Raw genomic sequence first — 57,671 nt, forward strand, 5'->3', positions numbered from 1 at the left:
TTTCCTGCGTTCTTTTTTCATTTTCAACTGCTAATTTAAACATTTATGCAGTTGTCCAGTATTTGGGTAGTATGATAGAATATCCTTAATATCTTGCGGCAGAATGCACGTGAGTTTAGCTTTCTTGGTTTTTCCCTGCGTGCTAATCGTATATTCAGAAAAGTACTGCACCTTTCTTGTCTGGCTGAACGCATGGGTAAACAACAAACAGAGTGCTGTTAGAAAAAGACTTCTAATGAAGATTGTTTTTATTTTCATAATTATAAGAGTTCATTAACAATTGGCAAATCCGCCTCTGCCCAATCATAGTTTTTTAATTCATCGTGAGAAACCCAGATGGCCTGCGCATGCTCGGCAATAGCTAACGAACCATACACTTAGAGTCCTGAGACAGCAGTATCCGTACTACGAGATTAGCACCAAAAACGACATAATTAGTTTTATTTTTTAAAAATGGCGTCTACAGAGTTTATATCAAAAAAACTTGATATAAGTCTATCTTGGCCTGCTTCATTTCTGTAAAATTCATACGTTTTACCTGGTCTTCCCCCAACTGTTTTTATAAATAGGCATGCCTTCTCTATATTAATAATTGCTCCAGACTTAAATACAACAATAAAGTCTCTAGGTGCTGTACATCGATTAGTTGCTTCTTCCATTTCGATTATATTTTATTTAAACAATCATTTCTTTCATTACATCAATTTTTATACGGGAACGAGCTCTTTCAATTTCACTATCAAAAACAACAAAAGATTTTAAAGGGTCGTAACCTTTACCCAAAACTGTAGATGTAATTTTTATTACCTAAAAATAATCATTTTTTTCTCTTCTGCAAAATCGCGATCAATTACTATCCACCAGTTTTATCGTGATTTGGTCGAATATTCATCCGGCTTATATACCATAAAAAATCCTAAAGCATGGAGCCTCAGGATTTTTACTAACTAAACAAAAATCTAAAGTCTTTTACGGATAAGTTGTTTCCACTTTGCTTACTTTCCAGCCGTCTTTGCCCTGGTTCAGCGTGATGTAATCTACGCGGGTGAAGTTATCAAATGCCATTGTTGCTTTGGCTACGCATACCTTTCCGTCCTGCGATAGGATCTCGTAGCTGCTCCGGCAGTCATATTTGTTACCCTTGTTGGCTTTCAGATATTTGATGTATTCCTTTTTGCCCGCACGGTCGTTGTTGTTCACGTTGCTGTACTGGAAATCATCGGCAAAAAGAAACTTGTTCAGGTCGATGCTACCCACGGTCACAGCTTCCATATAGGAGCCAATTACCATGTCCGATTCCACGTTTTTTAAAGGATTGGCTTTTTCCGAAGCAAAGGAGCTTAGGGATGTTACCATGATCAATGCTGCTGCGATAGTTCTCCATGTAGTTTTCAATGTCGTTTTCATATCTGTAGTTTTTAATGTGATGTGTATATTATTTTTTCTATTTCTTATTTGATATCTCAAAGGTAGGGCAGCGGGTAGATTTACCGAATAACGATTAGACCAAGCTCCGGCATTTCTCGGTAACTGCGGTAAAAATATCGGTGAATGCGCTATGCATATATCTACTTGTCTGTTCATACCAAAAGAATTGCAAGCCAGCTGCCAAAGTATTCAATACGCTGTTTTAAAGGTGTTTGTGTTTTTTAGGGGGATTTCCGGCTGTTCACCGTCGGACAGCCGGTGTCCGGTACTGAACAAAAAATCCTGAAGCGGGGAGCCTCAGGATTTTTAACTAACTAACCAATTATAAACCTAAAATTATGAAGTACAAATATAACGACTAAAGCACGCATTTCGTTTCTAGTAAGTGTATATTTAACACATATTAACAAGAGCCCGGCCTATAAGTAGTATTGGTTTTACTCTTGTAGCGTTTAATCTAGGGGTGCCGTTTATATTTTTATACGGCGCCTATATGTGAAATACATCTATGGCATTATTGCTACATATTATTAAAAAACAGCTTTCATTATAGATTCTAAAAAGATTAATTATTATTTGAAATGAAAAAACTATATTTTTTGATAGCCATCTTTACCATCGCATTACATGCATGTACCAAGGAAAAAGAGCAGGATCTAGGTGATGTGCCTGATTCCCTGCGGCAGTACATGACGGAAGGTTGTACATGTGACCCTCGAATAGGGCTTTTTAAATGGAATGAGCGTGTACTATATGTGCATTGGTACATAGGCCCTGCGTGCAACACGATTTCGAGTTATTATGATGAAGAAGGCAGCAAACTGGATCTGACGGCAGAAGAGCAGCATCTCTTTTGGGAACAGAAAGAACTGGTGAAGATGATCTGGGTGTGTGGTGAATGAATTAGCACTTACCGTCGTTTGGAGAAGTAGAAGTCACCCAACCACCATCTTCGCTGATGCCGTCCAAAGGTATTCAGGGATAGGTTCTTCCAGCTTCCACTGAATAGACATCGGTTTCTATCCCGTATGGCTTAGCCTAAATCCACACAAGGAATCTCTTCAAATCCAATCTTATCGATTTTCATCTCTAGAACTTTAAGATATGCTTTCATATTAAGTTTGGGTGTATACGCGCGAGAATTCAATTTCAAGATCCGTATGGCATTAGAACCCGTCATGGATTATGAATATATGGAACTGAACAATAAACAACGTCGCGAGATTGAGAAACTTCATAAAAAACGTAAAGTAGAATAATACGGATCTCCACGGAATAATTAATCTACGCGGGTAAAGATATCAAATGCCATCGTTGCCTTGGCTACGCACATCTTTCCTTAGGGCACGTAATCTGGTCAATATTGATTTTGCGGCGCTACGTCAAGAGAATTTGTGATTACTTATATATTTCTTATATTTATCGATAATCAATACTAACTATCTCATGACAGATAAAGATTCAAGTCAAACTATTACGTATTCCGTCGCTTATCGTGTCGCTTTAATTTGCCTGTTTATTACCATAATAGCGGTAATAACCTTGTTGCTTATACCACTACTTGGGTATCCACTTCCTATACCAAGAGGTTCGGAATTGGTAGCCATTTTGCTTATAGTCATACTATATAAATTTTTCAACTACACCCGTTATGTTTTCCGTTGGAGCGCCGTGCTATATCGAAACGGGATCGACGTTTTCGATCCGAAGCGCGGAAAACTATCCTATCGTTGGGAAAGAGATTTGGTGAGCATTGGAGATTTCAATTTGAATCTACTCGTCATCTTCCCTGGAGAAGATAAAAAGCGAGATTATTCTTATAAAATTAGTAAATGGATAAGCAGGAAACGGTTAATTGTCCAATCCAATATAGAATATGCCAAGAATGGGAAGAACGAAAAACTCAAGATCAGTGTGCAACAGCGAAAAGTGGTTATGGACGAGACACAGCAGATGTTTGATGATTTTTTTAAAAAGCATAAGTATAATCTGCCCTTTCTCGCCTATTGTCTTTCGTTGGGCACGACGGGTCTCACATGTGCCTATACCCTAATCGATATTTTATATTTTAAATTGTGGGTTGCCGTTGTTTTATGTGTAGCGGTAGCGCTGCAAATTACGCTCGTTATCCAATACAGCAGGCTGTTTGCCCAGAAGCCACTAGCAAAGCTTTGGGGTGCAACATTTGTGTCCGTAGCTGTGTTTACGTTCATTATGTTTGATAATGTGCATGCCGAGCGTGAATTGTTATTTTTCCAGTGGGGAATTGTGTTTGGGTTGGTCGTTACACTATTTATTGTCGGTTTTGTACTGTATCACGGTAGGTATATATCCAGCATATACAATTGGATACTATGTTTAGCTGTGTTTGTATTATTCAGTTTATACTGTACTTCTGCTTTAAAGCTTGCCAATATGTTTGATGCCGGAGAAACTTTGCGATGGGAGCAGGGTACGACACGTTCGGTATGGCCTATTCCTATTATTATACCCGGAAATGATCCTGATTATATCAAATTTGATAATACTGCTTGGGGAACGAGAGGTATGGGGTTGTTCTTTTCCGATGAGATTAAAGAAAGTATCGCCGATGTCCGGGTCGAGGTACGGATATTTAAGGGGAGGCTTGGCGTACCGTGGTTTTATAAGAATTACCACGAAGATCAGAGCGATAATGCAAGGTTAATAAAGTAACATTATGCATAGGGCAATCATACGAGGAAATGGCCTGTTTCCAAGCAAATGGTTAATAGCCCGGGAGGCTCTTGTCGTATAGGCGGAGACGGATATTTTTCGCGCAGAGTGCGCGGCATAGTATCAGGAACTTGCGAAAGGAAAATATAAATATGACTGCTTATTTTTTATACACACTCCCTTGGGTATAAGCTTGGAAAAAATCAAAGCCTGCATCCGCAGGCTTTGCTAACTAAACTAAACAAAAATCTAAAGCCTTTTACGGATAAGTCGTTTCCACCTTGCTCACCTTCCAGCCGTCCTTTCCCTGGTTCAAGGTGATATAATCTACGCGGGTAAAGTTATCAAATGCCATTGTTGCCTTGGCTACGCATACCCTTCCGTCTTGCGATAGGATCTCGTAGCTGCTCTTGCAGTCATATTGCATTCCCTTGTTGGCCTTCAGGTGTTTAATGTATTCCTTTTTGCCCGCGCGGTCGTTGTTGTTCACGTTGCGGTACTGGAAATCATCCGCAAAAAGGAACTTGTTCAGGTCGATGCTACCCACGGTAACCGTTTCTAGGTATGTATTCAGAATCATGCTTGATTCCACGTTTTTCAAAGGATTGGCTTTTTCCGAAGCAAACGAGCTTAGGGATGTAACCATGATCAAAGCTGCTGCGATAGTTTTCAATGTCGTTTTCATGTCTGTAGTTTTTAATGTTTTATATTTAATATCTATTATTTCTTATTTGATATCTCAAAGGTAGGGTAGTAGGCTTATTTACCGAATAACGATTAGACCAAGCTCCGGCATTTCTCGGTAACTGCGGTAAAAAAATCGGTGAATGCATTTCCATGACATCTGTCTATGCAACAGAGATTCCGGCGAAGTTTTTTACGAGCATCTTGGGTTCTGAAGAACATCTCCAAAATGGATAAGCTGCCTACCTATCTCAAATAGACGAATTGCGATAATAACAAAAAATCCTGAGGCGGGGAGCTTCAGGATTTTTACTAACTAACCAATTATTAACCTAAATTATGAATTGCTAAAATATTATCAATTCTTGTGCCTTTCTCCTGATATAACAGCATTTTAACATATCTTAACAAGTTTCCCGTTCAGTAAAATAATAATTCCCTAACAACCGGCATATCCGCTTCCGCCCTGGTTAGGCCTTGCTTGCTTCTTTGATTATCTCTTCAATAAAATCAAAGTTAGCTAGTTCGCGTTTAATTTTATACGGATTGATTGTTTTATCTACTCGATAAAGTACATGTTCCCGAATCTCGCTCTCTGAAAATATCGAACAGATAATAGTATATTTATCCGTCAAATCGATTTTTGAAAGTAGATGGTTTACACCGAAATGACTCCCTCCACTGGACAATATCAGTATATCTGCTTTTGCGGCGGATAATTCCATTTTTTCTTCTTTTATTTCGATTAAGCGTTCATCTTTCGAGAATACCTCGATCAATTCTTTCTTGCCTTTACAAAAGGTCTGCCATAAAAAATAACTGTATTTCTCTTTTATAGGTAGAGGTCTTCGTATAGACTTCATTTTTTTAGCTCTAGAGAGCAGATACTCGTGTGCGCTAGCGACGGATGCAAACATCGGCTCATTCATCGCCTCTACCAGCAATGATTCATCAATTGGATAATTTTTTGGTAAAAAAGTAGCAGCAGATCTGATCATCTCTTCTTTTTTCTCGGTGTAAGCTTCAAGAGGATTAACGTACCTTTCTTCTTTTAGGTTTAATTCGGTGCCTTTCCAGGACCGTATAATTCGTTGAATAAATTCTTGCATATATTTCGGCTTATTTGTACGCTGGTGCAGTAAAGTTAAGATGTAAATGTTGCAATTTCAACTAGTAATTTCCTTTACTACCGGCACATCCGCCTCTGCCCAATCGTAGTTTTTTAAGTCATTGTAAGAAACCCAGATGGCCTGCGCGTGTTCGGCAATAGCTAGCGAACCACCAGCCCATTTACAAAGAAAAGGGTAGAGGCGGAGCGAAAATTCAGGATATTGGTGTTCTACCACAGTAAGCGCCGATCCAACTTCAATCGCCAAGCCCAGTTCTTCCCGGATTTCTCTTCTGAGACAATCCTCTTTGCTTTCGCCGTTTTCAATTTTGCCGCCCGGAAATTCCCATTTCAGCGGAAGTTTCATCCGCTCGGATCGTTGGCAGATCAAAATCTTATTATCATGTTCTATAATGGCACAGGTTACGTGAAGCATGAGGTAAAGGTAAGAGTTTGTGATAGCTTTATAAAGCAAAAGACACGCCCTGGGACGCTGTTCAGATGGGTAGCGTGGCGTGTACTGTTGATGCAAATGTAGGTACTTCTCTCTAGAACTACAACTGGCAGATCATATTTCCAGCACCATGCCATATGTTACGGTATAGTCCATCCAGAACGCATCAATTACAGGTAATTCTCTTCGAGGTAAATGAATCATTTTAGCCAACATACTCATCGAATAACAAGAAGGGGTTTTGTGAAATTTTTCAGGGCAGCTGAAATACCATTTGTTATTTTCCATGCCAAGTCTGAACAACTTTACCCAGTCTATGTAGCTTTCCCAAAAAGGATTACCGCTATAAGAGAAATTATCTTCATTTACGCGTCTATTGATCGTAAAAACACTGAGTCGTTGATCTACATTATCTTTTGTAATCCAACCTTTACCATAGAGCTCCGCACATACGTTGCGCTCCAGTTCGATGATGCGTTTCAGCTTCCTTTCAGCCTTTATCAACTCTTCATTCAGTAACGCATACTTTTTAAAATAAGGCATCCTATGTCGATAGCTTAGATTTGTATTTACACCTATTTGGTAATCAATTTTTACCCCGATCACTATTTTATTTATGGTGGATATATCTTTCCTTGATAATTCAGCACGATTACATGTCAGCGATTCCCAAAACGGGGAAGCCCAGCCGTAACCGGAATCTATATAATAAGTATCCCACGCCTCTCTGTATTCTGCATCCTCTATATACAAGGGCATGTATGTCATCCCTTTCGTTTCAATTATTGGCTCATGGTAAGCAGTAGCGCTTTTCAGATGTGCCTTATGGTTCGGGCTGTATGCTTTAACCACCTCATCAAAGTTGTAGTCAAGTAAAATTCCTTCATTTTCCAGCAATTCAACAAACCCTTTCAGTTTGCTATATAACTTAATAAAACCAGCTTCATTTTTCCTGAGTGTATTGTTAATCCGTGTAAGTCGATTCTCTACTTTTTTATTGTATTTCATTTCTCTCTTCCGTTAGTTGTATATGGTTGCTTTTGATCCTATTATGGGAGTCTATATACCGATCGATATGCGGTAGATAGCGTTCGAAATGCAGAAGCTGATGAACATCATCAACGATCAATCTGCTGGTCCCGGGCCCATAGGTAATTAACGAATGATCAATGACCACATCGTTGATGCTGGTTATGGACAAGCAATCATCTACCTGCCTTATATTCTGCAAACTCTCTAAGAGTCTTTCGGGAAAAGGAAACGTGGCAATTCGCTTATCGATTGATAAAAGCGGATTAAGGAGGACCAACGTTGCTTTAATATTGTTCTGCGTTAACAAATCTCTCATCTGGCAAGCGTAGTTTCCACCAGTGGAATCCCCAATCAGTATAACTTCCGGTTCACTAAGCAATCGTTTGAAGATGTTGAACATCAGGATTCGGAAATCGGTATGTACATTCCATTCCGCGCAGAGCAATTCATAATCGTCGCCCAGATGATCTTTTAGCAAACGAAACTTGCGGGAATTTTTGCTTGATCCCAATCCGTGAAAATAAATCAGTTTTTTCATTTTGTGTTTTTTTAGGAGAATGATACTTGCCAGAGGCACAAAATTTCCGTAAGATTAAAAATGTATTTTATTCGACTGATTGATAGGTGAATAATTTTACCGCCCCGGGTGGTGGATACTACTATCTGTTAAATCCGTATATTTGTCTTGGTCTTGATTTATTTCAAATATTCTAGTTTATGGGAGTTTTTTATAAACCTGTAAGTCAGGGTCTAAAGAATTTTTTTTCGAATTAGTGAAATATCATTGAATATCTGAGTAACATTTTTTTGTATTAAAAATAATTACTATGATTATTCAGCTAAACAAGGTGATTTCAGGAGGTCAGACCGGAATTGACCAAATCGCACTGAAACTGGCCAGGGAATACTGTATCAATCCAAATGACGATGCACTGTTAGCGTTTATTGTAGACAATGGAATCCAGGTACTGAATGTAGCCGGCAATAAACAAAGCATACTTACGCCAGCCGACGAGCAAATGTCGAGAGAAAGGCTTCGGAAGCTGTTTGGGTCAGTTAACCTAAGCAAATCTTAATATTGAAGTATCAAATTTTTAATTTGAATGCACAAGAGCATTAAAAAAAAGAAAGATATATAATAGCAAGCAACATTATGAAATTATTAGATTATAACCTAAATCAACTCCGTCGTAGTTTTGGAAAAAAATACGAAAATTATGTCGTCAGTAGAATTTTACATAAAGTCGGCGATGAGGCGGATGATATCCAATTCATCACACAGCAATATGTAAAGAGACCTACCGGTAGAGCATTAACGGATCTTTACTTCCCGCAATTCAATTTACACATCGAGATCGACGAGCCAGCACACGGAAAGTTTAAAGACGAGGACTTGGCACGTGAGATGGATGTCATAGAGGCAGCGGAAGGACACGAATTTAGAAGAATCAATATCGAAAGTGTAAAAGGAGATATAAAACTGTTCAACAAAAAAATTGATGAAATAATTCAAGAAATCCTCAAGTTACGCCAATCCGACGCTTTTGTTCCTTGGCATTCTGAAGATGAGTTTAATGAGAAGATAATTGTTTCATCAGGTAAGTTAGCTGTCGAGGATAGGCCTAGATTTCGTACAATAGCGGCGGCAGCTAATCTCTTAGGACAAAATGTTAATGGTATGCAGAAATCCTTTTTTCGGAGTAAAAAATATCCGGGCTATAAACTTTGGTTTCCTAAATTCTATAAAAATAGCCTCTGGGATAACAAATTGTTAGATGAAGTGGAAGTTCTTCAGGAGCACGATCTGGAATTTGGTGATCTAATACAAGAGAAACCTCTGAGTCTGGAAAACGCTTCCCGCCATTTTCAAAAACTGATAGACGAAAGAGATCGTCGGATTGTCTTCCCAAGATTCGTCGACAATCTAGGTGTCGTCGTTTATCGATTTATGGGTGTTTACGAAGTGGATACCGCGCTGTCGTCTGTACATGGTGGGATGATTTATAGACGAATATCAAAAGAGTTTAAATTGTGAAATAGAGCTTAATTTAATTTTGCAAGTTCATGGCGGATAAACCCATCAACCGGTGCGTCCGCCTCCGCCCAGTCGTAGTGCTGTAATTCGTTTTTATCCACCCAGATGGCCTGCGCATGCTCGGCAATAGCCAGCGAACCGCCAGTCCATTTACATAGGAAAGGGTAGAGGCGGAGCGGAAATTCCCATCTCAGCGGAAGCTTCATGGAAGCAGAGCGTTGACAGATTAAGATTTTATTATCATGTTCTATGATGGCACAGGTTACGTGAAGCATTACCTAAACATCCTCCGCGCCTCCAAGAACAGCTCAATCTGGTTGATCACCTTCGGTAGGTTTTTCAGGATATCTTGCGACCAAAAGCGGAAAACCGTGTATCCCATATTCCGTAGGGCGCGGTTCGCCAGTTCGTCCTTCTGCATGTTGCGTTCTATCTTCGGTATCCAGAACTGGCGGTTGGATTTAATCTGGGCCTGCCTTTTCTTCCATTCGAAACCATGCCAGAATTCGCCATCTACAAAGATGGCAAGCTTATATTTCTTGATGACGATATCGGGAGACCCCGGTAGGCTCTTGTCGTGCAGGCGGAAGTGGATATTCTTTGCCCACAGTGTGCGCCGTAGGATCATTTCGGGCTTCGAGTTTTTACCCTTGATGCGGGACATGATATGGCTACGCTGCTTACTGGTATAGAAGCCTGCCGATTCCTCAAAACGCGGAACCTTAATCCTATGTTCCTCCTCATCGTAGCTTTGCATGACGTAAATTTACGTAAAAACTAGCATGTAATGGAAGAACGGACCTAACGCTTATTTTGTTTTTCGCTAAAATCTGTTGCCGTTAAACCTCCGTACTAACCGCTAACGACAAATCTTTTACGTAAATCTCGCCTATATTGCCGGCCCCACCGTGACGATTGCGAACCAATACGACAAAAACGCAGATGGCTGTATGCTCTTTTGACACCCCTATGGCCCCATTGCTCACGCTTAAAAGTACTTTTGATTATAACAATCATAAATCGAAAACACTAACATTATGCGGACATTAAAATTTGATCAGACCTCTTATTTAATAAGAACCATAAGCAGTCCAGCGTTTGGAGAGGTAGATGTCGCTCCAGCTTCATTGAACGACAAACTAATGGATGAAACAGGCGGTTATACTTCAGAAGAAGCCCGCCTAATAGATGAGCAGATCTTTTTCTATGTTGATGATGCTGTGATGCATTATGATGATGACGATTTGATCAAGTATCTCGAGGAAGAGGTTTTGTTATAACTACCCAACCACCATCTTCGCCGACGCGGTCCAAAGATACTCAGGGATAGGTTCTTCTAGCTTCCACTGAATAGACATCGGTTTCGATCCCGTATGGCTGACGTAGTGGGCAGGGCCTATAAACACATAACCTTGCGTAAAACCGTCCGCATCGTGGATAGCTTCCCTCACAAAAAGGAGGATCTTCTTTCCGGTTTCATTTTGGGTGATATAGGACAGACCTTTATCCGAATAATCAGCCGTTTGGTTTTGCGACTGCCAGTGGAACAACAGCTCATTGATGGCGTAGTCATCATATAAAGTGGTAGGAGAGAAGTCCTCCTCACTTTTCTTCAGATTGATAAATAACGCTTCTGTGTTTAGCGCTTTATTCAACGCTACCCCTTCCCGGTTTGAACTTTTCTTTCCCAGTGTACTTAAGCGCATGGCAACCAATATTTGTTCCCTAGTATAACATGCGTGGATCTGTAAAGGAAAAGAATAGCCCAAATCCACACAAGGAATCTCTTCAAATCCAATCTTATCGATTTTCACTTCTAGAAATTCCTTCATCTCCGCCACCAAATCCTTATTCAAGCCGATGATTTTTATCGATTCTTCCAAAGTCATTTCATCAGAAGCCGTCTGATAAAAATCATAGTGTAGCATAAGCGCCATCAAGCGGTTTTCCTCGGTCGGTGCAAGTTGGGTCAAATCAAAATCAACGTCAATCAAAGCGATTAGAAACCGGAAGTAACTAAGCGATTCCGTCACAATCCATTTTTTCGTTAACATCGCCTTATAACGATCCAGATTTGCACTATCCAAGCCCGTGCCGAAAGCCTCCGCACAAAGTGTAGAGAATAGGTGATGTTTATAAATGTGCTTGAGCTCCAGATTATAAAACTTTAAGAAGTTTGCCAATGTAAATGGCTTGTCCGTATGATTACGAAATCCCTGGATTCGCGCTACCAATTGGCGCTTACCTAGCTGTGTAGCTTTCCTGATATTATCGAGGATATATTCTTTTGCCTTTTTCTCCAACACAATCGAACAACCTAGCGGTAGATGCGGAAAATCCCGCTCAATTTCCGATAATACCGTTGTATTTGTTTTGCCTATTAGCGCCCTAAACTTGTTCTCGAAATCATACTCATCCCGCGCATTCCCTACGAAATCCAATACGGTCAATATATCTTTGTTATCATGGAGACGAAGACCGCGACCGAGCTGTTGTAGAAAAATGGTCAAGCTCTCGGTTGGCCTTAGAAATAATACGGTATCAATTTCTGGAATATCTACACCTTCGTTTACGATATCTACTACGAACAAATAATGAATATCTTTTCGTCGGAGTGCATTTAATACATCCGCTCGTCTACTTGCATTCTCAGCAATTAGATAGTCCGCTTGCAACCCGGCGTCGTTAAACTTACGCGCCATAAACTTTGCATGATCCTGGCTCACGCAGAATCCAACAGCACAAACGTCGCGGTAATCTTTCGAGTAGGTTACGAGATTTTCGATAATATTAGCCACACGCGTATCGTTTGACGTATAGATATTACTCAGCTGTTCCGTATCATACCGACCATTTCTCCAGGCCACACTGCTGTAATCGACATTATCCGAGATACCAAAATATTGAAACGGGCACAGTAATTTATTGTTCAGCGCATCCGGCAACCGAATCTCCGCTGCGATGCGGTGGTTGAAGTCTGGCAAAATACTCTTGCCGTCCATACGTTCAGGCGTAGCGGTCAAACCTAAAAGCACTTTAGGCTTAAAATATTCCGTGACCTTTTTATATGTACTAGCTTCGGCGTGATGTACTTCATCGATAACGATATAATCATAATAGTGAGCAGTGCAGAAGGTAGCAAAATCCAATCTGCTCAACGTCTGAATGGTGGCGAATACATTGGTTTTGTTTCGAGGTTCATAACCATCTCCGTAAAGCTCGCCAAAGTTAAATTCCTTCAATACATTTCGAAACGTGTGCAAAGACTGTTTTAAAATCTCAATACGGTGCGCTACAAACAGCAGTTTGGCGTTCGGATTCTTTCTAAGAAAATTCTTAAAATCGAATGCGGAGATCATCGTCTTTCCCGTGCCTGTCGCAGCTACTACGAGGTTACGGCAGGAGCCATGCACATCCCTTTCCACCTTTAGCTTTTCTAGAATTTCCGCTTGGTAATGATATGGCTTTATATCAAAAAACTGAACGATTTCGTCTGTACTTTTTCCTAGTTTATTTTGTTTCAATGCTTCGTCCAGACGGACCAGTTTCTCCGGTGTATACAGCTCAAACTCCGCATTGTTCCAGTATGACTCAAACGTCTTCTGAAACTTATCAATGATATGCGGTATCTCTGCCGTTGTTACCTTCACGTTCCATTCCAGCCCATCTGTCAATGCCGAGCGCGAAAAGTTGGAAGAACCGATATATCCCGTATGGAATCCCGTGTTGCGGTAAAAAAGGTAGGCTTTCGCGTGTAGCCGCTCATTTGCTGTGTTGTACGATACCTTTATCGTTGTGTTTTTAAGCTTGGAAAGCTCTTCAATCGCTTTTGCATCCGTGGCACCCATGTAGGTTGTGGTAATTACCCGGAGTATACCACCCCGATTGGTAAACTCTTCCAATGCATCTTTTAGGATCACAATCGCTTTCCACTTGATAAAGGAAACCAATAGGTCTACGCGATCGGCAGATCGGATTTCCTTTTTAAGTTCACCATCCAGAGAAAGACCGACATTCCCGCCCGTGAACAATTCGCTTTGTGTCAGTCGTGATAATGGTGTAATTTCTTTTAGTTGTAAACGGATGTCGGTATAATCAGAATGCAATTGATCTAATACACCCTGTAAAATACGCCCTTCTGCATCAAGCAAATCCTCTTCAAAGTTATATTGGCTAATCTGCTGTGTAAGGTACCTCAGTAGATTATTCGATATCTCTATTTGTTTAGCAACTAGGAGATCCTTTTTCTCTACTTTTATAGCCTTCAACGCATTCGCAATGGCTTTATTCAGATGTGCACTCAAATAAAAGACTGCTTCTTCGCTGTCCAACTTTTTGTCGTCCGCAATAAAATAATGATTACGATCCAGCTGGGAAAGACGCTGTTCGAGTTGTTCGGTGATTAAGCTCTCGTATATCCCTAACTCCATAATTGCATGATTTCATTCACAATAGGCACATCTGCTTCTGCCCAATCGTAATTTTGTAATTCACTTTTATCAACCCAGATAGCTTGCGCGTGTTCGGCAATAGCTAAAGAACCGCCAGTCGGTTTACATAGAAAAGGGTAGAGGCAGAGTGAAAGTTCAGAATAGCGGTGCTCCACTGCCGTGAGCGCGACTCCGACTTCAATTTCCAATCCGAGCTCTTCCCAGATTTCTCTTTTCAGGCAATCTTCTTTGCTTTCGCCAGATTCAACTTTGCCGCCGGGAAATTCCCATTTCAGCGGAAGTTTCATCCGTTCGGATCGTTGGCAGATTAAAATTTTATTTTCGTGTTCTATGATGGCACAGGTTACGTAAAGCATAATGCGTTAAATATAGCAAAATTCGTCGTCCTACCTATCAACAAAGCTATAGTACTGCTCATAATCGTGTAGCAATTTGTCTTTTATCGCAATCGGAGCATAAAGAAGTAACTCTGAATCCGAAAACTCCGCAACGTCTTCGAATTGTTCAAAATCCTCCATTGCGGTATTTTGATAACGGTCTGGTTCAAGTGCCGCCAAGGCTTCCCAATAGTTATCATATTCACGTTCGCGTAGCGAGCCATCTGTATTGAAGAAAGCGCGCCCCAGGTAGTTGCACCCTTCTTCATAATCATATTCGGCTCGTAGGCTGAATTTTTTACATAAGATGCTTATCAGGCCATGAATCGGTAACCACGGCGATTCTCCCGTGAGGATTAGCTGGCCGCAAGTCGCTAGACTATCTGTGTCGGTAGGAATGCTGTGCAAGACGTTGACTCGGTTTCCTTCGCCACTATTGTATTCTAGGATACAGACCTCAAAATTTCGCGCGCCAAATACAGCTATCAGGTCATCGTTCACCTGTGATAGGCTTAGGCGTTTTAAGTCAAGGCGACTTGTATCGTCATGTGCGTGTTGCTTAATGGATTCGTTGATAAACTTTATTAGTCCATAAAGGCTCTCGGCAGTCCCGTCAAAAATAATGTGATTATAACAGTAGTTAGCCATGTCAATTCTCATATTGGTTTGGTTAAAAGCAAAAGACACGCCCTGGGACGCTGTTCTGATGGGTAGCGTGGCGTGTACTGTTCTTGCAAAGTTAAATGAAATATTATAGAATGCAAATAGTGGCGCAATGATAGTTTGTGTGCTAATTGTTTGATTTTTAATCTATAGTCTTATTTCTTGTTTCATAATAAGAGAATACAAAAAACCAAACTATTTTTGTGCAGGACCATGCTTTCCAACGTCCGAAAATGTACAAGATCGCTGTAAGCTAATCGGCTAAGATCAAATTCAGAGAGATATTTGTTGAAAAAAGCTGTCAGTGTCTATAACTTTTTAATTGATCATGTTAAGGTAATAGTCGTATTTTTCCTATTTTTAACGATAATAAATAGCTAATTTTGAATAAAAATTATTTTCATCTCTATAGGGTAGTATGTACACAATAAAAAGCAAAAGAATAGAAGCTATTATCGATGATATTATAGATCAGTACGCTTACGCTGATAGATCAGATAAACCTTGGATTATCGGATTTAGTGGTGGAAAAGATTCTACGGTTGTACTTACATTAGTTTGGATAGCGTTATTGCGAATTAGAGAAAAAATGCCATATCCATTCCAGTTACGGAGAAAGGTCTATGTAGTTTGTAATGATACTATGGTTGAAAATCCGATTATAGCTTTTTATGTGGAAGGAGTTTTAAAGAAGATAGAAGCCGAAGCGAGAAACCAGGATCTTCCAATTTTTGTGAAGAAGACCACTCCAAAGTTAGAAGAAACATTTTGGATTAATGTCATTGGCAAGGGGTATCCTGTTCCTAATAATTCATTTCGCTGGTGCACCGATAAGTTGAAAATTAAACCAACATCTAACTTTCTGTTAGAGCAAATAGACGAAATGGGAGAGGCCATTGTACTTCTTGGTACAAGATATGACGAGAGTGCAACGCGCGAACGTTCTATCAGAAGACATGAGGTCACTGGAAGACGATTATCCAAACACCAAACGTCGCCAAATACGTATACCTACGCGCCGATTAAAGAATTGATGCTAGAAGAGGTATGGTATATTATTAACGCGGTACCTTCTCCATGGGGATTCGACAATAATGTGTTGTTCCAAATTTATGCTGACGCCAGTTCAGATGATTACGAGTGCCCAACAGTGGTGACGGACAAAAATCATACTTCATGTGGGCAGAGCCGATTCGGTTGTTGGACGTGTACTGTAGTTAAGAACGATAAATCCATGACTTCTTTAGTCAATAATGGCCGTGATTGGATGCAGCCTCTTTTGGATTTTAGAAACTGGTTGGTTGAGGAAAGAAACCTTCCGGAAAATAGGATGGATCAACGTAGAAATGGAATGAAAGCCGTTAACGAGGACGGCGAAAACAACGGAACATATACAGCCGGCTACAGATATAAAATATTAAAGCGATTGCTTGAGGTTCAGAAAGAGATTCAAAAAGAAAGACCTGATGTCACGCTCATTAACAATCAAGAATTAATAGCTATTCAGGTGATATGGAATCGCGATATGTATTTTGACCATACCGTGGGTGAGTTATATCGGACAATCTATGATCGAGATTTCAGTACAAATAATATTAAGTCATTAGATAATACCGAGAAACGCATTATGCGTGAAGTGTGTGAGGATGATATGAAATACTTTAACCTCATTGATAATCTCATATCGTTACAAGAGACTAAAACTTTGCTCATTAGTAAATATGGTCTGCATAATGACATAGAAAATAGGATAGAAAAGTTCGCGAAAGAAACAGCGGAATAAATTGTAACATGAAGATTAGAAGAATCAAATTCCATAATTTCAGAATTTACAAGGGAGAAAACCAAGTCCAATTCAATCCCTCATCTGAAAAGAACATCAGTATCATTGCGGGCAGAAATGGTTTTGGTAAAACCACTTTTCTCACTTCACTTATCTGGGTGTTTTATGGAAAGATGATGGCAGAGGTTGAAGAAAAATATAGAAGAGATATTAAGAATGCCGGAGGATATGAGAAGTTTTTGATTACATTATTAAATCGCGACGTGAAGGCAGCATTCGAGAATGATCCTGCTTTGTCTGCTAAATTCTCTGTAGAAATTGATATTGAGAATCTATCGATACCCTCAATTCCTTGTAACTCGGTTACTATCAGAAGATCCTATGATTTGGCTACAGAGTCAGAAAGTCTCATCGTTTTAATTGATGGTTTAGAAAACGAGTTAACAAAAGAGGTAGGCTATGAAGTTTTTATAAATGATTTTATACTACCTAGGGAAATTGCCAAATTCTTTTTCTTTGACGCAGAGAAGATCGTCACACTAGCTGAAGCCAAATCGAAAGCTGAGCTGAAAAATTTAAGCCGTGCGTATGCTGAAGTTTTAGGGATTAAGAAATACGAAGATTTAAAAAAGAATCTCGAAACCCTCCTGATAAAACTTCGTCGTAATGGTGCTAAGCCAGACGAAGAGAAGAAGTTAAAAGAATTACTTGATAAGGAGCAAGAGATAAATTCTTTGGTAGCGCATAATTTAGAAGAGCAATTACACGTAAAGGAAGAGTTCTTAAAGCTAACGTTGCTGTCTGATGCGTTGCAAGAAAAGTTGATTCGCGAGGGTAATGGTATAACTTTAGAGGAATTAAAAGAGCTTAAAGAAGAGCATGCTGAACTCCGAAATATTGGTGATGGCATTCGGTCTAGGTTAAAGAAAATGTTTGATCTTGTACCATTGGTGATGGCAGGGAAAAAACTGATTGAACTGGATAGGCAACTAGATATAGAAAAACAGGCCTCTACAGATTATTATGTGAGTCCGGCACAATTGGATGACTTCCAGAGGAAGTTTATCGAAAGACTGAGGTTACTCGAAATTCCCAATGAAAAAAGTGAAAGTATTGGCAACCTATTCAAACAAGTTTTGACGGAGGGAATAGGACATAAAGAGGGGGATAAAGCTGAGATACTGTTAGACTATAGCCCCGAACAATATCGAGAGTTCAAAGCAATTCTATTCAATATTCAGAATGGTTTTAAGAGCCAGTTTACCAATATTGTACAAGAGGATAAAAACAACCGCCTGGCTATATCTAGAGTTTATTACAAGCTTAAGCAAGCGGAGGCTAGAAAAGACAATCCTTTGGCTCAAAAACTTCGAGAGGATAAAGAAAAGATAGATCAACGCATATTTCAGTTGGCTACTGACAAAGGTAAGCTTGAAGAAGAGTCGAATAACCTTGAAATACAGTTGGCTGTCAATCATAGGGTGCTTTCCGAATATGAAAAGAAGTTTGAACTGATTGATGCTGATCGAGCCAAGAGTGAGGTCACACAACAGCTCTTGGCTCGGATCAACCTGATTATACAGCGAATCAAGGAAGACAAAAAATATTCTTTGCAAAAATCGATTCTGTTAGGTTTACGAAGGATCATGCATAAGAATGATTTCGTCAAAGATGTTAAGGTTAATGTCGAAGGCGATGTGATGGATATTGATTTGCTGGATAAGAATGGTCATGTTATTGATAAAGAATCGCTATCCAAGGGCGAGCAGCAACTTTATGCAACGGCTTTATTAAAAGCACTGGTGGACGAATCTGGTATCCAGTTCCCAGTATTTATTGACAGTCCTCTACAGAAATTCGATAAATTTCACTCGCAGAACATCATCAAGGAGTTTTACCCGACTATCTCTGACCAGGTTGTACTATTCCCATTACTCGAAAAAGAACTGTCCGAGATCGAATATGACAGTTTGAAAGAGAATGTAAATAATGTGTATGTTATTGACAATATGGAGGGGTATTCACAGTTTAGGGCAGTGCCGGTAGATAAATTGTTTAACGAAATAGAAAGTGAGCAGCATGTTTACGCAGGTTAAGACGAGCAAAGAAAATAAAGATGTGGTGGCACAGCTTACTCGTAAGCTGAACCTTGGTACAGAAAATATCATAGCCCGAATGGCCTACACTTATTCCTTGTCAATGGATCGTAAGTTAGATTTAAACGAACTCGCTGATTCAGGCGGAAAGGAATATTCTCGATCGGTTTTGTTTGGAGATCATTACGATGTCTATATCGGTATGTTATGTGTGCATTATGGTATCTATAAGACGGATAAGGATTTGGCTAAATATGTGAAACTTCATTTGGACGATGGTTTATACCTTATCAATGACGAATTTCAGAAAGTTAATAATATCGATGGATTTGATTTTCTTGTAGAATTAACTGAAAAAGGTATTAATTTATGATAAGTATAAGTGCAAGTCATAAGAAGAAATATACAATTAAGGAGGCGATTTTTAAAGTTCTCAATATCATACTACCCAAATACTGGACAACTGCCTAAATGTTTAAATTAGCAGTAGAAAATGAAAAAAGAACGCAGGAAATTCAGTGCCAGCTTTAAGGCGAAGGTAGCCATAGAAGCTATCAAGGAACAGCAGACCATTCAGGAAGTAGCCGTTAAATACGAGTTGCACCCGACCCAGATCAACACCTGGAAGCGGGAATTTCTGGATAATGCTGAATCGGTTTTTACGACAGAAAAAAGCCCGATAAAGGATGACTCCAAAGAGAAAGAGCTTTATTCCAAGATCGGGGAACTACAGATACAGGTTGATTTCTTAAAAAAAGTATTGGGCAAATGAGTCTTGACGAGAAACGCGGGCTTGTTTGCCCTTCCTATAAGAAAATGAGCGTTTACAGGCAGTGCAAAGTTATGGAGTTGCCCCGGAGCAGTTATTATTTTAAACCCAAGGGAGAATCTCTGTTCAACCTGCAGGTTATGAATGCCATAGACCGTAAGTTTCTGGACTGTCCCTTTTACGGGGTAGAGCGGATGACGGACTATTTGAGGCAGGATCTGGGCTATTTCGTTGGGCAGAAGCGGGTTCGCAGGCTGTATAAGCTCATGAACCTGAAAACCATACATCCAAAAAAGAATCTGAGCAAAGCAAACAAGGCAGACTATAAATTTCCTTACCTGCTCAGGAACCTTAAGATCGAAAGGCCTGCTCAGGTATGGCAGGCGGATATCACTTACATCCCCATGTTCAAGGGCTTTATGTATATGTTTGCTATCATCGATGTATATAGCCGAAAGATAATGGGCTGGGACGTATCCAATACAATGAATGCTGAATGGTGCAGGGATGTACTGGTAGATACTATCCAAAGGCATGGTAAGCCCGAGATATTCAATACCGATCAGGGGTCCCAGTTTACATCTGAAGTTTTTGTGAAAGCCTTGCAGAAAAATGAGGTAAAAATATCAATGGACGGCAAAGGTAGGGCGCTGGACAATATCTACATTGAAAGATTCTGGGGATCGCTAAAAAGGGAGAAGATCTATCTCAATCCACCCAATGGTGGGGTTGACCTGTACATACAGGTGAAGGATTATGTGCACTTCTACAACACCGAGAGAAGGCACAAGTCATTAGGACGGATAACACCAGATGAAAAGTTCTATCAGGAAATTAAAAATGTATCGTAATTATATCTTAGTTTAGTAAAAAGTTGTCCAGCAAACAGGGAGTATCATACAATGATAGAAATGAACCGTTGGGAGTTAAGGAGATTTATCTGCAAATAGTTGAGAAAAACCTATATGTTTTTAAAGCGGAAGATCCGGAGCATATTGTTAGAACGGTTCTTAGAAGACATAGTGAGAATATTAATGTTAAGTCTTCTAGTAAAACGAAATATTTTATCTTCTTAAAGGACGGTACATTTTGGTTCAAGGACAAATCGTATCAGGAGAATAATCATAAAGAAAAGAAACCTGAGAAGGAAATGCTTCCATATAAGGAAATCACCGAACTTCAAAAGAAATTTAATGTAATTTTTAAAAAGAATCTTCTAAAGCAACTAGGCAGTGTTGATCCTGAGGATTTTGAAGATTTTTGCAGAAAGCTATTAGTGGTATATGGATTTCGAAATGTTAAAGTAACTAGGAAAACTAGGGATGGTGGTATTGATGGCTATGGTGAGCTAAAGATTGGAATTGCTACGATGGAGGTTGCGTTTGAATGCAAGCGATGGGCTCAGACCGTTGGTCGCCCCAAGGTTAGCCAATTTAGGGGAGATATACAAGGTAAGTTTCAGCAAGGCATATTTTTTACTACTTCAAATTTTTCTAAAGAAGCAAAGGATGCATCACTTCAAATGGGCGCAGTTCCCATTATATTAGTCGATGGACACGGAATTGTTGAACTAATGATGGAGAAAGAGTTTGGCGTAGAAAAAATTGAATTGCCAATTTATTCAAATGCATTGGATCTTATTTTTCAAAAATAAATTATTCAAATCACAATCATTCATATCCTAGTAGTCTTCTGTATTCGTGGAAATCATTTTTGTTTTTTATTTCGTCTATGGTCATTAACCCCATATTGATTAGTAAGACGTTTTTCATTCTAGTTTTGCCAATGCCAGAGAACTGAAAAAACTGGTCAGTAAAATCAATCTTATCCACGTTAAAAAAATATTTTATTAACTCATTTTGGAAGTAATCAATGCTTATATTTTTATCCGTATCAAGTTGATGCAAGATCTTTTTCAATACAACGAATTGGACTTGAACTCCTACAGTTTTGAATAAAATTGTTCCTTCTTTATATAATGCATTGTAGCTGGCCTTAAAGAAATTTATAAGTATAGTATAAATGAGCAAATCATTATTTTCAATATAATATTTTCTTAATGGCGCACTACTTTTTATTGCAGATAAAACAGATCTAAACCTATGATCATGGGAGACCATTTGAAGTGTGTCACGATCTCGTTTAGCGTTAGTGGTTATCAAGGATAAGATTCCTTCTACCATTGCAGAAGTGGAAATTGCCCAATCAATAGGCGTAGAGTCTGACAGTTTACTTAATATTTCATCATTATTCGCGGCTAATAAAATATGGCCTTTAAATATCGAATGCTCATCAGTGTTCAATTTTCTACTTAAAAATACAGCTAATTTTTCAGGTGACCATTTATTAGATTCTTCTTCGCTTAAGTCATATCCGTACAAATCGTAAGCTAAACTTTTATTTACTTTACGCTGATTCATATTTATGGTAGCAAATATATAGGCTTGATATGGATTTGGTAAATCTAAATATAGTGTGCAAAGTAACTCATATTTCTTTTGTTCATCATTACTGAGGTGTTTGAAGCTAAACAGACGATGTTGACCATCTATAACAGCTCCATTTATTTTTAATTCAGGTATTATTAGATAGTCGTCAGTACATCCCCCAATATTCTGTTTTTCAACTCTCCATTGATCTGTTTCCTCGAAATTCTTTGTATTTCCTGCAATAATTATTGAATTTGGCAAAGCGCTTTCTGTACTTTTTAGAAAATTTGCGATTTCTTTTCCTCTGTCTTCGTCAAATTTTCTCTGGACACCGTCGTTTTCAAATATGTTATTTTCCAGACTCAGATAATATGGTTCTGTATCAACCAATTGCCTTAAATCGAATGCTGATATTTTAAAGACATAAAACGTTCCTAATGGTTGGTTAACTTCTATAACTCTGTATTTCAATGACATGATTAATCTACTTTAAAATCTGTAATATTGCCAGAAAGCGTCGCTCCTTCCTCTCTTCCTCCATTCGGGTTTTCAGGTCCAGAATTATTCGTTCTTTCCTTACCTAAAGTATTGAAAGGATTAAACCTGTCATGGAGTATTTTGTTTCTGACACTTGAAATCCACCAAATGAAATAAGAAAATAGCAGGCATATTATAGATAGAATAATCTTAATTATATTTTCTGCTATAAAATTATTAACTATTATCCATATAACAAACGTGACGATTAGGCTACCTAAGCCAAATATTCTTATACTTTTTTTAATGCTTTCTATCCGTAATTCGTCAGTCTCAGCTGATTCACCCCTCACTGTTTTTTTTGTTATAAATATTAAGTCTATTACTGAGGCTGTAACTAGAGACAAACTTATATTGGTAACATTGAAAGAAAAGTTTTTAACCTTGATGTCGTCAAAGCCACAAAACCAACACCATTGCATCTCAATTATATCTTTTAATACGCCAAAGGTTCCGACTAAAACGATAACGATGAGAAAATAGAGCACATAACTGGGATTTGCCCAGGGGTCTTTACGCCTTTTCTTCAAAAAGGACTTCATTAACTTCCAGTTATTAGTTTTTTCTATGTTCATTGATGTACTATTCTTATAACTCCCAAAACGCTTTATCCCTTATGACCAAAGGTTCCGAACCCGCAAGGTTCACTACGCTTTGGTGTTTTTCAAGACTTTTAATCGTTTTGAGGAGGTTTTCTTTTTGTATTCTGTTATCTAATGCGAAAAGAGACTCTATCTCTTTCATCTTTATTTCGTTCACACGGTGAATTACCCAAGTCAAAATGTAATTTGAGTATTCATTTTCTCCGGTTGCGAAGTGATTAAGAAATTGGGTAGAAAGGACGGTGCCGACACCAAATTCGCGACCTTCTTTTAGTATCTTCTTCAATGACTGGAAGTTTTTTCCAAGAAAGTTATCAGCTTCATCGACTAAGATTATTTTCCGTAATTGGCGTAAATTCCCTTCGATTGAGCTATGTCCATGTCGTTGCATCTGTGTGTAGAATGCATCAAGGGTAATGGCGACTATAAGGTTTTGAATGGATTCATCATAACCTGATAAATTGATAACGACTACACCATCTATCAATGAGTATAGAGATTGCGTCTTGGCAGGATCTGATTCGAAGATTTCGAAATCCGACAGGTTCGAAATAGCTGCATACAAACTGTCATGAGCGATATTCGGATCATCTAAGTAAATATCGCATACATCGCCTAAGGTAGGAGAGGGCTTAGACCATGTATCTCTCTTCGCCCTTTCTATACCCTTACTTTCGTAAGCGGCAACGATGATATCGCGTAACTTCTGCTTCTGAACGTTTCCGAGGTTGAAGGCGTTTGCAATAGTTTCCTTGATGTCGTTTGCCGTATGCAATGGAAGCATAGGCTTGGATCTAGCAGTTGCGTCTAGGGCCAAAGGGTTGTAAGGTAACTGATGCGGTTCATACACTTTTGCATTCGTTGGGATAACGAAATCGTCCTTTACATAATCACCTTTGTAATCAAAGATCAAGATACCCAACCTCTCATTGCCGGGATTTTGATCTGCATTTTTCTGCATTTGCGCTATGAGGGATTTAGTAAATTGTGTTTTCCCTGTTCCCATGGTTCCGATAATACCGGTATTGGTGTGCATTACCTTATCCGTGTTATTCGGTTCCCAAATCACCGGTGTCTGCTTGTTAAGATCGGTGCCGAAAAGAATCTTCATTCCAGTTGCGTGAGCGATTTTTTCTGTCTTTATTAGGTACGAATTAGGAGCCGTGGTATTGTTGGTTGTACTCGGTTCATCAGCCTGCACTCTTTTTATAACATCTGAATCCTGATTAGCAATGTTGTCTATATTGTAAGTTGATGCAAGTAACCTCGATGTATCTATCGTGGTCTTGGAATGGTGAAACAAGTCTATGAGATGATCGACTGATTTAACAAGGAAATCATAACCATCTTGTTCCAGAAGTGTAATTTCCATGCAGTTGTCCAATACTTTTAATGTACGAGTTATAGCACCCTTTCCAAAATAGATCAAGCCGAAATCCCCAATGAAAGGACTGAGACTGTTCGAAATGGTGAATTCGTTATTTAAGAGTTGAGCTCGATAATCGTTTGTAATTGTATCCCAATCCTGACTTTCCCATATTTGAAATAGCTTCATTTTTTCGACACTGGTTAACACCAGTTTAGCAAAGAAGTTTTTGTAAAACTCCGCAACAAAACCATCTTCAGACAAATGTTCGAATATCAATTCAGCAGTTTTGGCACCTTGTATTTTCCCCTTTTTAACAATGTTTGATCCGCCGGCTTTTAGTTCGACCGGATAAAAGTGCATTGACAACTCGTTATTATTCATCTCCAATCCTATCATCAATAAATCGTCACTGTATGACCCGATGCCCCCTAAGTTTTTTGTAGAAAACAAGCCTTCCTCTTTCGTGAGGCCAACATTTCCGGATACACGCAAAATCTCTTCGAGCGATATAGGCACCCAGATGATATCGGGGGTATAAAGAAACGCGAGCGCCGTTTTTACCCCAGACAGTAAACTGAGTTTTTCCTTAGGGAAGTGGCTACGTTGACGTACTAGGCCCAGTAGCCAATCTCCATTAATAGCATTAAAGAAATTAATAATCGGGATAGTATCTGTACTGGCATTGTAGGCGACGTTGTGACGGGAAAGAAATTCCCTCACCACAAAAGCGTATTGCTCCGTCTTCCTACTGACTGTAATCGCATCGTAACCACTGGAGTTTGTATACTGATCACTGTAATGGACGATTACCAAGTCCGTATTGTCCTTGAAGAAGTCTAGATCTACTCGAGGATCTATGTAAGTCACCCAGTGTGAATTAGCATATAATCGCTCCAGCTCTGTGCGGAGCGTATAGCTGATGGTCGTACAGAGTGCTTTACTGGAATCATAAGGGTCGTCATTTGAAGCGACTTTGGCAAAGGAGTTATAACGCATGGCCAGATCCGTCAATGTATTCATCTGTTTGGGTAGGAACTTTGTGCCAAAACCTGTGCGATAAGTATTTTGGTGCGCAACAAATGAAACGTCTGAAAGTAATCCACGCAATGATAAGCCTGTTTTTACATCACTGATATTATTAAATGAAAAGTTGGACTGTTGTGTGTCGAATTGATAAAATGTGATGTGAGCGTATTCGAAGTTGTTATTGTCTTTTGGAAATGCACGGGAATAGAACTTTACTTTATCAAAAAAAGCATTGAGCAAGTCTTCTTTGTCAAATGCATTCGTTTTTAGATTGATTCCGAGTTGCTCTTCAATTTCATTGATCGATGTATAGAATGCCAATTCTTCGAATTTATTGACTAGATTTTCTGAACCGTAGATGAAAACTTCGATCGGTATGAGATCCATCAGACGCTTATCCTTATTGTAGTTTAGTTCCGTACGATAGAATTCAAAAATCCCGTGAAGCACTTCTTTACAATCCCCTTGGTTGATGATATTGATTCTGACAGGAGACTGTGTGGACTGATCAAATAAAATACTGTAGTTGTTTTTAAAATCTTTTAACTTCGTCGCAATCAGATCAGAAATATAGCTTTTTGCGATTCCCTGCTTTGTGTCGGAGTATATGGAATAATATGTCCACTCCGGCGAGTGCGCTGATTCAGCGGGGATATAAATTTCTTTCGATTTTCCTTGTATGTAGGGTAATAGATTACTTGGTGTTAGTCTTTTTAGAGTGGCATTATAGCACTTCGTATCATGATCCAAAACCTCATTCACTTGTAATTGATAGGCCACATTGAGTGGATGGTATGGACTAAGTTTTATTCTTTTTGTCCCAGAGCTTTCACGTAGCACACCCAGCTGGAAAACGTTTTTTTGTTCTACTGTTAGCGGTTGACTTTCGTCGAAATTAGAAATGTATTCTAACACGTTTTGTACATAGTAAGCTGCGATCTTCTGTTCCGCATCCGTCAAATATGCGAGACTTGGTTGAGCTTTCTTTTTCCGAAAGATTGCGCGAAATTCATCAAAAGCGTGCTGGATGTTTTGCGGTAGGTCTAAAGGAAGTTCTGAAATAGATCCGTTACTATTCTCTATCCAGCTGTAGGCGTCACTTTTTGTGATAAGATCTTCAATAACAAGGTTCTTTCTAAAATCGCCACTTACTGTCCTTTCCTGTTGATCTATTTTAAGTTGAATTTTTATAACTTCCTCTTCTTGTTTATAGCGGAAATCCGATTTATTAATCCGTTTTTCCTTCCACACGTCTAAACCAGTTATCGGACGAGGTGGCTCGAAATCAGGTTTAATATGGATCGGGATTTCTGTATCTTCAATCGTTATGTTGAAATAGATCTCCTCTTCTGGTATATTGTAATAATCACAAAATAGTTTTAGTCCAACTTCTTCAGAGATATTATAATTCTTTCCATACTCCAGTTGATCTTCTGTTAATGTCTGTGCACCTTCGTTGAATACCAACGTATTGTCATCTTGCACGGATAACGCAGGTTCGGTAGTGCTAGACTTTAATAAGAAAATCGTCTCAAATTGTGCCAAGTAATAAGACTCGAAATGTACGTGTAAAAGTCTAAACGTATATTTTTTTCCTGAGTCCGGATCTTTATATTCTACAAGATGAAAAGGGCTTGTATCGTTATCGCTCCCCAAAAATGTAATAATGAGGTTGAATCCACTTGTTTGGACATTCAATGCCTTTCCTCTATACGCTATGCCTTGGTTTTTTGTGCGCTGATCGAACTTTATTTCTAATGAAATATTTTCACGTTGTTCTGGGTTAAACAGGATACAATTATATTGTCTTTTTTTTGCCGTTGTAGATCCATCTGTCCGTTTCCACAGCGTGACATCATCTGTATTGCAGGATACCGAAACTATTTCGGGTGCAACCTTATTTTTTTCGAACTCTAGCCATTTAGAGATATCAGTATAATCTGTGTTTTTCCAGTCGCCTTTGACGAATTTTGAGTATTGGTTATCGGGCAGACGTTCCTTTAGCTCTATCTCCGGGTCGCCGTTTAGAAAAATACTTTCTATCTCTCCAAATAAGTTATAATTTCTCTGAATATCCTCTTCTATCTTATTTCCTTTAGAGGCCAGTTCTTCGTGTGGAAAAAGCCCTAACTTTCTGAAATCCTCCGTATCTATTCTTCCTTTGGACAGGATGCTTACGACAGATTCGTAATCAAAGATAGAGTTGTTGTCTTCTAATACGCTTTTTGTTTTGAATTTGAGAACGGATTTCAAGATCTCCTTTTCGTGTGTTTCTAACGAGCTACTTTCATCAATGTCACGCGAGACACGGTCTCGGAAACTGAGGTAATGCAGGGGCATTCCATCTTTCTCTAAGTTGCCGCTTCCGCCCGATATACTTTCCAGTTTCTGGCTGTAGAGAATAAATAATGCTGTATTCTCGAAACCCGCTGATTGGTCTGAAATACAATTTCTGAGCATGGTGAAGTAATCTTCAGTTGCATTTTCGCTCGATGCTACCAATACTTTTGTTTGACCGATTTGGATGGTAAATGATTCGAAAGTATCACTACCCTCTGGATGTTTGTAGGCAAATTGGTGGGTACGTAATGGATCTTCTTTACGAAGTGCCTCATACAACTGTCTAACATTAGATTTTTCTTCCATGTACAGGTTATACCGCTCACCGGGTTGAATTTCTTGGATGGTCAAGAATTCAACAATCAATTGGGATATATACTTATAAAGAGGATTTAATGTACTGTGCATCACCGCTATCACTTTTTTTCTCAATTAAATTAATTCGTTCAAATAACTTGACGATCTCCAATTTCGAAGTCTCGTCAAATGCTAGCCCACGTTCCTGAAGTTTGGTCCAGTAATCCTTCAAACGTATTTTTTGTTGCTCTCCAACACATAGTTTGGTTAGGAATAATAGTAATTCTTGCGTGAGTACGAATTTAGGGCCTAAACGGCCACCTGACTTCGTGAAATTTTCTTTGGCGAATGTGCTAATCCATAAGGCATAGTCTCTATATGGCTTTTTCCGTTTTCCATTTTCAAACTGGTATCGGATGGTGTACCAGAGAGAATAAATTAGTTTCGTTATTTCCTCGTCAAACTTTCTGTTTTCAAGCGATGCTTCTAACTGCGCTTGACATTCACCCCAGTTTGCCGGAGGAATGAGTGTTTTCACTTCTACTTTGTAGAAATCCAGCAGTTCCGTCAGACAATTTTTAAATGCATCTTTTTCTTCATCTTCGAAAGCGTTGTAGCGAAATGATATCTCATCATAATCACCCAAAATCTCATCATCTACACGAATATAATTGATCAATTCAAGTGTATTCGCGTGGGCAAACACCCGATCGTATTGTTTGGAAAGTTCTTGCCATCCCGGTTTGTGTAAGCCCATTCTAGATTCCGAAAGATTTTCCCATTCCAGAGAAAAATATATTGGTTTAATCGTGTAGGTTTCCCTTCCAAATTCATGGAGTTTTAATACGAGTTGGGAGAAATAGAAGAAGTAATAGTATTTAAAAAATTGTTCAAAGTTCTGTAAAAAATATTCTTTATTGTCTAGCAGAAAATTAAAATCCTTCTGAAATATGCTGACGACAGCAGGAATCATGTTCTTAAAGACACGCTTATCCCGTTCACTCTCTTTTCTTTCGGTTTGAGCGGGTAAGGACTCCGATATGAGTTGATTTAATATATTATCATTCCCCTTGCTCGATAGTAAACTCTTGAATCGATCGTTCCCCTCAATAAACACATCCGATATGAATATTGGGATATCTTTGATGGCTGCCTTAGTCGTGATGAAATTCATATAGGAGATCACGTTAAAGTCGTATTTGAAAAGCCCATCTTCAGTATCAAAATAGAGCTTGGATAAAATGTCCTCCAGATGAAGACTTTCATTCGTGTCGACTTTTTGTAAGGCGTTTCGCAGTATAGTGCTTTTAAGATCTGCTTTATATGAAACATTATCTTTTGGCTTGTGCATATCTTTTTTCTGCGAAAGTCTGATTACATCTCCCATTATCCCTTGAAAAGAAGAGAAATCCGCTTTAAAGATATGGCCACCCGGTTGTGTTTTAAAAGGAAAAATATTGACCTGATACCCCGTATGGTGTTGAAATGCGTTCTGTTTTAATGAACGGCTCTTCAAGCCCGACTTCCCTTCCAACCGCAATTCGATTTTTCTCATGATACACGTTCAAATTTGTAACCGCCAAATGCATTCTTTGTCAGTTTGTAATCGACAGGTTTTCCTACATTCACTTCGTCAATGTATAAGGTATTTTGTGTAATTTCTTGTGTGACCTCATTGATGAAATAAACAAAGTAGATGAAATTGTTATTATCTTTTTTGTTTGGCCTATAACCATTACGAATCATTAGTAATGTTCTGAATAGACTAAAGTCGATGGCTATTTGGATCGTTTTGTCAATAGTGGTTGGAGAAACATAACGTACCACAAATTCTTGGACAAATTGGTGTAAAACTGCATTCCCTCCTTCATTTGGAATAACAGGCTGCGGTTGCAGTGAAAAGTCTTTAAAGACACGATACTTCGTCTGTCGTCTACCTGTCCGCAAAATAACTTTATCTCCATTTTTAGGGTCGCCATACCATTTCTTTGTTGCGTTCTCGACTAGTTCATATAATTTCCCTAAATAACTTACGTCCCCCCGGTTAAAATGATACAACCAGGTCATATACTTTAGAAATATGTCTTTTTCTGGTGATCTTCCGTTTTGAAAAAAAAGTAGCCTAACAAAATACTTGGAAATGACATCTTTATTAATTTGTTGTATATTAATTTGATGTACGACATTGCCATATAGCTCTGTGTTGATATCCTGTGCAAAAAGATCGATAGGATTATCAGCACTTTGTAACTTTAGTAGTTTTTCGTCGGTTTCTGAGTCTCTAATATTACACGGATCGAGTTCGGAGAGCCTGCTGAAAATATTCGATAGATCAGCATGTTCAAATATGTAGTTCGGAATAAGAGCACTGACAAACTCTTTTTCCGAGAGCTGTTGAACTGTCGTTTTTTGTTCAGTTTCGCTCGTGGAAGACAGCTGTATTGGTACGATTAGATCATGGATGAAGTTGAGTAGCGAGCGAACAGACACGATTTCTTTGTTTTGCGCTATAGCCTGGATAAGAAGTTGGGTAATTAGCTTTCTATTTTCGGTATTTAACAGGAACTCATAATTGTATTTGACCGGGCATTTTACAAATTCCGGCTGATCCTTAATTTTTGTATACGCTTCGTAGATGATATTGCTACTCTCGGGGGCTACTATTTTATCCAACAATTCACTTATGGTCGTAGAAATCGGTCCGTCATCTGTCAACGAATATAAGTGGAAGTCAGTAAAGTTAATTTGTCGAAAGTTAATACTCTCTTTGGTAACATTTGCGCTTACCTTTGCGTTATCCAAGATGGATTGATCTTCCACAAATGCCCATAGTTTTTGGAATTCAGCTCCATGTACCTCTAGAAATTTACTCAATGTACCCAGATTGATGGCGAGTATTATTTTATCTGTTGACGATTTGATATTCTCGTCTTTAAATCCGTTTAAAACTTTATACAAGGTATCATTCGATGTTTCATTTGGGTTGTGTGATTCGGTAGCATCGTTGTGTATCACAAACTTTCCCATTTCATCTGGAATGACACCATGGAGGTAGGAGAGGATATGTGATTTTCCATCCCCCACATTTCCACATACTAATACCAATTGTGCATTTTCCCGTTTGCTACTCTCAACGATGATATGCTTCAGTTGGCTCTCTACTTCCCGCTCGATATGCAGGTACTTCTTAAAATCATCCAAATCGTATTTCCCTCCTTGCGCAATGGCAAAGCGAGAGGACTCTTTGAGCTTTTGTAACTCGGTTATTAGTGGATGTGTGTTCATTTACTACTGTTTCTTAATTCAAAATACTGTTAGAATAAAACTATTTGATATTTAATCATTAGATGTTTTTATTCGTTTACAGCCTTATTTTCACATTTATAACACATATGGTCCCCTGTAAAATCTGTAAATTCGATCTCATTACCGCAACCTCGACAATGGATTTCATCTTTTACTATCCTAATTTCATACCCTTCTCCGTCTTTAATTCGCGCATAACTATGGTCGAAATAGTATCTTATTCCACAGCCACATATAATGATAGGAGAATCGGCAGAAGTTGGTAATGTCTCGTGGCAATTTTGACAAATTATGTGAAATTCTCCGCACCACGCACATTCAGCGGTTTGAACAGTTGTTATATGTTCTCGCTTTTGATTCTCAATCTGACCAGCAAAGTCAAACTTTAATTGGTCAGGATCTTCAATAACAACGTTTTCGTTTTCTATATCCTCAGGTTCATAAATATTCAAGTAATTTACGAGTGGATAATCCTCTCCAGGATCGCAGACTTGGCAGTATAATCTTTTGTCTTCAATATCGTCGAAGTCCCTTTTGTATATTTCGAATTCATCGGCGAAGCGAACGCTTCTAACTTCTTGGATCACTTCTTTGGCAGTCTTCTGCGCAAGATTTTTATTAGCCAATTCAAGAAATAGGTCAGCTTGATATATATTGATTCTTTTTTTAGTCTCATCCCGGAACTCCTTAATCAGCTCGGGCCTTGGGCTAATTGTTTTTCCGTTGAATTTATACCACCAATCTTCTTTTAAGTCGTCAGTAACGAGGATTATAGAGCTGTCAATTTCTTTTGCTTTTTCTATAACTTGTTTCCAAACGATAATATCTCCATATAGTGAACGATTGCCTTGATTCTGCTTTTCCCTCATATCCATATATCCAGGAGGGATCTTGTCGTCATATCTTTTTTTGCCGTCTCGATATAATTGCTCCAGACTCGCTGTAGGAAGATCATCGCCAACTTTTCCCTCTAATAGAACAGTTAGCTTTTCCAAAATAGGATCAACAGCTAGATAATCTGGGTGTTGCCTTTCCAAATTGTCCAAATCACTGCTTATCGAATAAAAAGCCTGTTCAATTTGTTTTTTTAGCTTGTTCGACTGCAAGTAGGTGTGCTTTTTAAAACTATTAAGTTCAGCATCTATCTCACCTTTTTTCTTGTTCAAAGTGTCTCGAATTCGCTTATATGCATTTCTTTGTGCATTTATAACCAACAGCCTGTTTTTTTGATATTCAAAAGCCGTTTGATAGGTAATCCAAATGCGGTCACCTATTTGTTCTAGTAAATTGAAGAAAGCATCTCTGACACTAGGTGAATAACGATATAAGTTCAGCAAAACATTAGTGTCAAAGCAAAAAATGTCCTTTTCCCAATGATCTTTTAGATCCTCATCACTTAACTTATAATACTCACTAAATCTATTTCGCATAAATCAATATTTGTATCATCCCAACTTTATTATCTCAATAAACTCCCTATCCTCACTCCACCCAAGTTGATGGTGAAAAAATACAAAAGCAGTTTCCTCAGCCACAGTAGCAGCCATTAGCTCTCCAATCTTTACTTCGCCTGCGGTATTAAATAACTCTAAAGCCTTCTGTTCAACAGTAGTTTTTGTTAAAATCTCTTCGGTGCCTCGGTCTTTCCTCCATATAATTATTCTGTCATCCAAAACATCAACGAGTGTATACTTTGCTCCTCTTTTCGGTGAATGCCAAACGGCCTTAGCTATTTTAGCCTTCTCAGCATTCCTCTTTATTATCTCCCAAGCTTCTTCTGGTTTGAACATGATTTTCTATCAATTGGTTAACTACTACTTTGGTTAATGACTCTATTTAATCAGCATTCTCCAACCACTCAACATAAGCCTCAGCGTCCTCTTTCCTTGCGAAGCGAGCCACAAAGTGGTCTTCGCCCAAACTTTCGTTTACTACCAGATATTCAAAATATGGCTTGCCTTCTTGGGGTAACGCTTTACAAATAAAAATTGACTCATCTAGGCGTTCTTTATCTTCGATGTCTTTATAATACTTATCGATGAAAACCGGATCAGTGAGAATTGTTTCAGAGATCTTTTTACGGAAGTTTTCTATGAAGTCCCACAATGCGGACTGAAGCTCCGGATTATACGTTTTTTTAGTTTTACCGTCCTTGGTCACAGTTACATATAACCCCATTTTTTCTTCGTTTGTCAATCGCTTATATTCAGCTACTAATGCTGATATTAGGCCTGTATCTTTACGTTTGGTATTGTTTATTAATTTGTAATTATCTAACTCTAAAAGCTCTGCAATTTTCTCAATGTTTTCTAAATTAGGTTGAGTAATATTATTGGTCCAATTGGTTAGAGTGCCTTTATGGATGTCTAAACATAGTCCCAAAACTCTAGAGGACATCTCTTTTTCAACTAGTGCTGTTTGTATATAATTGAGTTTTTTGTTGTCACTTCCAGTTTCTTCCATACTTTTGTATTAAAAGTTCACATTTAATTGTGAACTATTGTTTTTGTTTTGTATATTTGTATTGTGTTCGAGGTTTTGAAATCTTGATTCACGTAAGAGTTCCGTCAACGAAAACGGCGAAATTTTCAATTGACACGGAACCGTAGGGATAGCTTTTCCCCAAACTTTTGTACATTTGTACGAAAGGAGGGGTGGCTCCCTATCGGAAGCTGTGTCAAGCGCTCTTCGCCGTGCGCCGTTGACAGTGGAAGATAGGGAGCCTTCTCTTTAATTAGACTTTCTATCTTTCGGGAGCTCGTTATCGTAAACTTTAAAAAATTATGAAAACGAGTAATTTAACCACCACGCAAAACCACCCAGACCACTTCACAGAAGTGCGTCATCGGTTTTCCCATTCACTACTGTATAAGAACGTAAAACGCGCACCACAATAGCGTGACCGACAAACAGACTGAAAAGGAGAGGGGAGTAAACCTTTGGGCGTAGACCGAAAAGGTCTTCTATGAGATGCTTTGCATCCCGTTCAAAAGCACAACAGCCTTCTCAGACGTTTCGTCTGCAAACCGACCTTGAATACCAAAACACGCGTTTGCAAAGGTCAATAGTCGGTCAATTATTTTGATTTCACACTCTAAAATTATGGACTTTTCTGTTGCCTTCCAAATTTAATTCCCGTAAAACCGGAATATTGTTTCTCGATAATTCAGTTTAGGTCGGTTTTTCCTAGCAATGCGACATATGAAAACCGTTTAACCTGTATGAAAAGTTGACCGTTCGCATTGATTTTTTTTCAATTATTTATTCACCTGGAAGCGGAGCGTAGTCTTCGGGCGGTAGCACACCTTGAGCTACGCACCCTTCCTTAATTGCTAAAAAGAAATGCGAAAATTACGCAAAGGGGAGAGCTATGGCTTTACGGATCAGCCAGAGACCGCCTCATCTACTACAATTGAAGAGCAGATTGCTCAGTTCAAAACTGTCTATCTCAATCATGATCGGGTAGCGAAGTACAACCATCTTCTTCACGTTATAGCGAAGAAGTTCCGTTTTACGGACTTTGCAGATTACCGCCCAAGTTGGGTTATCGATAGGTTTTGGTCCAAGTATAACTTGAATGATACGGATCGGTTTAATTTATTTGATCTGGTGCTTCTGGCACAGGGAGCCGTCCGGCACGGAAGTCAAGAGGCCAAGGCACTGGATAGTTTCCTAAAAGACTTTCTGTCCTACATGGTTGCTAGCTATACGGTACACTATAGGAACCGATCGTACCGTGCCATCGGTGATTATATGTCGCAAGAACAGGTAGACGATATTAAAGAAGGAGTGAGGATAGATTTTGTTGGTCGTTTTCGGGGTTAAGGTGATGAAGAACTATTTGTTTTATAGTAATTCAGAGCCTAGGGTTATTGAATTGCCACTTGTCGTATTGATGATATGTTTTTCAAGTAATTTACCTTTCATTATGGATTTGAAGAACATAAGAATCCTTTGTTTGGGATTCTTATGTGTTTCGTTGAAGAGTTTGTTTTTTAAGGCAACGAAGAACAAAGTAGTCTTTTATTACGGACTACTTTGTTTCATGTTGTTTAATCTATCAGACGCCTGGGCGCAGTCCGCGGAATCGCGGACTGCCGAAGGGCAAACCGAGATTAAGCCTTTGCAGATAGGGGATACCATACCAGAGGAATTATGGCATATGCCCTTGCAGGTAGTAAACCACCCGGAAGGAAAGGATACGATTACGCTTAATGACTATCGAGATAAGAAGCTGATAATATTGGATTTTATGCATACTCGGTGTAAAGGGTGTACCGATAAGCTGAAAGAGCTCGATACCCTGCAAAAGATATTTAGCTGTACTATCAAGTTTGTATTAATGTCTCCAGAGAAGAAGAGTGAAATGGAGTCATTTCTTAAATATCGTCCAATGTCAACGTTTTACAGTTTTCCGCTAACGTTTATAGACCAGACCGTTGCTGACTACATCAGGTACCGCTTTATTTCACATTTTGTATGGGTGTATAGAGGGAAAATTGTTGCTATAACAGGTGGAAACGAGGTAGCTGACGATAATTTAAAGAAGCTTCTTAATACAGGAAATATTAATCTTCCTGTCAAAAACGATTTTGAAGGGGAGGAGGGTATATGAAAGTTATTACGGTTTCGATATTGTGTATCCTCCATTTAGTGGGGTATGCGCAACAACGTAAATTTACTGTCATTGAGGATGGAAGTCGAATTCCATTGGCTGGTGTTGTTGCGAAAGGCGAACGGGGCGAGATATTAGCTGTTTCGGGTAGGGATGGAGAACTGTCGTTCCCCAAGAGTTTAAAAAATAATACGTTACAGTTTTCTCTAATTGGTTATGTAACAAGGAATGTCGACCTCGACGAACTCAACGTCGGGGATACGGTGGCGCTGTATCGGGACGTTCAGGCGCTTGAGGAGGTAGTGGTCATTAACACTGGATATCAGGAATTATCGAAAGAAAGAGCTACAGGGTCATTTGAATTTATTGATAATGAGCTTTTTAATAGACGTACTGGGACCGATGTTCTTAGTCGGCTGGAAAACACCGTGCCTGGTATGCTATTCGATAGAAGGGGACAATCTGCCGATCAGCTATCTGTTTCTGAAAATAATATTATTGTTCGAGGCGTAGGCACACTGTCTGACGACATTAAATCCCCCCTCATTGTCCTTGACAATTTCCCATATGGGGGAAATATTGAAGACATAAACCCCAATGATATAGAGAGTGTAACTGTTTTAAGAGATGCAGCGGCAGCGTCCATTTGGGGGGCTCGCGCAGGCAATGGAGTAATTGTGCTAACATCAAAAAAAGGACGGAAAGCCAGGCCGATGCGGGTGGACGTAAATAGTAATTTGCGCTTGAACGGTAAACCGGATCTTTTCGAATATGAAAGGATGAACGTAAAGGAATACATTGATATGGAGAGAGAGTTGTTTGAAAATGGGTTTTATAATAATACACTGAGTAATAGAACAAGGTTTCCAGCGGTCACGCCAGTAATTGAATTATTAGATTTGAATAAACGGGATCTTCTTTCACAGGAAGATCTTGAAGAAAAGCTAAGTTCTTTTGCTACAAATGATTTTCGAAAGGACTATGAACGTTATTTTTATCGAACAGCCAAGAATTATCAGAATCATGTTTCTTTGCGTGGCGGTAATGACAAACACCAGTACCTCTTTTCTGCGGGGGCGGATAATAATGAAAGCGTATTGGTTGGAAACAATACAGATCGGTACAGTATTAGAACAAACAATAATTATCAGTTGCTTCCTTCATTAAAGATGGAACTGATGTCTGTTTACACGCAAACTAAGACTACCTCGAATTCACCCGGAGATTACACCGTTTTGAATTATGACGTAGGCAAGCAAATGTACCCATACGCGGTATTACACAATGACGATGAAACGATGGCCTCTTTAGTAAAGACGTACCGATCAAGTTATATCGATACAGTGGGCAGCGGCCAGTTGCTTGATTGGACCTATAATCCACTTAGAGAATTAAATAGCGCCGATAATATCAATGAAGGGAATGCGATTAATATAAACGTCGGAATAAATTATACGCTTAACCGAGACTTACAGTTTGATTTAAGATACCAATACGAGAACATCCGTAATACGGCAAGCAATATCAGATCTGAAGATATGTTTTACACCCGGGATCTTATTAACCAATTTTCGTTTTTGAACGATGGTATTGTCGGTTACAATCTGCCCATAGGAAGTATAATTGATAAGAGTAATATCCATACCAAATCACACGCATTGCGATTACAGGCTAACTACAATAAAATATTTGCTCATGGAGGTGAGTTACATCTCCTAGCGGGGAATGAAATTAGAGATGCCCAGAGTAACGGTAACGTATTTCGCTACATGGGGGTAGATAAGAATACGTTAGGATATTCTTCCGTTGATAATTTGACGATGTTTACGAAATGGGATAGGCTCGGAAGAGGGCGGATTCCAACATTTGGTAGCTTAACAGGAACCACCGACCGATTTGTCTCTTTTTATGGCAATGGCAGTTATACGTTTAAAAGCAAGTATACAATAAGCGGAAGTACTAGAAATGATGCTTCCAATCTTTTCGGCGCTTCCGCAAACAATAAATGGAAACCATTGTGGTCGTTGGGAGGCAAGTGGAATCTCGCCGCCGAATCATTTATGGGTTTCAGTTGGTTGAATGATCTGTCCTTGCGAATAACTCACGGGGTAAGTGGGAACACTAATAATACTATTTCCGCTGTGCCAATATTAAGTATTCAAAACGCCTCAAGTAGTATTATAAATCGACCACAAGCTGTTATCCAGACCCCAGGCAACGAACACCTTTCGTGGGAATCTGTTTATATGACTAATATAGGGATCGACTATCGTTTGTTTAACAATCGGTTTAGTGGCACAATCGAAGGGTATTCTAAGATATCCAAAAACTTGATTACTGGGATGGAAGTTGATCCTACAACGGGTATGGTTGCGATCCTTGCAAATTCGGGAGAGATGAGAGGTATGGGGCTGGACCTGTCGTTTACAGGGAGGATCTCACAGCGTATAGTCAGTTGGGAGTCTACATTTTTACTGAGTTATAATGATTTCAAAATTTCTCATCTGAATTATGATTTTTCCAATACACGCGGATTGAACACCGCGCTCGGGAATGGCAGTCGTATTACATTAAACAACAACCAGAATAATCCCTACGGCATTTATAGCTTCGATTGGAGGGGGTTGGATAAGGAGGGAAATCCTGTTGGTTTATCTGAGGGGATGGAAACTACTGATTACCGTTCAATCATTAACAATACGATGATAGGTGATCTGGCTTACCACGGTTCTGCGCTTCCACGTTATTTTGGAGCTTGGAGAAATACCATAGGATGGAAGAATTTAGCGATTTCTTTTAGTATCTCTTTTAAAATGGGGTACTATTTTAAGAAAGCGGGCTTATCTTATACATCTTTATATCAAAATGGTATTGGGTCGCCAGATTATGGGCGTAGATGGCAAAAAGAAGGGGACGAGACTCATACGGATATACCCGCTGCGGTATACCCGGCAGATAGTAGACGAGATCAGTTTTTTCTTGCATCACCTGCTAATGTTTTAAGGGCTGACAATATAAGGTTTGACGATATAACGTTAAACTATACGTTAGATAAGAGTGCGCTGAAAAACTTACCCTTTGAAAATATAAAAATCTTTGCCCATCTAAATAGATTAGGCGTGCTCTGGAAAGCAACTTCGCGGGATCTGGATCCTGACTTTAATGTGGGAAATGCCTTTTATCCACCAACAAGGCAAATAACAATTGGTGTTAACTTAAATTTATAATTATGAGGATTTTATATTTGTTTTTTGTTTTGTTCTGTTCTTGTGATTCATATTTAGACGCAAAATCAGATCTTACTTTATCTACGCTTGACTCGAAGGAGGCGGCTGAGGCACTTCTTGATGGTATTGATCGTATGAATAAAGGTTCGGTTGTCCTTCAAAATGCATCTGACGAGTATTATATAAGGGACGAGGTGTACAATGCCATATCTAATCCATTCAACTTGGAAAGCTATATCTGGTTCGAAGGCACCCAAACGGACGAAGATTGGAATTCATTGTATAGAGCTATTTACACAGCAAATCTTGTAATTGATAATCTCGAAAGAGCCGGGTTGAAAGAGGGAGAATCGGATTTTTTGAAATATAGAGCAAATGCTTCATTTTATCGTGCACATGCCTACAGTCATCTTCTTCAGATATACACCGATGTATATGATGATCATAATGCAGCTAATATGTCAGGAATTGTCATTCGAGAAGATTCCGATTTCTCTAAAAAATCGTTTGTTTCATCCCTAAAAGATAGCTACGTGTACGTTATTGATGATCTGCAGTCTAATCAAAAATATTTGGACCAGATAGCCGCTCTTAAAACAAGGCCTTCAATACAAAGCTCTTTGGCCCTATTGGCGAGAATCTACCTTTACAAAGGAGATTACCAAAAGGCTTATGATTTGACAACCGAGTTGGTTTCGGGCGATGGATCGGAATTGTTGGATTACAATGAATTAGATACATTAGAAAATATACCTTTTGAAATATTTAATAGAGAGGTTATTTTTTACAGCTCAACCGTTGTAGCGAATAATGTGTATCAATCGACGGCCTCTGTGTCGAGACAATTTTATGAGAGTTATGACGATCGGGATTTACGGAAGACGTTGTATTTTCAGATGCTCCCGAACGGAGAGATTGGTTTCAAAGGTAGTTATAATGGATCATTGTCTAATCTTTTTAATGGGATCGCATGGGATGAGGTTTATCTAATTAGAGCAGAAAGCGCTGCGAGAACTGGAAACGAGCATGAAGCACTTGATATCCTTAATCTCTTGAAGAAGCGTCGGTGGAAAAATGAATGCTATGAACCGTACGAGATTGCTAACATCGACGATGTGTTGGATGCGGTCTTGAATGAACGAAAATTGCAACTTTTTTTTCGGGGAAATAGGTTTTCGGATGTAAAGAGATATAATAAAGAGGGAAGAGGAATAGTGTTACGCAGAGTGGTGAATGGACAAGAAATAATACTGGAACCGAATGATCCAGGTTATATATGGTCAATCCCAAAACGAGTTAAGGATTTAGCTGGGTTGTAATCATATACTAAGATAGCCCGAGTGTTCGACTCGGGCTATATAATACACAAACTTTTGCCCGCTGAGCAAAAGTTTGTATTAAATCAAGGTTGGAAATGGACATTGCTGCTTGGCCCGCTAAATTCGGTTGCACTTGGGTTCCCGGTTTCTTGAACCAAGAGATTTTTTAGGTCGTCCTCCGTCAAACCTTCTTCAGGATCCTGAGATGGAGAGGCGATCCTGATCTCGCATAACTGTGTATTTCCCGAACAACCACCACCCGAGGGATTGTACATATAGCTTGCTGGATCATCTTGATCACCTGTACCATCATAAGAAAACCACGCCTCGGAGAACACCTTCGCAGTTTCAACCTTCACCTCCTTCTTCGCCTCCTTCTCATCTCCATTACCATTCGTAGCAGCAGAAGCCGTTCCGATTAAACATAGTGCAAATACCGTAAATGCACTTTTTAGATATTTTATTTTTAATGCTGTCATAGCAAATCTTTTAAATGTTTTTAATTTAGAATATAATCTGTTAGAGGGCATGCCCGTACCACTAAAAATAGACACCTGCAAGTGCCGTGGGCATTTGTTAGCACACCCCGTGGGGGAAAAGCGCGTATCTACGCCACCGCCATCTGGCGGGGCCGAGATGTAAAATAGAGGTGATATGTCTCATCCGTGTTCTCATTTCTTTTGTATCAAGCACTGGATCTTATCAACCAGTGTCTGATACAAAAGTAGGGCAACTTCAGCGGCAACGTTTGTCTAGGTTTGCGATAGGGTATTGTCCATTTTTGACAACTCATGTAGCTATCTATAAATTTGTTAACTTAGTACAGCTATAACAGTTGTTGATATCAAGATCATGATGTAGTATGTCGATTAAGCAGAAAGATTGGGTATGGATGATGTTTCCGAGAGAGCCACAACTCGGGCTGGTTCTTGCCGTACGCGAACATACCGTCGTTCTTCGATTGCTTGCCGGATACAGAAGGTTGTATCCCGTACGTGAGATCGTGTCTAAGCGCATGGTGTGCAAAGCCGAACTAAGTGAAGAGGAGATCCAGCAGTTGCCATGCGGCAAGCGCCCCCTGCTCTTGGGACGTGCACAACAGATCGTAGCGGTTAATCGTATTTTCCTGGATAACGACCAACGAAAGGAGAGACGCGTGTATTACTGCAGGCGCTGCGAAGCTTTCCATACCACGGCACAATTTAAGATCCCCGTGGAGATACTCAAGAAACTGGCCGCTAATCCCTATATACCGCTGGCTCCAGAAGATTACAGCAGGGGGCAAGACCGAAAAAAGGTATGGCGCTGGCTACGAACTGATATAGGCGTCGTCGTTTCCTTGCGGTTGTTTGATTATTCGCTGCCGGGCTATGGTAACGATAGCAAACGCGATGCAGTAGTCAAGATCCTGATCGATCCGCTTGATTATCTCCACTATCTTTTTCTCTTTCTCTATAACCGCCGGAAAGAACGCAACAAGAACCGAAATATACCGCAGCACTAAATAGGCCTGTTTCGGAATGCACTCGGTGTTTCACCTGTATGCTTCTTAAAGAACTTGCTAAAAGAAGCTACGCTGGAGAACCCACAACGTTCGGCAGCATCGCCCAGCAGCGCGTAGGCTTTTAGTTCTTTTCGGCAACGCTCTACCACAAAGCGATCTTTGTATTGCTTGGCTGTCGTACCAGTCTGCCGTTTGAGTATGTGGCTCATGTGCGATTCGGAAAACCCCATTTTTTCTGCAACTTCCTGTAGGCTAAAATTCTGACCATAAATATCTACATATGCTTTTATGGTATTTATATGTTTATAAATCAGATTTTTACAAGTGTCTTCGTAATCATATTCTTTATGTATTTTTTGCTTGGAAAGTTCGATCAATTGGATCAATCTTTCCAAGATAAAACTTTCGTTGTGCAATTGCTTGGCCACTAGATTTCGGCACAGGGTCTCGATATAGAGCTCGGTAATTGGACCCACCTGGAAATCGATGCTGCATTTCGGAAAAGGCGACTGGTTGCGATAGGCGTCCAGTAGCGGGTGCAGGAAAGTATACTTGCTGTCGTTTCCTTCACGGAAGATGGAGGCTCGAAAATAGAAGCCGAAAATGGTCGACCTCCCCGGAGGTAGGGTGATATGGTAATCTTCGGGGGGTAAGTACAGGTATTGGGCGCGATGGTTGGCTAGTTTGGATAACAATTGGGCATCCTGATCGTAAAACTTAACTGGCCCGCTATCTGACAGAACGTACAGGATATGGAGATCGGGATGGTCTATTTCGAAGGGAATGTGTCGTTCGTCGTCCAGTACGATATCGATAAAGTAAAGGTACCCTTGGAGCCCGTCAAACTCTTGTAATATAGCTTCTTCACCTTGGTGTTTCCAGTAGGTTTCTTCGGCGTGGCGCATAGCTATGCTACGCTCAATTTTGGTTAAATAGGCTGGTGAGTCTACTTCGTTAAAGTATTCATGCAAGCCCAGATGCATGCTTTTTTTCATAAGGTTAGTTTATGAAGGATGAAGGTAAAGGATTTTTAGTATCCCCCAGGAGCACTGTTCGGCTGGCTCCCGAGGGAATGGCTGATACTAATGATATTAAAGGGTTTGTTTGTAACGGATAAAGATGGCCAGTTCCGGAACGAGTACGCTCGGTGTTGAGGTAAGCGTAAAGGTAATCTCGTCTAATCCAAATAAGATGAGCTCTTTAAGGTCATCACTGTTTTCATTTGCACGGGTCTCTTTGTTAAACTGTACCATGGTCCGCTTCTCAAAATGGTCGGCAATGGCGTTGGCCAGCCGCAACGTAAAATCGGCAGGCATGATGTCCAGTTGCTGATCCTGATGAGGCAGCAGGTCAAAAGATTCGCGCATCCATCCCTTAAAATCGGTACGGATAAAATTAACTTCTGCTTGTAATTCGGCATCTGGAAGTGCTACGACCGACGCTTGCTTCTGAGCAACACCGATATTGTCAAAGCTGTATTTCATAACATTTTGTTTTGATGAAGCAGGCAAATAAGTTGTTTTCAGCACTGATCACAAGAATTATCGGAGCAAATAGGACTGAAATAGGCTTTTATTAAGGTTAATCTTAAATATCAGGCCGATGGATAACGGTCTTTTTGACAAAAAATTCGCCATGGGGGCATCGTTGTTTAGTGATATTTATTATCTTAGGTTCGAATTATAACTCGTAAACTAACTTAGAAATTTTGAAGAAGCCTGTTTTTTTGCTCTATGCATTCGTTATTGCACTGCTGTTCAACCTGAAGGTCTGGGACGCTGATATTGTTGCACGTTTAAAAAGCCACAACTTAATTCCGTTGCTGCTCATCACCATAGCCGGTTTTTGGGCCTATGCGATTTGGATAGGTAGGCAGTACGGCAGATTATTGCGTAAGCAGCATAACATTGGGCTGGAAACGCAAGCCATTTCATTATCGTACAGACATCAACTGGGATATATCCTATGGGCAATTGTTCCGGTAGTGACCGTGCATATGGCGTTTATCTGGTGCGTAGCATCCATTGTACCGCATACGCTGACAGTCGTATTTGCCTACATGCGCGATTACCTACCTGTTTTTGTGCTATTGGTTGGCGCTTATACCGGCTTGCTGCTTTTTCGTCCCGAATATGCATTAAAAAACAGCTTTCCGCAGAAGGTGGTAGAGATCAAAGAGGTGCTGCCAGCGGATATAGATGAACGGGCGGGATTGTATACCCTGTTTCAGCATTTAATAAAGCAGAAGGGCTTAGGTCCCGTATTCGACTATACGGACGGTTTTTCGGTTCGCTTTTTCGATATAGCGGCGATAAAAACACATTCTAAAGAATATTATGTGTACTTAACCGACGGCGATAAGCTACGGGCAGACGACATTCTGAAAGAATTGAAAGCGCGGGGGCTGGACCGTTGGATGATCAAGATATCGAAGTACTACTGCATTAATATGCTGCTGGTGGCTTACCCTATAGAGAAGCCAAGATCGCATGTCGAATTGACCAGGACAATATACAGCCGCATGGTGCAAAAGATACCAGCGGAAGAATTGGACAAGATGTGTAAGATTGGGCCGGCGAAGAAAGGCGTGGTAGAGGATTTTTTGGCTGATAATGACGGAATGACGTACGAAGGTTGGGATAGCTTCATTCCGTTGCGTTAACGTTTAAATATCCCATATTTTGTAAACCTATTCAATGGGAGTGGGCTGGTCATGTGTTGACCTATAGTAGGGCTGTTCGGCTGTTGTTTTTAATATTTCCAATTATGCAAAGTGGACTGAATCATGTAATCGAACTACTAACCGCGATTAAAAATTTATTGAGCGAACTGGTCAAACTGTTTGGCGAACTCGTCGATATCAAGCGGCAACAGCGCTTGCCGCTACAAGAACGCCACATCTGGACAAAAGAACAGGTACTGGAGAAGATGAATATGACCGAACCGACCTACAACCGTAATCTGAAAAAGGAAATACTCGATCCCATGCGTTTGAGCGGTGGCGATCTGTATTTTGAAGAAGATTTAATCGAAGCATTGAAGAAAAGTAGGAGAAGCGGAAAGATATAACTTCCTTAAGAAAAAAGAGAGCCTGCAAACTTGCAGACCCTCCTAAACTAAACTAAACAAAGTCTTAATTTCGATTTATTCGACCGGGTAAAGGACAAACTTGAATAGCTGTGACGGCTCTAGGTACTTCTGTGCCAGTGTCTGTATCTTTTCAGGGGTAATCGTTCTGATCAGTTCTTTCTCCTTGTAGATGCGGGCCGGATCGAGATTGTCGATGCTGCTGCTCAGGAGATAGGACAGCCAGAAGTTATTGTATTTTAGCTGTTGGTCGCTGCTGAGCAGTTTTTCGGCGATGTATTTGTCGATATCTTCTTGGCTGGGACCGTTCATCCGTATGGCCTCAATCTCTTCTAACGCCGCGCCAACCAGTTTATTAACGAGTTTCGGATCGGTGACGAAAGAGATATTCATACCGAAACGTTTTCTCGGGTTTTTAGATAAGGATGGTGAGACACTGATCGAATAGATACCGCCTTCTTTTTCCCGAAGTCGTTCGGTCAGTTTTATCGTCAGGGTGCTGGATAGTGCGTCCATCAACAGGTTGTTGTATTCACTGTAGTCTTCGTATGCACTTAGATAGGCCATAGCTACGGTCGACTTGTCTTCGTTCCCTTGGTGAATATCCAGCTGTATGCCTTTTGCAGGCGGGTATACGCCGTTGTCACGGAATTTTTCTTTACGCGCTAGATTCGGCAGCGTAGCCAGATACTGTTTGATAAAAGGATCGATAAGTGCGCGGTCAAAATTCCCGACGATAACGAATGTAAAATCGGAGGCATCGGCAAACCGTTCACGGAAAATCTCCAGGGAGCGGTTGAGGTTGATCTGATCGATCTTAGCTGCTGTGGGCGCCGTTTTTCGAGGATCATTATCGTAGAGTACGGCTGCGATGCTGTCGGTAAATACGGTAGTTGGTTGCAGATGGCGGTTCTTTAGCGCAATCTTGGATTTCTCCAGGTTGGCTTCATTGAACGCGCTATCCAAACGTGTGGCCGTAAAGTAGCCGTAGATCAGTTCGAACGCGGTGCTTAAATCTTCTTTTGTAGAATACGCCTTGATCCCTTCCCCAATCTCGTTGATAAATGGGGATGCGGATGCGTTTTTGCCGTTAAGGTATCTTGACAACTGTAACGAGCTGAAAGGTCCGAGCCCGCTGTTGACGACGATGTTTGTGGCGTTGACAGCCGACTGGTAATCCTGCAGATCGTACTGCGAATACCCGCCAGGACTAAAGGAGGTGATCTGTATTTCGTCATTTTTGAACGTAGTCGGTTTCAGGACAACTTTTGCCCCGTTGCTAAGCAGAAGGGTCTGCGTACCGACAACGCTATCCTGGTGCTCTTCTACGATATCTCCAGGCACAGGCAACGGGCCCAGAAGTTGATCGGCGACCTGTTCCTCCTCATAGGTTGTTACATCTTGCTGGCGCGCATGCGCTATCCAGGTGTCGATCTGCTGCTCCGTGGGGGCGTTTTCCATGTCCTTGGTGTGGACAAGGATCATATCGCGGTTGATGTCCTGCTCAAATTCATCAGCATAGGCAAGAATTTCGCGCGGCGTAATTTCCTGGATGGCCTGTGTCAGAACTGGATGGAGGTACTCGAACGAAGGCGCTGGTTCATCTTTCAGATAGTACGCCAGGATCTGGTCCATGTGCGCTTTCGAACTCGTCTTATCATATTCTTTTAGGCTTCTGTCCAGGCTTGTACGATAGTCTGTCTTGACGCGGGAAATTTCAGAGGCCGTAAAACCTTGTGTTCTGATCTGCTTTAAGACGCTATATACGCTGTGAATACTAGCCTGTAAACTGTCTGGCTTTGGCATAATCTGGATGCCGCTGCTCTCTAGGTTACTGACGATTTTTCCGTTGCTGAGCGAGGCTGCCAGGTAGGGCGTTTGGGCATCACGTGTCTTTTCGCTTAGTCTGGTGTTGGCGAGCTGGATGAAGATATCTTTTGCCAGAGATCGTTTATAATCACTTACATGTTCGGTTTTTACGGCTTCTTGCTTATAGAGAATCTGTAGCGATGTTTGGGTTACTTCATCGTCCGTGAACGCAAGAAACTGGTTTTTGCCGGTCAGCGGAATCGGATAATTCGTTAGCTTCGGCGCGCTCTTCGGATTTTTTAACCCCGAAAACTGAGCGACAATTTTCTCTTCCATTTCGGCCACGTTGATGTCGCCCACGACGATGAGTGCCTGAAGTTCCGGACGGTACCAATCTTTATGAAACTGACGTATCTCTTTGTACTTAAAGTTTTTCAATACTTCTTCGGTACCGATAGGCATGCGGTATGCGTAGCGGGAGTGATTGGTAAGCATCGGAAACGTCTTTTCCTGTAGGCGGTGGGACAGGCCGCCTCGTTGCCTTTTCTCTTCGAGAATAACACCGCGCTCCTGATCGATCTCCTCGTCCTCTAACAGGGCGCCGGCCGCCCAGTCGCGCATGATAAGCAGCCCTTGTTCCAGTAGCTCAGGATCGGACGTGGGCAGGGGAAGCTGGTAGACGGTTTCTTCGAAACCGGTATAGGCGTTCAGATCTGCCCCAAAGCGGATGCCTGCTTTTTGGAGGTAATCGACCAGCGCATTCTTAGGGAAATGCGTCGTGCCGTTGAAATTCATGTGTTCCAAAAAATGGGCTAATCCTTGTTGTTTGTCCGTTTCCAGGATGGAGCCAACTTTATTGGCCAGATAAAAGAGAACCCGGTCTTTTGGTTCGGTATTGCGCAGTATAAAATACTGGAACCCGTTGGCCAGCTTGCCGACCTTGACCCCGGGATGGAGCGGAATCGGTTCGTTGATAGGCTGCGCCTGTTCCTTGCCCGCCTGCGGGTTCTCGGTGGCCCGGGCCAATTGGCTGGTGCTTACCGAAAGGGCGAGTAGTGCATAAAATAAAGTTGTATGTCGCATGTCTAAATTGTTGTTTTGCTTTTTTCTAATAGTTCGAGCACGTGCTCTTTATGAATAAGTACCATACCGTGTTTGTCGCTGCTGATTCCCTTTTCTGCTTTGTAGGTATAGGTTGGTGTGGGGCCGTTCATGACCGTTGGCAGGTATAGGAACTGTGTTTCTGGCGTCTCCCTGCCTAGCTGCTCGCCAACTTCGACGATATGGGTGGAAATGAGGTACTGGCAGGACAAATGTTGCTGGAATGCACGGGTCACGGCCAGTGTTGCTTCGAAAGCGTCTTTGACATTGGTGCCTTTGAAGAGTTCGTCAAAAATGACCACAAGACGTTTGCCTTGGTGTACGGCTTTGGCAATCTCTTTTACGCGGAGTACTTCAGCGTAATAATGGCTATGACCGAGGTTGAGATTGTCCTCCACATTGATGGACGAGTAGAGTCCGTCTTTTATGGAGAAATGCATCTCTTCAGCCGCAACGGGAAATCCCAAATGGGCCAGATAGACTGCAATACCCAGACTCTTCATGTAGGTGGATTTGCCCGCCATATTCGCGCCCGTCAAAAATATAAGGTTTTTGCCCTTGTCATACTGCAGGTCGTTTCCGATCGCATGTGGAATGGTGGGATGGTATACGTTGCGTAGATGTAAGACCTGTTCTTCCGCGGGGTGGGAAACAGCGGCTACAAATCCGCGGTCGTTGGCCACCTGCGCAATGGATTGATAGCAATCGATATAGTAAACGATCTCCAACGCGTTCTGCAGGTGGTCAGCCCATTTACCGCGCAAGTAGTAGTCGCATTTCACCGCTAGCCTCGCCGGGAGGCCCTGCTGGTGCCATTCGACCTCTTCTTGCAGCTGGGGCAGTTCGGTTGTCTGGCGTATCCAAGCCTGTCCCAGAGGCGTACCCTCCATCAGGTCTTGCGTGTCGGAAGTGTGCAGATCAACCAGATATTGACGCAGATCCGTCGCCAGCCGCAACACGGCACGGACGCTGTCCTCGAAGTGCTGACTTTCTTTACGCAGTCCCATTTTTCGGAGGAAGGCAAACCGTGCAATAGTGTATATACTTTTGGCGTAAGACCGGTTGGTGACGCCGGACACGAAGTTTTGTGCAAGCTCCAGGCCGGCCGGGTCGATGCGGAATATGGCTTCCTGTTGCCGGAAGAATGCAATGAGCGCGCTTCGGTGCTGTATGGCTGATCGATCGGTAAGAGGCGTTTTAAACATGCTCTCCAACAAGCGTTCCCCACCGTATGTGCTGGTCTGATTGAAGAGCGAAAAGACCGAGTTTCGGCTGTATTTTCCTAGAATATGCAGATCTTTCAGGGTCTGTGTATCTGTAATAAAGCTCATATCTGTGTCGGGTTTTGGAGGGTTAGCAAATCGATGATGCCTTCGTTTTCGATGATGACCATGCCGTGCCTGTCCTCCGTGATACCCTTCTGCAGTGCATAGGTATACGTCGGTAAGCCGTCTTTCATAACGGTGGGCAGAAACACGTATTGGATATGGGGGTGGCTCTGCCGGAGTTGCTCGCCGGCTTCCAGAATGTGCGTGGAAAGAACAAACTGGCATCTGGGGTGCTGGTACAGGCGGGATGCGATCTCCACTGTTCCCTCATACGCGTCTTTGACATTGGTGCCGCGGAACATTTCGTCGAAGATGACAAAGAGTTTTTTACCCTCGGCAAGCTGTTGGGCGACCTTCTTGACACGTAGCACCTCGGCATAAAAATGGCTATACCCCATTTGAATATTATCGGGCAGATTGATGGAAGTATAAAGGCCGTTTCGGGGCGAAAATACAAGCTGTCTGGCCGGAACAGGAAAGCCCATATGCGCCAAGAACAGTGCAATACCCAAAGACTTCATGAAGGTAGATTTACCAGCCATGTTGGCACCGGTAAGAAACGTGATATTATGCGTCTTATCCATGAGGATGCTGTTGCTTTTTGCACCTTCAATAAGGGGATGAAACACATGGTCGAAACTTACTTCTTCCATTTCGCCCTGATATACCGACGGCATGGAAAAACCATGTTCACGTGCCGCCTGAGCTGCGGTAAGGTATACGTCGAACATGTAGATGTCCCGAAGTAGACGGCGGAATACGTCTTTTTCTTCGAAACGTAAAATATTGTCGTACCGGATCACGTCCTCCCGTTTTATCCGCTGCTTTTCATCTATTAATGGGAGGGCGTCGAGGGCTGTCTCTCGTAGGGTTGTTGCAAACTGGGCTAGCTGCTCGGTATAGCGGCTGCCGGCGCCCGTCGATGCGTCTGCTAGCAATGTTTTCCAACGATGGATTATCTGCGTGCAGCTGCTGATGCCTGATACGATTTTTCTATACTCGGTGTCTGCTCCCAGAAGCGATTGTATACGTTCCTTGAAGCTCTTGTTTCCACCGTGCAGTCTGCTACGTTCATCGGTCATATCCAAATAGAACAGTGCTTGGTCAAACCAGATGGATGCAAACGGGAATGTGGTCGGGTGGTCGATAAAATACCCTATTGTTTCCGCTCGCTTTTCGATGGCTGCAGCGTCGGAAAGGGGATAGGTAAACCACTCTTCGAGCAATTCGGAACCGCCGGCGGTGGCTGTATTATTAAAAAGCTGAAATACGGAGGCTTTGCCACGTTGGGCAAAGATACTCAGATCGTCTAATGTTTGTTTGTCGACTAATAAACTCATGGTTACCTTCCTCTTCTTCTGATCCATATGATGATGCCGATGCCCAGCATACTCAACGGGATGATGATTTTGAATAATATGTTAAAATATGTCCATGAGCTTTCGCCAATACGCAGCGCGGTATCAATAGGATCCGGCAGCCGCATGTCGACAGGAACGTCACCATCACTGAGCCAATAGAATGCCGTGCTCACTAACGAGAAGTTAGCGGCCGTTATTTGATTACGCTGCGCGAACAACTCGCTGTTGCTGATCCAGTCGGCGTCGCCAGTGACAAGAATCTTTTGTTCTCTGCCGCCCAGTTGGCGAGATAGAGCGACGACCGTGGGGTGTTTGCCTTCCCGCTCATTAGCTTCTTTACGCAGGACGGGCTTGGCATCGATAAAGTTGTTGCTCTCTATTTCGTTCCAGGTGCCGACGCTGTCTGTAGCAAATATGACGGTGGCGTCAAAGGGCGAACTGTCGTCAATCGCGATTCCTGCAGTGCCTGGCATCGTAATGACCTCTTCCCTGCGAATCATCGGAGCCAGGTAAAAGGAAAAGTCAACGCCGGCCGAAGTGGGTTTGAGTGCCAGCAGATCGGGTTGCAACGCCTCCTGGTTTTTGACCAGTGTGCCGGGCTCGAGTGCAACACCGAGCGGTTTGGCTATTTTATTGAATATCTCGGCTTGTTCTGGTTCGCCTGCTAAAAGCATATTGCGTCCGCTTTCAATGTACTGGTTCAAATGAGCTAATTCTATTTCGCCGTATGGTTGCCGCGGCTCCGCAATGATCAGGATATTGATATCTTGCGGAATGGGTTGGGATAGATCGACTTCCTTGAAATCAAACCCTTGGTTGATCATCGAGTAACGGAACGTCTTTTCCTGGGTGATGGTTTTGTACCCGCGGTCCTGCGATGATCTGCTGTCACGTTCGCCGTGGCCGGTGACAAAGCCCACGACAGGAAGTTGGTCGACCACCAGTCGTTTTATGGCCGCGCTGATTTCCGATTCTGTTGGTACGCGCACCATATCGTTGTATACACGTAAGAAGGTTTTTCTGCCATTCTCCCGCTCTAATACCCGTACAAAACGGTAGTCCTCTCCGGATAGATCTACTTGGTCTTTTATAGCGTTGTATGGAAGGATATCGAAATTCCATTTGTTGAATTTCCGTAGGGTGTCTAGCCGCTCCTCGGGATTAAGTGTAGGAAATTGGCGATCCAAAACAGGGTTTTCGGTGTTGTGGTAGTAATAAACGTATTCCATCTTTGTTTCGGGTTTGAAACGTATGTACTTTTCAAACCTGCTGACATCATCCTTATACGAAGAGGGGAGGCCGATAAAATTATTGGCGTCCAGCATGTTCACATAGGTGGTAATCTTGAAACCTCCATCGAGTTGGGCCATGATGGCCTGGCTGGATGGAGTTAATGTATTTCGTTTCTGATACGTGCTGTCGTAGTAGCCTTTCAGGGCCGGAAGGGTGGTGAGATAGCCCAATACGCATACGATCATGACCATACCGCCGAACTTAAACAGATGGATGGCGGTTGACTGGGTTTTCCTTACAGCTTGCAGCCTGAATATCGAAAACGATATAAACAGTATGTCAACGAACAGGAAGTAGAAAAAATCTTCTGTTGTAACCATCCCGGCGATAAACGTATCGGTTCTGCCGTTTATAGCCAGCCAGTAGGTAACCTCGCGAACGAACGGGATGTCCTGCCAAAGGCCACGGGCGAAATTCATGGCCGCAAAAATACACAGCGTACCGATTGCAGCAACGATGTTGTAGCTTGTGAGCGACGACATGAAAAGGCCGACGGCACTATAGGCCGATAGCAAAAGGAATAGGCCTAGAAGGCCAACCAACATCGGGTAGATGTCTGCGTTGACCAGCGTCGTGGAGGTAAATAACACAAAGACGCCAATGGTCAGTGTCAGGGCGAGGCCGAACAACAGCAGTGCGAGATATTTGCCAAGAATAATCTGGCTGTTGCTAATGGGGGAAGAATACAGCAACTTGATCGAGCCGCTACTGTATTCGCGGCTCATGATGCTCATTGTTAGAAGCGGCATATAAAGGTACAGGTAGCTTTGTACTTTTGGGAAAATGCCGCCCCATACTGAAGAAAAGAGGCTTTGCGTGGCATTAACGAGGTCGATATTCATGGATTGCACGCGAACGAGCCCATCGAAGTTGTTTGTAAAAAGGAGTCCGATCTGAAAAGTGAATATCGTGAGGATGAGCCAAGCAACTGGAGAATAAAATAGAACCTGTAGTTCTGTTTTGGCTATTTTAAAAGTTGTTTTCATGTCTTTGCGAGTTGTTTATGCTTTTCTCTTCTTTTTAGTCATTTCAGCAAATACGGTTTCTAAGGAGCTTTTTTCCGAAAAGATTTCGATAAGGTTCCACTTTTCTTTTACGCTGGATGCTACTAATTGGTGGATGAGCTCCTGGGTGTTTGTCGAACGGATACGGAACCGCACGTTACCGATGGGTTCGACGTCGACAACATGGGGAAGGGCTTGTAGGTAATCGACGGACGGCGGCGATATCATACCGACCACTACACTATTTGGTGCTACCTGGTTGTCAAACTCTTCCATCGACCCGGAGAAGACCATCCGCCCTTCGTGGATCATCCAGATATGATCGCATAACGCCTGTACTTCCTGTAGGATATGCGTAGACAGGACAACGGTACGCTCTTGGGCAATTTCGCGGATTAAATGGCGAACGTCCAGTATCTGGTTGGGATCCAATCCGTTGGTCGGCTCGTCAAGCACGATGAAATCGGGCTCATGGATAATGGCCTGAGCAATACCTACGCGTTGTTGATAGCCTCCTGAGAGATTTTTTAGCAGGCGCTTTCGGAAATGAGAAATATTGCATTTGTTTAGCACGTTGTCCACTGCCGCGGGTATTTTTTCAGAGGACATCAGACGGAGATTTGCTGTATGGATCAGGTATTCTTCTACCGTGAGCTCCGGTAACAGCGGAGGCTGCTGGGGCAAGAAGCCGATATGCCGCTTGGCCTCCACCGATTGTGTGGCCATGTCTATTCCGCGGATCAGTACTTGTCCGTGGCTCTGGTTGAGCACGCCACACATGATGTTCATGGTCGTTGACTTTCCAGCTCCATTGGCACCCAAAAGACCATATATACCATTCTGGCGCACTTCCAGATTAATATCCTTTACGGCCCAGTGCATATTGTATTTATGCGAAAGGTCGATCACCTGCATAATAGGCGGTTCGTTGTTTGTAGTCATTTTTTTGATTTTTTTAAATGTACGAGACAGGCAGCTTATACGTTCGTAGGCTGCGTGGAGAACGAACGGCCGGTCAGCGTCTGGCCGTTCGCACCTAAGCTTCTGCTGTTTGCAGTGCTATTATCTCGGATTTTGTTTTATTTCAGGATTTAGCACAATGTATTTACTGGCTATAGGAAAAACATAACGGTTGCTGTTAGGCTCCAAGGTGTATGTCTCTCCCTTAAAAGTACGTGTCTTCGTGCCAATGAACCCTTCGTTAGCCAGTCGTTTCTGGTCAAACCAGCGCAGTCCTTTTGCCATGAGTTCCCGACGACGTTCCTCAAACACGTTGCTTAAAACGTCTTGCTGTATAGTGCCTTGCATGGGTGTGAAATCTGCCTCTAAAAAGCGGTGCCTGCGAAGTTCGTCAAGAATCGGAAGGGCTTCGGCGAAACGATTGGCATCGCGGGCGAGTACTTCTGCTTTTATCAGCATCATCTCCGGAACGGTCGGACCGTTGGTCACTTTACTGTTAAGATTCATGATACGGTGCTTCCAGTAGCCCGTCCCAACGAAACTATTCCATGCAAAGGCATCGCCGCTGGCCGTGAAAAGTTTCACACGTAGGTCGCTTTCGTCAAATAACGATAGCAGTTCCGGATTGAGCGCTAACGTCGGTAAGTTGTTGCTCAGTGTTTTGACAAAAATCTCTTCAGGATCCGAAAGTACGTAGGGATAGGTGTTCGGCGCGTCTACATAATCGCTGAGGTTCACTAGGCCGTTTTGATAGCTGAGCGCAGCTTCTGCAAATTGAATGGCTTCGGCATAATCGCGCATCTGTAGGTATACACGTGCAAGGATCGCGTTTGCTGCTGCCTTCGAGGCTAGGATATTAAAATTTGGCAAGGCGGGAAGGTCTGCTATTGAACTTGTTAAATCGTCGATGATCTGGGTATAAACGACCTCTACGGGTTGTCTGTCCAATCTGGCATACAGGTCGGGCTTGGTCAACAAGGGGACGCCCAGGTCGCTGGATGCGGTGCTGCCGTCGTACTGCTTTGCATAGATATTTACGAGATAGAAATAATTGAGTGCACGGTGTACTTTGGCTTGAGCCAGTATGCTTTTCTTTTGTTGCTCAGTACCGTTCTGGCTCTGCATCACTTCGTCTATGATCAGGTTGAACTTATAAATCTGATTGTACAATCGCGCCCAGTCCTGATCTTCGTTGTTGTCGCCAACAAGGTCTGCAGCCCACGTATAGGCGCCAGCATCGGCGTTGTAAAGACGATTGAGATAAACCTCGTCTTCACTTTTTATATCATCGCTTGCCAGTACGGGCAGGTAAAATGATGCTTCTACCTGTGTGCTGTTGTTGAGCATGTTCTGATAATCGTCTGTATATTTTAATTCGCGTTGCCCAACGAGATCAATTTCGACGTAGTCTCTACAACTACCGGCGAGTACTAGACAACAGAAAAGATTTATTATGATAGTGCTGTTTTTCATGATTTCCGATTTATAGTCCAAGACCTAAGGTGAATAAGAAATTTGGAGTTGGTCGCATGCTTTGGTACGAGCCGTCGAACATATATGTCGGATCGAGATCTCGATCGGTCTCTTTCCAGATGATCCCCAAGTTTGAGGCGGTAAGGCCTAAGGTAAGCGATTTGACGACCTTGTTCTGTTGAAGCATATGAGATGGAAAGCGGTAGCCTAGAGAAAGTTGCTGCAATCGAATATTGCTCGCGTCGATAACATTGATATCAGCAAATTGAAAACGGTCGATGCTATTGAAGTTCGTATGGATTACGCCCGGGATATTGGTCGTAGCCTCATCACCCGGCTCACGCCAACGGTCGACCATGGCCTTGCTGTTTGACAGGAAGCCACTGAAGCCGGCGGGGTTATTTGGATAGTTGCTCGTGTTTACCTCTCTCCAACGGACTTTATGACCAAGCATCATCGTGATCCTGGTGGTCAGGGTAAAATCTTTATAAGAAACTGTATTGGTCCAACCCCCAAAGTAAGGTGCTGTCAGCCGGCCCATATAGCGTAGATCTTCCGGCGTGAATTCGAACGTGGAGCCGTCGGCATCAACGATGTTTCCTTGCGCATCAGCAATCTGCGAACGACCCTTATTGTCCAGTCCTGCCCATTGATAGGCAAACATCTGATCGATAGGGAAACCTTCTACAGGGGTAGAATTGACAGACGGTGTATTGGATGTTCGTGGAAAACGCGTATCGGTAACCTCATTTGTCGAATAGGCTATGTTGATATCACTTCCCCACCTCCATGCTCCCCTCCGGATGATATCGCCAGACAGCTGTAGATCAACACCATTACTTTTCATATTGGACGTATTGAACGCCAGCGTTGTCCAGCCATAGGTAGCGTTGTAAGGCACCTGGGCGACGATGCCGTAGGAGTTTTTCCGATACACGTCTACTGTTGCTCTCAAGCGATGTGAAAATAAGGAAATATCTAAACCCGTATTGAACGTATTGGTCGTTTCCCATCCAAGCATCTGATTGGCTGGGATGGTGATATATCCATTGGGCAGTTGTGTGTACGAATCGTTGATACTGGCAGTGTAAACCGTGAACGATGTTCCTTGGGAAGGTACAGAGCCGCCGGTACCGAGGCTGGCGCGTAATGAAAGTTGATTTAACCATGTTTTGTCGCTCAGAAACGCCTCTTTTTGTAGATCCCATCGCAATCCGGTAGACCAGAACGGTTTTGCCCGCCTTGAACGTTCAATCCCGATGATGGTGGCGTCGTCGAAGCGGATACTTCCCGTAAGAAAGTATTTGTCCATCAGCGTATAGCCCCCATTGGCATAGTAACTCAGAAAGCGCTGTCTGTTGATGTTGGTATAACCATCTTGGATATTGAAGTTCATGTTCCTTCCTTCCACTGTCTGATAACTGCCTAGGGGATTGACCGGTGTCGACATGTAGGTGTCCTTATCAAAGCCAAATCGTGTCTGTGTATAGCCCATTTGGAATGTTTGCCGGATTTCCGTTCCCGCAAAAATGTCTAACTTGTGTAGCCCATCCCACGATTTTGAAGCGTCGAGTTGGAATCGAAGGGAATAATCATCTGATTTGCTATTGGAGGTGACGAATTTTCCGCCCATGGGGACGCCATACACTAACTTCCCGCTCTGCAATAAGGTACCTTCATTGATCAAATCACGCATGTAGTAACCCTCTTTGTCGCGTAGGCTCTCCATCTGGCGATTGCCGATCTGGTAAGATCCGGAAAGGGAAGCATTCAGCCAGCTTAACGCGCGGTACTTAAGGTTTGCGGTCAAACGGGTAAGGTTGGTGTTATAAAGATCGTCGTTGTAATTTAACTCGTCGATATGGTTATAGGACCAAGGTAAATAGCCGTTGCTTTCAAACATCTCTTGCATGGTATCTGGCGTGTAGCGGTAGTACCGGCTGATGCTGTTTCCGTTCGCATCGCGTAGCATCTGGTATGGTCGCAGGCCAAAAGCGCTTGGGCTGATAGCGGCTTGAGCAGCATTGTTTACCGTACTGTTTTGTATGGTATGGTTTAGGCCTATATCGACGTTTAGTTTATTATTAAAATAGGCGTTGTTGACATTGAA

48 protein-coding genes (1 of these 48 running past the window's edge) are annotated in these 57,671 nt (G+C 41.5%); 18 read left to right on the forward strand and 30 right to left on the reverse strand.

Translation table 11 applies throughout. From position 1 onward, the window contains the following. Nucleotides 1-440: 440 nt before the first annotated feature. Nucleotides 441-659, reverse strand: a complete 219-nt coding sequence (locus FXV77_RS09445; RefSeq protein WP_148918987.1) for a hypothetical protein — start codon at nt 657-659, stop codon at nt 441-443. Between the two features lie 310 nt (nt 660-969). After that, a complete protein-coding gene (locus FXV77_RS09450; RefSeq protein ID WP_246162390.1) occupies nt 970-1,584 on the reverse strand; it encodes a nuclear transport factor 2 family protein in 615 nt (204 codons plus the stop codon). Nucleotides 1,585-2,009: 425 nt separating this feature from the next. Here FXV77_RS09450 and FXV77_RS09455 point away from each other — a divergent pair, with 425 nt between their 5' ends. Both FXV77_RS09455 and FXV77_RS09460 read left to right on the forward strand, forming a co-directional pair. Then, entirely contained in the window at nt 2,010-2,330 is a 321-nt protein-coding gene (locus FXV77_RS09455; protein ID WP_148918988.1) for a hypothetical protein, read from the forward strand. A 544-nt stretch (nt 2,331-2,874) separates the two neighbouring features. Beyond that, the gene (locus FXV77_RS09460; protein WP_148918989.1) at nt 2,875-4,122 is read left to right on the forward strand and encodes a hypothetical protein; all 1,248 of its coding nucleotides are present in this window, start codon (nt 2,875-2,877) and stop codon (nt 4,120-4,122) included. Between the two features lie 259 nt (nt 4,123-4,381). Here FXV77_RS09460 and FXV77_RS09465 read toward each other — a convergent pair whose 3' ends face one another. The 5 genes from FXV77_RS09465 to FXV77_RS09485 form a co-directional block, all read right to left on the reverse strand. Further along, nucleotides 4,382-4,807 carry a nuclear transport factor 2 family protein gene (locus FXV77_RS09465; RefSeq protein ID WP_148918990.1) on the reverse strand — a complete coding sequence of 142 codons (426 nt, stop codon included), beginning with the start codon at nt 4,805-4,807 and terminating at the stop codon, nt 4,382-4,384. 469 nt (nt 4,808-5,276) lie between these two features. After that, a complete protein-coding gene (locus FXV77_RS09470; RefSeq protein ID WP_148918991.1) occupies nt 5,277-5,915 on the reverse strand; it encodes a hypothetical protein in 639 nt (212 codons plus the stop codon). Nucleotides 5,916-5,972: 57 nt separating this feature from the next. Then, nucleotides 5,973-6,350: a (deoxy)nucleoside triphosphate pyrophosphohydrolase gene (locus tag FXV77_RS09475; RefSeq protein WP_148918992.1), complete on the reverse strand. Its 378-nt coding sequence runs from the start codon at nt 6,348-6,350 to the stop codon at nt 5,973-5,975. A 132-nt stretch (nt 6,351-6,482) separates the two neighbouring features. Next, nucleotides 6,483-7,376 (reverse strand): hypothetical protein, encoded by an 894-nt coding sequence (locus FXV77_RS09480; protein ID WP_148918993.1) that lies wholly within the window; start codon nt 7,374-7,376, stop codon nt 6,483-6,485. Further along, nucleotides 7,363-7,938: a YqiA/YcfP family alpha/beta fold hydrolase gene (locus FXV77_RS09485; protein ID WP_148918994.1), complete on the reverse strand. Its 576-nt coding sequence runs from the start codon at nt 7,936-7,938 to the stop codon at nt 7,363-7,365. The genes FXV77_RS09480 and FXV77_RS09485 overlap by 14 nt, the downstream gene beginning before the upstream one ends. 289 nt (nt 7,939-8,227) lie before the next feature. Between FXV77_RS09485 and FXV77_RS09490 the strand changes: the two genes are divergently transcribed. Continuing rightward, a complete protein-coding gene (locus FXV77_RS09490; RefSeq protein ID WP_148918995.1) occupies nt 8,228-8,476 on the forward strand; it encodes a hypothetical protein in 249 nt (82 codons plus the stop codon). A 77-nt stretch (nt 8,477-8,553) separates the two neighbouring features. After that, nucleotides 8,554-9,435: an AbaSI family restriction endonuclease gene (locus FXV77_RS09495; RefSeq protein ID WP_148918996.1), complete on the forward strand. Its 882-nt coding sequence runs from the start codon at nt 8,554-8,556 to the stop codon at nt 9,433-9,435. A gap of 8 nt (nt 9,436-9,443) precedes the next feature. Here FXV77_RS09495 and FXV77_RS09500 read toward each other — a convergent pair whose 3' ends face one another. Together FXV77_RS09500 and FXV77_RS09505 are read right to left on the reverse strand one after the other, a co-directional pair. Then, nucleotides 9,444-9,710 (reverse strand): NUDIX hydrolase, encoded by a 267-nt coding sequence (locus FXV77_RS09500; RefSeq protein WP_148918997.1) that lies wholly within the window; start codon nt 9,708-9,710, stop codon nt 9,444-9,446. Beyond that, complete coding sequence (locus FXV77_RS09505) at nt 9,710-10,192, reverse strand: very short patch repair endonuclease (protein WP_148918998.1); 483 nt, start codon at nt 10,190-10,192, stop codon at nt 9,710-9,712. The genes FXV77_RS09500 and FXV77_RS09505 overlap by 1 nt, the downstream gene beginning before the upstream one ends. A gap of 280 nt (nt 10,193-10,472) precedes the next feature. On the opposite strand from FXV77_RS09505, the gene FXV77_RS09510 reads away from it, so the two are divergent. Continuing rightward, nucleotides 10,473-10,715 (forward strand): hypothetical protein, encoded by a 243-nt coding sequence (locus tag FXV77_RS09510; RefSeq protein ID WP_148918999.1) that lies wholly within the window; start codon nt 10,473-10,475, stop codon nt 10,713-10,715. Here the strand turns inward: FXV77_RS09510 and FXV77_RS09515 are convergent, their stop codons facing one another. The 3 genes from FXV77_RS09515 to FXV77_RS09525 are packed head-to-tail and all read right to left on the reverse strand — an operon-like array spanning nt 10,716 to nt 14,923. After that, nucleotides 10,716-13,865: a DUF3427 domain-containing protein gene (locus FXV77_RS09515; RefSeq protein ID WP_148919000.1), complete on the reverse strand. Its 3,150-nt coding sequence runs from the start codon at nt 13,863-13,865 to the stop codon at nt 10,716-10,718. Beyond that, a complete protein-coding gene (locus FXV77_RS09520) occupies nt 13,856-14,242 on the reverse strand; it encodes a (deoxy)nucleoside triphosphate pyrophosphohydrolase (protein ID WP_148919001.1) in 387 nt (128 codons plus the stop codon). The genes FXV77_RS09515 and FXV77_RS09520 overlap by 10 nt, the downstream gene beginning before the upstream one ends. A 30-nt stretch (nt 14,243-14,272) precedes the next feature. Continuing rightward, entirely contained in the window at nt 14,273-14,923 is a 651-nt protein-coding gene (locus FXV77_RS09525; protein ID WP_148919002.1) for a DUF1281 family ferredoxin-like fold protein, read from the reverse strand. Nucleotides 14,924-15,344: 421 nt separating this feature from the next. Here FXV77_RS09525 and dndC point away from each other — a divergent pair, with 421 nt between their 5' ends. The 6 genes from dndC to FXV77_RS09555 all read left to right on the forward strand — a co-directional run bounded on the left by dndC (nt 15,345) and on the right by FXV77_RS09555 (nt 21,228). Continuing rightward, nucleotides 15,345-16,709 carry a DNA phosphorothioation system sulfurtransferase DndC gene (gene dndC / locus FXV77_RS09530; RefSeq protein WP_187444081.1) on the forward strand — a complete coding sequence of 455 codons (1,365 nt, stop codon included), beginning with the start codon at nt 15,345-15,347 and terminating at the stop codon, nt 16,707-16,709. Nucleotides 16,710-16,717: 8 nt separating this feature from the next. Beyond that, the gene (dndD, locus tag FXV77_RS09535; RefSeq protein WP_148919003.1) at nt 16,718-18,805 is read left to right on the forward strand and encodes a DNA sulfur modification protein DndD; all 2,088 of its coding nucleotides are present in this window, start codon (nt 16,718-16,720) and stop codon (nt 18,803-18,805) included. After that, nucleotides 18,789-19,178 (forward strand): DndE family protein, encoded by a 390-nt coding sequence (locus FXV77_RS09540; protein ID WP_148919004.1) that lies wholly within the window; start codon nt 18,789-18,791, stop codon nt 19,176-19,178. The genes dndD and FXV77_RS09540 overlap by 17 nt, the downstream gene beginning before the upstream one ends. A 120-nt stretch (nt 19,179-19,298) precedes the next feature. Then, on the forward strand, nt 19,299-19,577 hold the full coding sequence (locus FXV77_RS09545; protein WP_148919005.1) for a transposase: 279 nt from the start codon (nt 19,299-19,301) through the stop codon (nt 19,575-19,577). Beyond that, nucleotides 19,574-20,425: an IS3 family transposase gene (locus tag FXV77_RS09550; RefSeq protein WP_148919006.1), complete on the forward strand. Its 852-nt coding sequence runs from the start codon at nt 19,574-19,576 to the stop codon at nt 20,423-20,425. The genes FXV77_RS09545 and FXV77_RS09550 overlap by 4 nt, the downstream gene beginning before the upstream one ends. A gap of 23 nt (nt 20,426-20,448) precedes the next feature. Further along, nucleotides 20,449-21,228, forward strand: a complete 780-nt coding sequence (locus tag FXV77_RS09555; RefSeq protein WP_148919007.1) for a restriction endonuclease — start codon at nt 20,449-20,451, stop codon at nt 21,226-21,228. A 16-nt stretch (nt 21,229-21,244) separates the two neighbouring features. On the opposite strand, the gene FXV77_RS09560 is transcribed toward FXV77_RS09555, so the two are convergent. The 8 genes from FXV77_RS09560 to FXV77_RS09595 form a co-directional block, all read right to left on the reverse strand. Beyond that, the gene (locus FXV77_RS09560; protein ID WP_148919008.1) at nt 21,245-22,480 is read right to left on the reverse strand and encodes a DGQHR domain-containing protein; all 1,236 of its coding nucleotides are present in this window, start codon (nt 22,478-22,480) and stop codon (nt 21,245-21,247) included. 2 nt (nt 22,481-22,482) lie between these two features. Next, complete coding sequence (locus FXV77_RS09565) at nt 22,483-23,115, reverse strand: hypothetical protein (RefSeq protein ID WP_148919009.1); 633 nt, start codon at nt 23,113-23,115, stop codon at nt 22,483-22,485. 13 nt (nt 23,116-23,128) lie between these two features. Further along, the gene (dptH, locus tag FXV77_RS09570; protein WP_148919010.1) at nt 23,129-28,285 is read right to left on the reverse strand and encodes a DNA phosphorothioation-dependent restriction protein DptH; all 5,157 of its coding nucleotides are present in this window, start codon (nt 28,283-28,285) and stop codon (nt 23,129-23,131) included. Further along, nucleotides 28,257-29,729 carry a DNA phosphorothioation-dependent restriction protein DptG gene (gene dptG, locus FXV77_RS09575; protein WP_148919011.1) on the reverse strand — a complete coding sequence of 491 codons (1,473 nt, stop codon included), beginning with the start codon at nt 29,727-29,729 and terminating at the stop codon, nt 28,257-28,259. The genes dptH and dptG overlap by 29 nt, the downstream gene beginning before the upstream one ends. After that, nucleotides 29,726-31,459, reverse strand: coding sequence for a DNA phosphorothioation-dependent restriction protein DptF (dptF, locus tag FXV77_RS09580; RefSeq protein ID WP_148919012.1), 1,734 nt, complete (start codon nt 31,457-31,459; stop codon nt 29,726-29,728). Before dptF ends, dptG begins: the two co-directional genes overlap by 4 nt. A 68-nt stretch (nt 31,460-31,527) precedes the next feature. Then, the gene (locus tag FXV77_RS09585; protein WP_148919013.1) at nt 31,528-32,910 is read right to left on the reverse strand and encodes a PIN-like domain-containing protein; all 1,383 of its coding nucleotides are present in this window, start codon (nt 32,908-32,910) and stop codon (nt 31,528-31,530) included. 15 nt (nt 32,911-32,925) lie between these two features. Beyond that, the gene (locus FXV77_RS09590) at nt 32,926-33,270 is read right to left on the reverse strand and encodes a hypothetical protein (protein WP_148919014.1); all 345 of its coding nucleotides are present in this window, start codon (nt 33,268-33,270) and stop codon (nt 32,926-32,928) included. 46 nt (nt 33,271-33,316) lie between these two features. Further along, nucleotides 33,317-33,943 carry a helix-turn-helix domain-containing protein gene (locus FXV77_RS09595; protein WP_148919015.1) on the reverse strand — a complete coding sequence of 209 codons (627 nt, stop codon included), beginning with the start codon at nt 33,941-33,943 and terminating at the stop codon, nt 33,317-33,319. Between the two features lie 879 nt (nt 33,944-34,822). Between FXV77_RS09595 and FXV77_RS09600 the strand changes: the two genes are divergently transcribed. The 4 genes from FXV77_RS09600 (at nt 34,823) to FXV77_RS09615 (ending at nt 40,641) form a co-directional block, all read left to right on the forward strand. After that, nucleotides 34,823-35,305, forward strand: coding sequence for a hypothetical protein (locus FXV77_RS09600; protein ID WP_148919016.1), 483 nt, complete (start codon nt 34,823-34,825; stop codon nt 35,303-35,305). Between the two features lie 220 nt (nt 35,306-35,525). Continuing rightward, a complete protein-coding gene (locus FXV77_RS09605) occupies nt 35,526-36,095 on the forward strand; it encodes a peroxiredoxin family protein (protein WP_187444082.1) in 570 nt (189 codons plus the stop codon). Next, nucleotides 36,092-39,322 (forward strand): SusC/RagA family TonB-linked outer membrane protein, encoded by a 3,231-nt coding sequence (locus FXV77_RS09610; protein ID WP_148919018.1) that lies wholly within the window; start codon nt 36,092-36,094, stop codon nt 39,320-39,322. The genes FXV77_RS09605 and FXV77_RS09610 overlap by 4 nt, the downstream gene beginning before the upstream one ends. Nucleotides 39,323-39,324: 2 nt before the next feature. Next, complete coding sequence (locus tag FXV77_RS09615) at nt 39,325-40,641, forward strand: RagB/SusD family nutrient uptake outer membrane protein (RefSeq protein WP_148919019.1); 1,317 nt, start codon at nt 39,325-39,327, stop codon at nt 40,639-40,641. Nucleotides 40,642-40,724: 83 nt separating this feature from the next. On the opposite strand, the gene FXV77_RS09620 is transcribed toward FXV77_RS09615, so the two are convergent. Then, the gene (locus FXV77_RS09620) at nt 40,725-41,120 is read right to left on the reverse strand and encodes a hypothetical protein (RefSeq protein ID WP_148919020.1); all 396 of its coding nucleotides are present in this window, start codon (nt 41,118-41,120) and stop codon (nt 40,725-40,727) included. A gap of 605 nt (nt 41,121-41,725) precedes the next feature. Between FXV77_RS09620 and FXV77_RS09625 the strand changes: the two genes are divergently transcribed. Further along, on the forward strand, nt 41,726-42,145 hold the full coding sequence (locus FXV77_RS09625; RefSeq protein ID WP_148919021.1) for a hypothetical protein: 420 nt from the start codon (nt 41,726-41,728) through the stop codon (nt 42,143-42,145). Here the strand turns inward: FXV77_RS09625 and FXV77_RS09630 are convergent. Continuing rightward, nucleotides 42,142-43,140, reverse strand: a complete 999-nt coding sequence (locus tag FXV77_RS09630; protein WP_148919022.1) for a helix-turn-helix transcriptional regulator — start codon at nt 43,138-43,140, stop codon at nt 42,142-42,144. The genes FXV77_RS09625 and FXV77_RS09630 overlap by 4 nt on opposite strands. 96 nt (nt 43,141-43,236) lie before the next feature. After that, complete coding sequence (locus tag FXV77_RS09635; RefSeq protein ID WP_148919023.1) at nt 43,237-43,629, reverse strand: hypothetical protein; 393 nt, start codon at nt 43,627-43,629, stop codon at nt 43,237-43,239. Between the two features lie 224 nt (nt 43,630-43,853). Between FXV77_RS09635 and FXV77_RS09640 the strand changes: the two genes are divergently transcribed. Together FXV77_RS09640 and FXV77_RS09645 are read left to right on the forward strand one after the other, a co-directional pair. Continuing rightward, nucleotides 43,854-44,807 (forward strand): hypothetical protein, encoded by a 954-nt coding sequence (locus FXV77_RS09640; RefSeq protein WP_148919024.1) that lies wholly within the window; start codon nt 43,854-43,856, stop codon nt 44,805-44,807. Between the two features lie 104 nt (nt 44,808-44,911). Beyond that, entirely contained in the window at nt 44,912-45,214 is a 303-nt protein-coding gene (locus tag FXV77_RS09645) for a hypothetical protein (RefSeq protein WP_148919025.1), read from the forward strand. 75 nt (nt 45,215-45,289) lie between these two features. Here the strand turns inward: FXV77_RS09645 and FXV77_RS09650 are convergent, their stop codons facing one another. The 7 genes from FXV77_RS09650 to FXV77_RS09680 all read right to left on the reverse strand — a co-directional run. After that, the gene (locus tag FXV77_RS09650; protein ID WP_148919026.1) at nt 45,290-48,124 is read right to left on the reverse strand and encodes a M16 family metallopeptidase; all 2,835 of its coding nucleotides are present in this window, start codon (nt 48,122-48,124) and stop codon (nt 45,290-45,292) included. Between the two features lie 2 nt (nt 48,125-48,126). After that, nucleotides 48,127-49,473, reverse strand: coding sequence for a MutS-related protein (locus FXV77_RS09655; RefSeq protein WP_148919027.1), 1,347 nt, complete (start codon nt 49,471-49,473; stop codon nt 48,127-48,129). Beyond that, nucleotides 49,470-50,837, reverse strand: coding sequence for a MutS-related protein (locus FXV77_RS09660; RefSeq protein ID WP_246162392.1), 1,368 nt, complete (start codon nt 50,835-50,837; stop codon nt 49,470-49,472). Before FXV77_RS09660 ends, FXV77_RS09655 begins: the two co-directional genes overlap by 4 nt. Further along, nucleotides 50,813-53,110, reverse strand: a complete 2,298-nt coding sequence (locus tag FXV77_RS09665) for a Gldg family protein (protein WP_148919028.1) — start codon at nt 53,108-53,110, stop codon at nt 50,813-50,815. Before FXV77_RS09665 ends, FXV77_RS09660 begins: the two co-directional genes overlap by 25 nt. A 15-nt stretch (nt 53,111-53,125) precedes the next feature. After that, the gene (locus tag FXV77_RS09670; RefSeq protein ID WP_148919029.1) at nt 53,126-54,070 is read right to left on the reverse strand and encodes an ABC transporter ATP-binding protein; all 945 of its coding nucleotides are present in this window, start codon (nt 54,068-54,070) and stop codon (nt 53,126-53,128) included. Nucleotides 54,071-54,190: 120 nt separating this feature from the next. Next, a complete protein-coding gene (locus tag FXV77_RS09675; protein WP_148919030.1) occupies nt 54,191-55,561 on the reverse strand; it encodes a RagB/SusD family nutrient uptake outer membrane protein in 1,371 nt (456 codons plus the stop codon). Nucleotides 55,562-55,571: 10 nt separating this feature from the next. Beyond that, a protein-coding gene (locus FXV77_RS09680; protein ID WP_222867762.1) for a SusC/RagA family TonB-linked outer membrane protein crosses the window boundary here: on the reverse strand, nt 55,572-57,671 show its 3' portion. The gene runs 1,431 nt beyond the window's last position; the window shows 2,100 of its 3,531 coding nt (coding positions 1,432-3,531); its start codon lies off the right edge, out of view; the stop codon is at nt 55,572-55,574.

The sequence above is a fragment of the Sphingobacterium phlebotomi genome, assembly GCF_008180195.1.
In the GTDB taxonomy this organism is placed as follows: Bacteria; Bacteroidota; Bacteroidia; order Sphingobacteriales; family Sphingobacteriaceae; genus Sphingobacterium; species Sphingobacterium phlebotomi.

What these genes read in the sequence shown, in the direction of transcription:
- FXV77_RS09545 (WP_148919005.1), top strand. Translation starts at nt 19,299, where the DNA reads ATGAAAAAAGAACGCAGGAAATTCAGTGCCAGCTTTAAGGCGAAGGTA.
- FXV77_RS09620 (WP_148919020.1), bottom strand. Translation starts at nt 41,120, where the DNA reads ATGACAGCATTAAAAATAAAATATCTAAAAAGTGCATTTACGGTATTT.
- FXV77_RS09490 (WP_148918995.1), top strand. Translation starts at nt 8,228, where the DNA reads ATGATTATTCAGCTAAACAAGGTGATTTCAGGAGGTCAGACCGGAATT.
- FXV77_RS09495 (WP_148918996.1), top strand. Translation starts at nt 8,554, where the DNA reads ATGAAATTATTAGATTATAACCTAAATCAACTCCGTCGTAGTTTTGGA.
- FXV77_RS09525 (WP_148919002.1), bottom strand. Translation starts at nt 14,923, where the DNA reads ATGAGAATTGACATGGCTAACTACTGTTATAATCACATTATTTTTGAC.
- FXV77_RS09590 (WP_148919014.1), bottom strand. Translation starts at nt 33,270, where the DNA reads ATGTTCAAACCAGAAGAAGCTTGGGAGATAATAAAGAGGAATGCTGAG.
- FXV77_RS09515 (WP_148919000.1), bottom strand. Translation starts at nt 13,865, where the DNA reads ATGGAGTTAGGGATATACGAGAGCTTAATCACCGAACAACTCGAACAG.
- FXV77_RS09540 (WP_148919004.1), top strand. Translation starts at nt 18,789, where the DNA reads ATGTTTACGCAGGTTAAGACGAGCAAAGAAAATAAAGATGTGGTGGCA.
- FXV77_RS09635 (WP_148919023.1), bottom strand. Translation starts at nt 43,629, where the DNA reads ATGAAATACAGCTTTGACAATATCGGTGTTGCTCAGAAGCAAGCGTCG.
- dptH (WP_148919010.1), bottom strand. Translation starts at nt 28,285, where the DNA reads ATGCACAGTACATTAAATCCTCTTTATAAGTATATATCCCAATTGATT.
- FXV77_RS09605 (WP_187444082.1), top strand. Translation starts at nt 35,526, where the DNA reads ATGTTGTTTAATCTATCAGACGCCTGGGCGCAGTCCGCGGAATCGCGG.
- FXV77_RS09675 (WP_148919030.1), bottom strand. Translation starts at nt 55,561, where the DNA reads ATGAAAAACAGCACTATCATAATAAATCTTTTCTGTTGTCTAGTACTC.
- FXV77_RS09665 (WP_148919028.1), bottom strand. Translation starts at nt 53,110, where the DNA reads ATGAAAACAACTTTTAAAATAGCCAAAACAGAACTACAGGTTCTATTT.
- FXV77_RS09645 (WP_148919025.1), top strand. Translation starts at nt 44,912, where the DNA reads ATGCAAAGTGGACTGAATCATGTAATCGAACTACTAACCGCGATTAAA.
- FXV77_RS09510 (WP_148918999.1), top strand. Translation starts at nt 10,473, where the DNA reads ATGCGGACATTAAAATTTGATCAGACCTCTTATTTAATAAGAACCATA.
- dndC (WP_187444081.1), top strand. Translation starts at nt 15,345, where the DNA reads ATGTACACAATAAAAAGCAAAAGAATAGAAGCTATTATCGATGATATT.
- FXV77_RS09660 (WP_246162392.1), bottom strand. Translation starts at nt 50,837, where the DNA reads ATGGATCAGAAGAAGAGGAAGGTAACCATGAGTTTATTAGTCGACAAA.
- FXV77_RS09470 (WP_148918991.1), bottom strand. Translation starts at nt 5,915, where the DNA reads ATGCAAGAATTTATTCAACGAATTATACGGTCCTGGAAAGGCACCGAA.
- FXV77_RS09650 (WP_148919026.1), bottom strand. Translation starts at nt 48,124, where the DNA reads ATGCGACATACAACTTTATTTTATGCACTACTCGCCCTTTCGGTAAGC.
- FXV77_RS09460 (WP_148918989.1), top strand. Translation starts at nt 2,875, where the DNA reads ATGACAGATAAAGATTCAAGTCAAACTATTACGTATTCCGTCGCTTAT.
- FXV77_RS09595 (WP_148919015.1), bottom strand. Translation starts at nt 33,943, where the DNA reads ATGGAAGAAACTGGAAGTGACAACAAAAAACTCAATTATATACAAACA.
- FXV77_RS09550 (WP_148919006.1), top strand. Translation starts at nt 19,574, where the DNA reads ATGAGTCTTGACGAGAAACGCGGGCTTGTTTGCCCTTCCTATAAGAAA.
- FXV77_RS09505 (WP_148918998.1), bottom strand. Translation starts at nt 10,192, where the DNA reads ATGCAAAGCTACGATGAGGAGGAACATAGGATTAAGGTTCCGCGTTTT.
- dptG (WP_148919011.1), bottom strand. Translation starts at nt 29,729, where the DNA reads ATGAGAAAAATCGAATTGCGGTTGGAAGGGAAGTCGGGCTTGAAGAGC.
- FXV77_RS09630 (WP_148919022.1), bottom strand. Translation starts at nt 43,140, where the DNA reads ATGAAAAAAAGCATGCATCTGGGCTTGCATGAATACTTTAACGAAGTA.
- FXV77_RS09565 (WP_148919009.1), bottom strand. Translation starts at nt 23,115, where the DNA reads ATGAACATAGAAAAAACTAATAACTGGAAGTTAATGAAGTCCTTTTTG.
- FXV77_RS09485 (WP_148918994.1), bottom strand. Translation starts at nt 7,938, where the DNA reads ATGAAAAAACTGATTTATTTTCACGGATTGGGATCAAGCAAAAATTCC.
- FXV77_RS09455 (WP_148918988.1), top strand. Translation starts at nt 2,010, where the DNA reads ATGAAAAAACTATATTTTTTGATAGCCATCTTTACCATCGCATTACAT.
- FXV77_RS09465 (WP_148918990.1), bottom strand. Translation starts at nt 4,807, where the DNA reads ATGAAAACGACATTGAAAACTATCGCAGCAGCTTTGATCATGGTTACA.
- FXV77_RS09560 (WP_148919008.1), bottom strand. Translation starts at nt 22,480, where the DNA reads ATGTCATTGAAATACAGAGTTATAGAAGTTAACCAACCATTAGGAACG.
- FXV77_RS09615 (WP_148919019.1), top strand. Translation starts at nt 39,325, where the DNA reads ATGAGGATTTTATATTTGTTTTTTGTTTTGTTCTGTTCTTGTGATTCA.
- FXV77_RS09655 (WP_148919027.1), bottom strand. Translation starts at nt 49,473, where the DNA reads ATGAGCTTTATTACAGATACACAGACCCTGAAAGATCTGCATATTCTA.
- FXV77_RS09480 (WP_148918993.1), bottom strand. Translation starts at nt 7,376, where the DNA reads ATGAAATACAATAAAAAAGTAGAGAATCGACTTACACGGATTAACAAT.
- FXV77_RS09520 (WP_148919001.1), bottom strand. Translation starts at nt 14,242, where the DNA reads ATGCTTTACGTAACCTGTGCCATCATAGAACACGAAAATAAAATTTTA.
- dptF (WP_148919012.1), bottom strand. Translation starts at nt 31,459, where the DNA reads ATGAACACACATCCACTAATAACCGAGTTACAAAAGCTCAAAGAGTCC.
- FXV77_RS09450 (WP_246162390.1), bottom strand. Translation starts at nt 1,584, where the DNA reads ATGAACAGACAAGTAGATATATGCATAGCGCATTCACCGATATTTTTA.
- dndD (WP_148919003.1), top strand. Translation starts at nt 16,718, where the DNA reads ATGAAGATTAGAAGAATCAAATTCCATAATTTCAGAATTTACAAGGGA.
- FXV77_RS09610 (WP_148919018.1), top strand. Translation starts at nt 36,092, where the DNA reads ATGAAAGTTATTACGGTTTCGATATTGTGTATCCTCCATTTAGTGGGG.
- FXV77_RS09670 (WP_148919029.1), bottom strand. Translation starts at nt 54,070, where the DNA reads ATGACTACAAACAACGAACCGCCTATTATGCAGGTGATCGACCTTTCG.
- FXV77_RS09475 (WP_148918992.1), bottom strand. Translation starts at nt 6,350, where the DNA reads ATGCTTCACGTAACCTGTGCCATTATAGAACATGATAATAAGATTTTG.
- FXV77_RS09500 (WP_148918997.1), bottom strand. Translation starts at nt 9,710, where the DNA reads ATGCTTCACGTAACCTGTGCCATCATAGAACATGATAATAAAATCTTA.
- FXV77_RS09600 (WP_148919016.1), top strand. Translation starts at nt 34,823, where the DNA reads ATGCGAAAATTACGCAAAGGGGAGAGCTATGGCTTTACGGATCAGCCA.
- FXV77_RS09445 (WP_148918987.1), bottom strand. Translation starts at nt 659, where the DNA reads ATGGAAGAAGCAACTAATCGATGTACAGCACCTAGAGACTTTATTGTT.
- FXV77_RS09585 (WP_148919013.1), bottom strand. Translation starts at nt 32,910, where the DNA reads ATGCGAAATAGATTTAGTGAGTATTATAAGTTAAGTGATGAGGATCTA.